The sequence below is a fragment of the Deltaproteobacteria bacterium genome (assembly GCA_017302835.1).
Taxonomy (GTDB): domain Bacteria; phylum Bdellovibrionota; class Bdellovibrionia; order Bdellovibrionales; family Bdellovibrionaceae; genus UBA2316.
The window spans coordinates 1-43,892 of sequence record JAFLCC010000022.1; the positions used below are offsets into that span (position 1 = coordinate 1).

Annotated in this window: 44 protein-coding genes, 1 tRNA gene and 1 other RNA gene; 21 read left to right on the plus strand and 25 right to left on the minus strand. The window is 37.7% G+C overall.

Features of this window, described 5'->3' with window-relative positions; translation table 11 throughout:
- On the minus strand, positions 1–208 hold a 208-nt coding region (locus tag J0M15_15525), incomplete at its 3' end, for a hypothetical protein (GenBank protein MBN8538462.1).
- Positions 209–447: 239 nt separating this feature from the next.
- Here J0M15_15525 and J0M15_15530 point away from each other — a divergent pair.
- The 4 genes from J0M15_15530 to J0M15_15545 all read left to right on the plus strand — a co-directional run bounded on the left by J0M15_15530 (position 448) and on the right by J0M15_15545 (position 4,178).
- Positions 448–1,491 (plus strand): hypothetical protein, encoded by a 1,044-nt coding sequence (locus J0M15_15530; protein ID MBN8538463.1) that lies wholly within the window; start codon positions 448–450, stop codon positions 1,489–1,491.
- Positions 1,492–1,494: 3 nt separating this feature from the next.
- The gene (locus J0M15_15535; protein MBN8538464.1) at positions 1,495–2,280 is read left to right on the plus strand and encodes a hypothetical protein; all 786 of its coding nucleotides are present in this window, start codon (positions 1,495–1,497) and stop codon (positions 2,278–2,280) included.
- Between the two features lie 10 nt (positions 2,281–2,290).
- A complete protein-coding gene (locus J0M15_15540; protein ID MBN8538465.1) occupies positions 2,291–3,499 on the plus strand; it encodes an MFS transporter in 1,209 nt (402 codons plus the stop codon).
- 304 nt (positions 3,500–3,803) lie between these two features.
- The gene (locus J0M15_15545; protein MBN8538466.1) at positions 3,804–4,178 is read left to right on the plus strand and encodes a hypothetical protein; all 375 of its coding nucleotides are present in this window, start codon (positions 3,804–3,806) and stop codon (positions 4,176–4,178) included.
- 41 nt (positions 4,179–4,219) lie between these two features.
- Here the strand turns inward: J0M15_15545 and J0M15_15550 are convergent, their stop codons facing one another.
- The 3 genes from J0M15_15550 to J0M15_15560 are packed head-to-tail and all read right to left on the minus strand — an operon-like array spanning position 4,220 to position 6,554.
- On the minus strand, positions 4,220–5,014 hold the full coding sequence (locus tag J0M15_15550; GenBank protein ID MBN8538467.1) for a trypsin-like peptidase domain-containing protein: 795 nt from the start codon (positions 5,012–5,014) through the stop codon (positions 4,220–4,222).
- Positions 5,011–5,646 (minus strand): hypothetical protein, encoded by a 636-nt coding sequence (locus tag J0M15_15555; GenBank protein ID MBN8538468.1) that lies wholly within the window; start codon positions 5,644–5,646, stop codon positions 5,011–5,013. Before J0M15_15555 ends, J0M15_15550 begins: the two co-directional genes overlap by 4 nt.
- Complete coding sequence (locus J0M15_15560; GenBank protein MBN8538469.1) at positions 5,643–6,554, minus strand: DNA-protecting protein DprA; 912 nt, start codon at positions 6,552–6,554, stop codon at positions 5,643–5,645. The genes J0M15_15555 and J0M15_15560 overlap by 4 nt, the downstream gene beginning before the upstream one ends.
- A 583-nt stretch (positions 6,555–7,137) precedes the next feature.
- On the opposite strand from J0M15_15560, the gene J0M15_15565 reads away from it, so the two are divergent.
- Positions 7,138–7,683, plus strand: coding sequence for an antirestriction protein ArdA (locus J0M15_15565; GenBank protein ID MBN8538470.1), 546 nt, complete (start codon positions 7,138–7,140; stop codon positions 7,681–7,683).
- A gap of 72 nt (positions 7,684–7,755) precedes the next feature.
- On the opposite strand, the gene J0M15_15570 is transcribed toward J0M15_15565, so the two are convergent.
- From J0M15_15570 to J0M15_15595, 6 genes are all read right to left on the minus strand, one after another.
- Positions 7,756–8,115 carry a hypothetical protein gene (locus tag J0M15_15570; protein ID MBN8538471.1) on the minus strand — a complete coding sequence of 120 codons (360 nt, stop codon included), beginning with the start codon at positions 8,113–8,115 and terminating at the stop codon, positions 7,756–7,758.
- Between the two features lie 29 nt (positions 8,116–8,144).
- Positions 8,145–8,540, minus strand: coding sequence for a helix-turn-helix domain-containing protein (locus tag J0M15_15575; GenBank protein ID MBN8538472.1), 396 nt, complete (start codon positions 8,538–8,540; stop codon positions 8,145–8,147).
- Between the two features lie 327 nt (positions 8,541–8,867).
- Positions 8,868–8,957, minus strand: a tRNA-Ser gene (locus tag J0M15_15580).
- 64 nt (positions 8,958–9,021) lie between these two features.
- The gene (gene serS / locus J0M15_15585) at positions 9,022–10,323 is read right to left on the minus strand and encodes a serine--tRNA ligase (protein ID MBN8538473.1); all 1,302 of its coding nucleotides are present in this window, start codon (positions 10,321–10,323) and stop codon (positions 9,022–9,024) included.
- A 69-nt stretch (positions 10,324–10,392) separates the two neighbouring features.
- Positions 10,393–10,701: a hypothetical protein gene (locus J0M15_15590; protein MBN8538474.1), complete on the minus strand. Its 309-nt coding sequence runs from the start codon at positions 10,699–10,701 to the stop codon at positions 10,393–10,395.
- Positions 10,691–13,612: a tetratricopeptide repeat protein gene (locus tag J0M15_15595; protein MBN8538475.1), complete on the minus strand. Its 2,922-nt coding sequence runs from the start codon at positions 13,610–13,612 to the stop codon at positions 10,691–10,693. Before J0M15_15595 ends, J0M15_15590 begins: the two co-directional genes overlap by 11 nt.
- A 419-nt stretch (positions 13,613–14,031) precedes the next feature.
- On the opposite strand from J0M15_15595, the gene J0M15_15600 reads away from it, so the two are divergent.
- The 4 genes from J0M15_15600 (at position 14,032) to J0M15_15615 (ending at position 18,044) form a co-directional block, all read left to right on the plus strand.
- On the plus strand, positions 14,032–15,429 hold the full coding sequence (locus J0M15_15600; protein MBN8538476.1) for a sigma-54-dependent Fis family transcriptional regulator: 1,398 nt from the start codon (positions 14,032–14,034) through the stop codon (positions 15,427–15,429).
- Between the two features lie 105 nt (positions 15,430–15,534).
- Entirely contained in the window at positions 15,535–15,933 is a 399-nt protein-coding gene (locus tag J0M15_15605; protein MBN8538477.1) for a hypothetical protein, read from the plus strand.
- 158 nt (positions 15,934–16,091) lie between these two features.
- On the plus strand, positions 16,092–17,465 hold the full coding sequence (locus J0M15_15610) for a hypothetical protein (GenBank protein ID MBN8538478.1): 1,374 nt from the start codon (positions 16,092–16,094) through the stop codon (positions 17,463–17,465).
- A 60-nt stretch (positions 17,466–17,525) separates the two neighbouring features.
- A complete protein-coding gene (locus tag J0M15_15615) occupies positions 17,526–18,044 on the plus strand; it encodes a hypothetical protein (protein MBN8538479.1) in 519 nt (172 codons plus the stop codon).
- Here J0M15_15615 and murA read toward each other — a convergent pair.
- From murA to rnpB, 5 genes are all read right to left on the minus strand, one after another.
- Complete coding sequence (gene murA, locus J0M15_15620) at positions 18,041–19,291, minus strand: UDP-N-acetylglucosamine 1-carboxyvinyltransferase (protein ID MBN8538480.1); 1,251 nt, start codon at positions 19,289–19,291, stop codon at positions 18,041–18,043. The genes J0M15_15615 and murA overlap by 4 nt on opposite strands.
- A complete protein-coding gene (gene prmC / locus J0M15_15625) occupies positions 19,284–20,216 on the minus strand; it encodes a peptide chain release factor N(5)-glutamine methyltransferase (protein MBN8538481.1) in 933 nt (310 codons plus the stop codon). The genes murA and prmC overlap by 8 nt, the downstream gene beginning before the upstream one ends.
- Positions 20,213–21,289 carry a peptide chain release factor 1 gene (gene prfA / locus J0M15_15630; protein MBN8538482.1) on the minus strand — a complete coding sequence of 359 codons (1,077 nt, stop codon included), beginning with the start codon at positions 21,287–21,289 and terminating at the stop codon, positions 20,213–20,215. The genes prmC and prfA overlap by 4 nt, the downstream gene beginning before the upstream one ends.
- Before the next feature lie 99 nt (positions 21,290–21,388).
- The gene (locus J0M15_15635) at positions 21,389–21,649 is read right to left on the minus strand and encodes a type B 50S ribosomal protein L31 (GenBank protein ID MBN8538483.1); all 261 of its coding nucleotides are present in this window, start codon (positions 21,647–21,649) and stop codon (positions 21,389–21,391) included.
- Positions 21,650–21,750: 101 nt separating this feature from the next.
- Positions 21,751–22,156, minus strand: an RNA gene (rnpB, locus tag J0M15_15640) — RNase P RNA component class A.
- A gap of 119 nt (positions 22,157–22,275) precedes the next feature.
- Between rnpB and J0M15_15645 the strand changes: the two genes are divergently transcribed.
- From J0M15_15645 to J0M15_15665, 5 genes are all read left to right on the plus strand, one after another.
- Positions 22,276–22,746, plus strand: a complete 471-nt coding sequence (locus tag J0M15_15645) for a fibronectin type III domain-containing protein (GenBank protein MBN8538484.1) — start codon at positions 22,276–22,278, stop codon at positions 22,744–22,746.
- A gap of 29 nt (positions 22,747–22,775) precedes the next feature.
- Positions 22,776–23,417 (plus strand): NAD(P)H-dependent oxidoreductase, encoded by a 642-nt coding sequence (locus tag J0M15_15650; protein ID MBN8538485.1) that lies wholly within the window; start codon positions 22,776–22,778, stop codon positions 23,415–23,417.
- A gap of 384 nt (positions 23,418–23,801) precedes the next feature.
- On the plus strand, positions 23,802–24,575 hold the full coding sequence (locus tag J0M15_15655) for a hypothetical protein (protein MBN8538486.1): 774 nt from the start codon (positions 23,802–23,804) through the stop codon (positions 24,573–24,575).
- A gap of 105 nt (positions 24,576–24,680) precedes the next feature.
- The gene (gene speE / locus J0M15_15660; protein MBN8538487.1) at positions 24,681–25,967 is read left to right on the plus strand and encodes a polyamine aminopropyltransferase; all 1,287 of its coding nucleotides are present in this window, start codon (positions 24,681–24,683) and stop codon (positions 25,965–25,967) included.
- Positions 25,968–27,572 carry a DUF4080 domain-containing protein gene (locus J0M15_15665; GenBank protein ID MBN8538488.1) on the plus strand — a complete coding sequence of 535 codons (1,605 nt, stop codon included), beginning with the start codon at positions 25,968–25,970 and terminating at the stop codon, positions 27,570–27,572. It begins immediately after the preceding gene.
- Positions 27,573–27,582: 10 nt separating this feature from the next.
- Here J0M15_15665 and J0M15_15670 read toward each other — a convergent pair whose 3' ends face one another.
- Positions 27,583–27,987, minus strand: a complete 405-nt coding sequence (locus J0M15_15670) for a hypothetical protein (GenBank protein MBN8538489.1) — start codon at positions 27,985–27,987, stop codon at positions 27,583–27,585.
- A gap of 118 nt (positions 27,988–28,105) precedes the next feature.
- Between J0M15_15670 and J0M15_15675 the strand changes: the two genes are divergently transcribed.
- Positions 28,106–30,769: a hypothetical protein gene (locus J0M15_15675; GenBank protein MBN8538490.1), complete on the plus strand. Its 2,664-nt coding sequence runs from the start codon at positions 28,106–28,108 to the stop codon at positions 30,767–30,769.
- Positions 30,770–30,807: 38 nt separating this feature from the next.
- Here J0M15_15675 and J0M15_15680 read toward each other — a convergent pair whose 3' ends face one another.
- The gene (locus J0M15_15680; GenBank protein ID MBN8538491.1) at positions 30,808–31,287 is read right to left on the minus strand and encodes a DUF3015 family protein; all 480 of its coding nucleotides are present in this window, start codon (positions 31,285–31,287) and stop codon (positions 30,808–30,810) included.
- Positions 31,288–31,416: 129 nt separating this feature from the next.
- On the opposite strand from J0M15_15680, the gene J0M15_15685 reads away from it, so the two are divergent.
- Complete coding sequence (locus J0M15_15685) at positions 31,417–32,016, plus strand: YceI family protein (protein ID MBN8538492.1); 600 nt, start codon at positions 31,417–31,419, stop codon at positions 32,014–32,016.
- A 13-nt stretch (positions 32,017–32,029) separates the two neighbouring features.
- Here J0M15_15685 and J0M15_15690 read toward each other — a convergent pair whose 3' ends face one another.
- From J0M15_15690 to J0M15_15700, 3 genes are all read right to left on the minus strand, one after another.
- On the minus strand, positions 32,030–32,809 hold the full coding sequence (locus tag J0M15_15690) for a DNA alkylation repair protein (protein MBN8538493.1): 780 nt from the start codon (positions 32,807–32,809) through the stop codon (positions 32,030–32,032).
- A gap of 20 nt (positions 32,810–32,829) precedes the next feature.
- Entirely contained in the window at positions 32,830–34,653 is a 1,824-nt protein-coding gene (locus tag J0M15_15695) for a phosphoenolpyruvate carboxykinase (GTP) (GenBank protein ID MBN8538494.1), read from the minus strand.
- 114 nt (positions 34,654–34,767) lie between these two features.
- Entirely contained in the window at positions 34,768–35,229 is a 462-nt protein-coding gene (locus J0M15_15700) for a hypothetical protein (protein MBN8538495.1), read from the minus strand.
- A 590-nt stretch (positions 35,230–35,819) separates the two neighbouring features.
- Between J0M15_15700 and J0M15_15705 the strand changes: the two genes are divergently transcribed.
- Both J0M15_15705 and J0M15_15710 read left to right on the plus strand, forming a co-directional pair.
- A complete protein-coding gene (locus tag J0M15_15705) occupies positions 35,820–36,155 on the plus strand; it encodes an RNA-binding protein (GenBank protein MBN8538496.1) in 336 nt (111 codons plus the stop codon).
- A 233-nt stretch (positions 36,156–36,388) separates the two neighbouring features.
- A complete protein-coding gene (locus tag J0M15_15710; GenBank protein ID MBN8538497.1) occupies positions 36,389–36,865 on the plus strand; it encodes a DNA starvation/stationary phase protection protein in 477 nt (158 codons plus the stop codon).
- A 64-nt stretch (positions 36,866–36,929) separates the two neighbouring features.
- Here J0M15_15710 and J0M15_15715 read toward each other — a convergent pair whose 3' ends face one another.
- Positions 36,930–37,412, minus strand: a complete 483-nt coding sequence (locus J0M15_15715) for a methylated-DNA--[protein]-cysteine S-methyltransferase (GenBank protein ID MBN8538498.1) — start codon at positions 37,410–37,412, stop codon at positions 36,930–36,932.
- A 230-nt stretch (positions 37,413–37,642) separates the two neighbouring features.
- Here J0M15_15715 and J0M15_15720 point away from each other — a divergent pair, with 230 nt between their 5' ends.
- Positions 37,643–38,266, plus strand: coding sequence for a hypothetical protein (locus J0M15_15720; protein ID MBN8538499.1), 624 nt, complete (start codon positions 37,643–37,645; stop codon positions 38,264–38,266).
- A gap of 308 nt (positions 38,267–38,574) precedes the next feature.
- Here J0M15_15720 and J0M15_15725 read toward each other — a convergent pair whose 3' ends face one another.
- From J0M15_15725 to J0M15_15735, 3 genes are read right to left on the minus strand one after another with little or no spacing between them, the layout of a single operon-like run.
- Positions 38,575–39,090 carry a CBS domain-containing protein gene (locus tag J0M15_15725; protein MBN8538500.1) on the minus strand — a complete coding sequence of 172 codons (516 nt, stop codon included), beginning with the start codon at positions 39,088–39,090 and terminating at the stop codon, positions 38,575–38,577.
- On the minus strand, positions 39,071–39,463 hold the full coding sequence (locus J0M15_15730) for a hypothetical protein (GenBank protein ID MBN8538501.1): 393 nt from the start codon (positions 39,461–39,463) through the stop codon (positions 39,071–39,073). The genes J0M15_15725 and J0M15_15730 overlap by 20 nt, the downstream gene beginning before the upstream one ends.
- Complete coding sequence (locus tag J0M15_15735) at positions 39,460–40,608, minus strand: hypothetical protein (GenBank protein ID MBN8538502.1); 1,149 nt, start codon at positions 40,606–40,608, stop codon at positions 39,460–39,462. Before J0M15_15735 ends, J0M15_15730 begins: the two co-directional genes overlap by 4 nt.
- 288 nt (positions 40,609–40,896) lie before the next feature.
- Between J0M15_15735 and J0M15_15740 the strand changes: the two genes are divergently transcribed.
- Both J0M15_15740 and htpX read left to right on the plus strand, forming a co-directional pair.
- Positions 40,897–41,955, plus strand: coding sequence for a TerC family protein (locus J0M15_15740; protein MBN8538503.1), 1,059 nt, complete (start codon positions 40,897–40,899; stop codon positions 41,953–41,955).
- Positions 41,952–42,881 carry a protease HtpX gene (gene htpX / locus J0M15_15745; protein ID MBN8538504.1) on the plus strand — a complete coding sequence of 310 codons (930 nt, stop codon included), beginning with the start codon at positions 41,952–41,954 and terminating at the stop codon, positions 42,879–42,881. The genes J0M15_15740 and htpX overlap by 4 nt, the downstream gene beginning before the upstream one ends.
- 279 nt (positions 42,882–43,160) lie before the next feature.
- Here htpX and J0M15_15750 read toward each other — a convergent pair whose 3' ends face one another.
- Entirely contained in the window at positions 43,161–43,622 is a 462-nt protein-coding gene (locus J0M15_15750; GenBank protein MBN8538505.1) for an alpha/beta hydrolase, read from the minus strand.
- Positions 43,623–43,892 lie beyond the last annotated feature (270 nt).

A 43,892-nucleotide genomic window follows, 5' to 3' on the forward strand; every position in this document is an offset into this window, starting at 1 on the left:
GGCTATAGCTCGGGACATCCGAGGGCGGAAGCGCAGTGTCGGATTTATGTGTAGCGATATGGCCGTAAAGGCTTGGAATTACTTTTACCAAGAGCACAGTCCACATAATCCAGCGCTTCCCATAACAGATGTTATGTCGAGCACCACATACCATCTGAAGTTTCAGATTCATTTCTAGAGTGATGTAGTTGTTTTGATTTTGTTCCATAAGCGATCTCCTTTTACCCACGCCGACAGGCAGGAGAAGGAGTCGATTAGGGAATCAAACGACGCTTGGCTTGAATCAAAATGAGTCATTTGAAGGACCGGACTTGGCTTTTCATAGGCGAAACCTCGCAGAGATCATCTATTTATATGTAATTTCAATTACTTATAAATTTACAACCCATTTTCATAAATTTAAGAATATACTTTGAAAAAACGTAAGATGCTGATAATATTACTGTAATGGAACAGATTGATATTGAGAGAAACCTTAGAGCCCTTCAAGCCCTCTACCCCGGTCTAACTGAGGATAAGCCCCAGCATTTGCCGATGGAGCAAATCAAGGGGCTCCCCGTATGGATGCGAGAAAACATTCGAGTCCTAAAGTTGCCAATGAAAGAGGCGGCACCATTTTATCTCGTTATTCCAAAACCGCGACTCGCATTTGAACATCTCATGCGGATCTACCAATTACTTCACGAAAAACTTGGCCCGCTTGTTTTGGTCATTGCTGACCGAATGCCGCCCAAACACCGACCACTGCTCGTCAAGTTTCGTATTCCATTCATTTACAAAAATGAGTCTGTGTTTGTGCCCGATCTTGGATTGAAAATTGGACGACTTAAAAAATTTGAGGATAATCACAAACTTGAACTAGCTGATAAAAAAGAGGGACTCACTCCTTTTGCTTTTAAGATCGTGGCGGGTCTTTTAACGAATCAGATTCCGGAAGAATTCACGCAGAAACTTCTTCTTGAAAAACTGCAATATCGGACCAAGATCTCCGCTTCAAAGCTAAGTCCTGCTTTAACCGAGCTGACCGAACACGATCTTCTCTTTTCACATGGAGCGGGACCAACCAAGTCCTACACTCAAGAGAATCATCAAAAAACTTGGGAGAAGGTTCTTCTTCAAACTTTCGCTCCGTTTTTCAAAGAGGTGGAAACTAATTATCTCCCAAAGCCTTTTGAAGGTTATATAGTCGCTGGTGAATCGGCCTTAGCTAGATACTCGAATCTCGCTCATCCAAATCAGAACGTCATCGCGGTGACAACCAGTGAGTTTCGTCAAAATTTTAAAACACTAGACAAAATGGCACTCGCTCAAGAGCGTAGCGAAACAACGCTTATTCAGGTTTGGAAAGAAGATCCCGCCCTCTTTGCAATCAAAGGGGCTCAAAATCCGATTGAGGTCTTTTTCTCACTTCAGCGCAACACGGATGAACGTGTTCAATTGTCTCTTGATGAAATGCTGAAAGCCTATGGCCTTCATCGAGAAAAGGAGTAATTCGTGGCAAGACCTCATGGGTTTGATCATTTTTGTACTTATCTAATTGGATTGGAAAAGCACTACGTCATCATTGGTGGTGGCGCCGCCGCTATTCTCATGGAAGATGAAGGACTTGAATTCCGAGCCACTAAAGATGTTGATCTGGTCGTCCTTGGACGCTCAGAAGATCTCAACACTCGGATTCTTTCGTATGTCGAAGAAGGCGAGTACAAAACCAAGGAAGCAACCGAAGGCACACCTCGATATTATCGCTTCAGAGAGCCAGATAAAAAAGAATGTCCGGCACTCATCGAGATTTTTGCTCGAAATGAATTAAAGCTTGAGTTGGCAGAGGGGCAATACATTATTCCTATAAAGGACGACTCGGCAGAAAAGCTATCAGCTATTCTTCTTGATGATGAGTATTTTGAAATAATCCAAAAAAATCTCGTCACTTCTTCCTCTGGAATTCCACTTATTAATGCGCTTGCAAACATCTGCCTCAAAGCAAGAGCGCACCGAGAATTGTTTGATAGAAAAAATTCTGGCGACGATACTGTTGACGAAAAATCTGTTCAAAAGCATCTCAAAGATATTTGGCGACTAGCCGCTGTTCTGACTGGAGATGAAGAAATCTCTTTGACGGGGCAACCTCAAAAAGATGTGACTTCGGCCATTGCAAAACTCGGTCAACTTCCGTCGTCTCAGTTCAAACAAGTTATGGAAAAAACTCCTGGGATAACAATGGTGCCCATCATGGCTGCATTAAAAAAAGTATTTCTAAAAAATTCGGAATCTGTGAAGTAGGCGATCTCTATTGGAAAAAATCACCGCAACAAAAAATAAAGTCCTGAACCCTACAGTTCTAAAGCTTGGTGCTGTGTCGTTTTTCGCCGATGTCGCAAGTGAAATGCTCTATCCAGTCACACCCATTTTTTTGACAACTGTTCTGGGTGCATCGATGGCGTCACTTGGACTTATCGAAGGGATTGCAGAAGCCATCGCAAGTCTTCTGAAAACCTACTCCGGAAGTTGGTCAGATTCTTTAGCTAAACGAAAGCCATTTATTTTGGTGGGCTATCTGCTCGGCGCAATCTCCAAACCTTTCATCGGTCTCTCGCAAAATTGGACTCATGTACTTGGAGCCCGCGCACTTGATCGAACCGGGAAAGGAATTAGGTCGGCTCCCCGAGACGCTCTCATTGCAGACTCGGTTGAACCCGCGAAAAGAGGTGCGGCTTTTGGATGGCACAGAGGAATGGATACAATGGGGGCTGCTATTGGCCCCTTGCTGACCGTAGTTTTACTCTCAGTTAATTCTGAAAACTTAAGATCACTTTACTTTTGGGCGCTAATCCCTGGCCTTATCTCGGTACTGGTGATTTTTTCGATTCGAGAACCCAAACACGAGGTCAAGAAGCGGCCCTGGGAGAATCCGTTTAAAAGTTGGAAACGATTTGATTTGACATTCAAAAAATATATTTTTGCTTGGGCTCTTTTTTCTTTAACAAATTCAAGCGATGTTTTTCTCTTGATGAAAGCCAAAGCTTCCGGCCTTTCAACCCAAACAGTGATTCTTTTGTTTTTCGCTTATAATCTCACCTACTCGATCTCTAGCCCCTATCTTGGTCATCTATCAGACCGGATTGATCGGAAGAAGATTATGGTTGGCGGACTTATGACGTTTTTCATCGTGTATCTGGGATTCGGATTCGCCTCAGCGGCTTGGCAATTCTGGGCGCTGTTTTTCGTTTATGGACTCTATATGGGCGCCACTGAGGGAGTAGGAAAAGCACTGGCTGTTGATTTGTCTCCCCCTCAGTTCAGGGCCACGGGCATCGGCATTCTGGGAACCGTGACAGGAATTTGTACGATATTCGCAAGTGTATCTGCTGGGATAATTTGGGATCAGTTTGGATCGTCTTTCACTTTCATATTTGGAGCTGCGGGAGCCTTAGCCTCTTCGTTCCTGATTTTCACGAGTTTCAAATTAACTAGGAATAAGCTTCCAAAAGTTGAAATCTGAAGAATGAGCTAGATTGTTTGAATCTGTTTTTAGGAAATCTCCTTTGATAAGTTCTTTTGTAAGATCGTTCGCTACTTGCGTCTGCCTGATCCTCCCTTTGCATCGGTCTGCGCCAGGGCCTAGCGGCTTTTTCCTGTCACGCCCTCTGCCTCTACCGCACCTCTCGGGTGCTCTCGTGTGTCGGTCGGGGCAAACGCCTTCGCTCACTTGAAACTTCTCTCTTCGGGGCCTTGCCCTTTGTGAAAGGCCCACTCGATAGAGAGTGAAGCCAAAAAACAAAATAACTTTCACTAAGGAGAAAGTCATGGAAACCACAGTTCAAAATAAACCCGCTCAAAGTACACGGATCATTCAAGGATTTAGCGCAAATCCTCAAGTTTATCTCAACTCTGATCGCGGCAGCATCACGCATCGCTTAGGAGCCGATCTGAAAATCGAAATGCCCATCAATCTCTACAAAAAGATTCTTGGACTTCCTTTCGAAAAGAAAGAATCAGCTCCATCATCAGAAACGACTCGTCGAAACACCTACGGTTTAGTAGCTCGACCCGTAATCTTTCTGAGCCAAGACGGCAATTATCTTGTTCACAGTGTTCTTGGAATTCGCATTTCAAAGCATGTGAACTACTACAAACAAATCCTTGGAGTAAAGTACACTTCCAAAGCTCAAACCGCATAGACGAAGCGGTTTAATAAGTCTGGAGGTTTCCGTCTCCAGACTTATAGTTCGTCAAGAATGTTCTCGTTCCCCTTAATTTTGATTCCGTGATCTTGGAGCATTAATAGAAGTGGCTCTACCGTAATTGCTGCCATGAACCCTGTTTCGTAGGGCTTTCCGTGGTGATAAAAGCAATCTGTAACCACACCGAGCAGAAATCCCCCTTCGGAAATTACAGGGCCACCACTATAACCGCCTCGCGCAGTTGTATTAAGAATAAAGTAGGGATGCGGAGACGAATATTCGTCCATCACCGCGCCGACTTGAGCGTAGGCAGCAATAGGAACCTGAAATTTAGATCGGGGAATTTGTGGGTATCCAACGATTAACGCTGACGACAAAATAAATTCGTCACCGATCCAATCATCTAAATGCCCACCAAGTTGGATACGATCAATTTTTTTCTGTCGTTCCCGGCCTCTTACTTTTGTTTTTTCCATCCAATGATTCAAATTAAAATTAGATCTGATAACGGCCAGATCAACTTTGACATCCTTGTGGTAAAGAATGTCTCCGACTTGAATCTCTTTCTTTTCAATTTCAACTTTTTTCATTCCCTCTACGACATGTCGAGCTGTCACGATATAACCATCACCGATGTGAAAACCTGTCCCGCAATCAAGGTCGCCGTTAGGCTTTTCGACATTTATTGGGACTATCGTTTTCTTGTACTGTCCAAAAAGATCGGGAAGCGTAGCATGTCCGTCCAGTTTTTTATTTGGAAAAATATTTCCACAGCAATATTTGAAAGTAGAAAGTTTTGATTTCAAGGCATTTAGGACTAACTTCTTGGTCATTCGTCCTCTACGGCAGAAAAAACCACTTGGGCCGTCGGGAAAACGGATCTAGCCCAAAATATACCCACGATATTGCCAGTGTATCCATTGCTTCTGATGAAGTCAGACATCGCTCTAAAGTGAGAGCCTGTTGTAACCACATCGTCGAAAAGAACAAGCGTTTGTGGAACTCCGTTTTGAAATCCTCTCCAGCGGTAATGTTGCTGAATCTGCTGAGGGTTTCTGCTTCCAGCTTGATGAGAAGCTTGTACCGTTTGAATGAGTTCAACCGGCCACTCCTCAATCAAATTTGGCCTAAGAGTTAATAAATGTGTGAGCATATCTTCGAAGCGATTTGTATAATCAGGATCATTCTTGGCTTTCGAACTAGGAATAGCTGTAATTGCCACAGTCGAATTTGCTCCAAAATTTAAAGCGGCCTCTTCGGCAAATTTTCTTACATCTCTATCTCGATACCGCCATCTATTCGTCCCTTTAAATGTCACAAACATTTTAAAATTAAGTATGAGCTGATTGGTTTCACCCGCAGCATACCCTTGGCCCGCCTTATACTCTCGTGCGTAAATACAGACATCATTGGTCATGATGTGCGGAAGGTTGTGCGAGCTATCAATTCGTTTCCAAACACTCATTTCAAAGCACCAAGAATATCGGAAAGCTCCTTAACTCTTATTGCGCCTTGTTTTTCATAATGTGCGGGCCAACTGATATTGGTGTTCTGAAAACATGAATCAAGAATGAATAGTTTTTTGTGCTGGCTTACGCAGGCCCTTGCCTGAGTAAGAGAGCCACTCGTATCCGATGCCTCGACAATGACCGTAGCCTCACTTATGGAAGCCATTGTGACATTTCGTCTGGGGAAATGATGTCGATGAAGTTGAAATGTTTCTTTTTTGTAACGGTAAAAAGGGACCTGACTAATCAATAGAAAATCCTTCGCAATTTTATCCTGAAGATCTTTATTTTCTTTAGGATAATACTGATCTATCGGTGTTCCGATAACGCCAATAACTTTACCTCCGCTTTCGATGGCTGCATGAAGAGCCGCCGTGTCTATTCCAGCAGCCAAACCTGAAACAACTGAATACCCATTTTCCACCAGCCCCTTCGATAGCCTCTCCGCTCTCTTGAGACCAGCACTTGAGGCTTTTCTCGCGCCTACAATGGAAATACTTTTTGTCCCCAATAGATCAAGATTGCCACGATAATAGAACAGCTCAATTGGATGCTTTGCATGCCTGAGTTCCAACGGATACTGAAAATCCCGATTAACAACTATCGAAAATCTTCCCAGCTTAGTTTTCAAAAAGTCACTAACATCATTTTTAAGATTATTAATTGGATCTTGATCTCCAAAAAGTGAATGTTGATGCTCACTTTGATATTTATGCAGAACTTTTGTGGGAAGATCGTTCGACTTACGAAATAGCTCACTTAATTTCGCTTCAGTCATTCCATCTACAGCCCAAAGAGTCTCATAGGCGACCATTTCATCGTAAGGTGATATGACATTTTCTTTTATAAGATCAGTTGCTCTCATGTTCACCTACTTATTCCGTCTCAAAGATTCGGCATGCTGCTCGACAAGTACCGAAATATACTTGGAAACAGTTAAATTCTTTACTTCACGATCATTACGCTTAATTTCCAGAAGTTCCCTTTTTAGGGCCGTGAGACACTCCGGTGACAGCCTAATCGAGATTGTCTCCTTCGAAGAGTTTTTAAGCGTGCGGATGATTTCTTCTCTTGCTTGTCTCGGATTCATTGTTTCCATAAATTCAACATAACTCATTATTCTAAAATTATTAAGAATTTATTGCGGCTGCGCTGCGCCTCAATTCATCGTCCTAAAGAAAAAGAATCTGTAGATAAACTTGGAATTCTCCAAGTTCGTCGTTTTCTTAGGTCGTACTTTTCACATCTTGCAAATTCGATTTCTCTTTTCACTGAGTCCCGCCAGCCCCTTCAGGTCTGTCATGCCTCATGATCGACCCTGAAGGGCCTAAGCGAGAAATCGAGCAATCCGCGCCAACCACTCATAATTTTACCCCCGCCAAGCAAGCTTGGGGCGTACCTGGCGGGCGAAAAATGTTTTTTATAAACCATTAGAAGGAGAAGAATTCATGAAAAACCAAGAGCAACAAACCAGTCCTAGAATTTACGTCGCATGTCTAGCAGCCTACAACACAGGACAACTGCATGGCGAATGGATCAATGCTGACCAAGAAGCACACGAAATTCAGGACGACATCAAATCCATGTTGGAAAGATCGCCAGAACCCAGCGCCGAAGAGTGGGCAGTCCACGATTACGAAGGCTTCAACTCCATTTCTCTAAGTGAGTGGCCCGATATTGAACGAGTCTCAACTCTTGCAAAACTGATTGTCGCACATGGTGAACCATTTTCGATCTGGTATCAAAACCAAGACGGAAGCAACTTTGATGTTTCCGAGCTTGAAGAAATGTTTTTAGAACAGTGGCAGGGGTCTTTTGAGTCTGAGACTGACTTCGCATATAAACTGCTCGAAGACTCAGGGCAACTGAGCGAACTTCCAACATGGGCACAGAATTACTTTGATTATGAAAGCTATGCTAGAGACCTACATTTAGGCGGCGATTTTTCTTTCACACGACATAATTGTCAGACCTACGTTTATCGCAATTGTTAGAGCGAAACTCTACTTTTCCTTCGGCAGAAGGATTCAAGGCGGACCGCATTTTCGTGCATTCCGCCTTTTCTTTTATGCAGCATTCGCAGTTTGCGACTGCTCTACTAGAAATCCCGAAAACTCTTTTGTAAGCATAAAGCCAATGAATTCATCGCGAGTAATAGGTCCACGCATTTCGATATACCGTTGTCGCAGTTGCTCTTTGCGGTCTTCATTCGATAAGGACTGATCTTGCAGCCTTTTGATGTGTTCGTCTGACACAAGATCAAGTGCAAGATTGAGTAGCTGATCAACCTTAATCTTGCGACCGGCTTTCTTCTTATTTGCGGAAAGCAAAAGTTTTTCTGCTTTCTTTTGGACTTCAGAAGTGATGCGAATTGATTTCGGTTTTTGATTCGATTTTAAATTTGTTTTTGTGCTTTTAGATTCCATTGTTTGCTCCGTTTAATTTTGATATTTTGTTAGTTCGTTTGATTTTCTTGCGACGTATCGCCCTTGATATCGATAACGCCTTGGCCTTTTGGTCGCCTCAACATCTGAGACATAACTGCACGAATGGCTGCGAGCTGTTCGTCATCCATGAAACCAATCATTGATACACAGTCGTCTTTGAAACTGAGGACAGTCTTGTTGCCTGAGATCTTGTTGAACTGCTCCATCGTGTAGCCATAGGCCCTCACCATCTGCTCCACCCGAAAGCCTTCAACGGCGCGTTTGCCGTTTTCAAAGTGGCCAATCGTTGTATGGGTTACGCCCACAATGGATGCCGCCTGACGTGTTGTCAGACGTGCGTTTTCGCGCAAACGCTTTAGAACATTTGCGACACTTTCATTTTTGTTTTTGGTTACTGGCTGCATGTTTCTTGTCTCCTTTGGTTGATGCTTTCCAGACATCGAACTTGGAAACTACGAAACGCTGTTGTTTTGAGAAGTTAGCTGGAGGTTTCCAGCTTTCCAACTTCCTGAATTTTTCTATTTTTCCGTAGCACAAAAGTAGCACTGAAATAGCATAACTCAGGAATTTTGGCGTATTCTCGCGTGACGATGGACGAAATCGAACCGGATCACTCGTTGAACTTTATCTCTTTGCAATTGCTGTTTTCTTTTTACTTTTCGCGGAGTTAGGAGATTGAAACTTGAGTCATCTGCGAGCGGTCCGAAATTTCATTTTACTTAGGTGTAAAATGGCGGAGCGAGTGAGATTCGAACTCACGAGCCCCGCGAAGGGCTGCCAGTTTTCAAGACTGGTGTATTCAACCGCTCTACCATCGCTCCGGGGTCAGTTGTATTGGAAATGACCCCGTGAGGCAAATGGAATTTCATTTTATTAATCAATGCGTTACTGGAAACGAATCTCGCTCAGACCATTCATATATTTTTGAAGGACCAAAGGGACTTGGATAGTTCCTGATTCTGTTTGATAATTTTCCAATATTGCAATCAATGTTCTCCCTACAGCTAAACCGGATCCATTCAGTGTATGAACAAATTGCGGTTTATTTGATTGAGATTTAAACCGGATGTTAGCTCTTCGTGATTGAAAATCTTCGTAATTAGAGCAAGAGCTAATCTCGCGGTACTCATTTTGGCCTGGGAGCCATACTTCTAAATCATAGGTTTTTGCTGAACCAAATCCCATATCTCCGGTACATAGTAACATTCGTCGAAAGGGCAATTCTAAGCGGAGTAAAACCTCTTCCGCATGGCTTGTCAGAAGATCGTGCATTTCATAGGAATGATGGGGATGAGAAAAAATCATCAATTCGACTTTGTTAAATTGATGTTGTCGAATCAAACCCTTGGTATCTCGTCCATGACTTCCAGCTTCGGATCGAAAGCAAGGAGAATAGGCGCAAAACTTTTTTGGCAAATCCGATTCGTTTAAAGTTTCGCCGCTATAGTAATTTGTTACAGGGACCTCGGCCGTGGGGATAAGAAAATAATCAAATCCTTCTAAATGAAAAAGATCTTCCTTAAATTTAGGTAGCTGAGTCGTCCCAATTAAGCTTTGGCTATTAACAATAAACGGAGGGATCATCTCGGTATACCCATGATGTTCGCTATGCAAATCCATCATAAATTGAATCAGCGCCCTTTCAAGTCTAGATCCTGCGCCTTTTAAAAAAGCAAAGCGACTACCGGTGACTTTACCAGCTCTTTCAAAATCGATGATATTTAATTTTTCTCCAAGCTCCCAATGTTCTTTTGACTTGAATGAATGTCGAGTCGGCGTTCCAACAACTTTTTCAATTTTATTATCTTCAGCGCCTTTGCCAACAGGTACCATTTCATGGGGCTTATTGGGAACCGTCAGCAATAGTTGATAGACCTGTTGATCAACCTCACTGGCTTTTGTTTCCATTTCTTTTACACTTGCTGAAATTTTTCCAAGCTCGGCAATCAGGTTTGCAGGATCTTTCCCTTGTTTTTTTAATTGAACAATTTCTTGACTGGCTTTATTTTGACTCGCTTTTGCTGTTTCAGCTTGAGTCATTAGTTCTTTTCTGTTTTTATTTAAAGCCATAATTTGATCAATCAATGAAGTATCTCCGCCTCGATTTAGGAGACCTTTTTTATATAAATCTAAATAAGATGTCTGGCCATCCTCAGATTTTTTTTCTAATAGTTTAATGTCTAACATCGCCCACCTACAGATAATTTTTTAAATACGTTTTAAATTGAATTTTGAATTCATTTTATCTCCTTGGGATTAAGGAGCAATCAAGATATACATTTTGAATAATTGAATGACAAGGATACAAATTAAGTCAAAGACTAAAATTTTTGTAAATAGCCAGCCCGTAGAAATTCTTAAAAAAATTCCCATTACTACAATGGTTAAAAAAACCAATGAAAAAGATCCAAATTGAACCAGTTCCTGACCGATGAGGGCGATGGTTAAGCCCAAGAAAAATCCACTGATTCCACGCAAGGAAATCAGTAATAAATCAATAAAAGTCGTTTTAATTTTTTCTTCAGTTCTACTTCCCATAGTAACAATTTGTTGTCTAATCCCCACAACTTCCCCCTAAATTCTGAATTTGAGATAAAAACTCTTGCTTGTCTTTAGAGTTTGGCGACAAATCTAAATACTTGCAATAAGATCTGACCGCGGCTAGACGGTCTCCCCTGGCTTCAAATAAGGCACCCTGTTCTTTGTAAATATCTTCAAACCCGCTTTCTCTTTCAGCTGCAATATCTAGAAAACCTTGGGCCATGTCAATCTGGCCCGCAAGACGATAGCAACGTGCCGCCCTTACATACACGTAGACGGGCTGTGTTCCCGTGTTAGTTGCTTTGGTGTATTCAGCAGCGCATTCAGAATAGTTTTTACTGGCAAACTTGATTTCACCTACTAAAATATACGAATCAATCAAACCTGGATAAAGCTTTTTTTCGAGCTCGGCATTTTTTTCAGCTTCTAAAAAGTTACCATCAAGCAAATAGGTTTTTCCTAAAAACAAATGAGCTCTTGGAAATTTTTGATTCAATCTGATAACTCTTTCAAATTGATTTTTGGCCTCGGAAATTTTGGAAGCCTCTAAATATATTTTAGCCACTTCAAAAATCGGCTCGGCGTCGGATGGATCCAGGTAACTGGCTTTTAAATACTCTCCAATAGATTTTTCGATTTGCCCCAATTGGTTATAACATTTACCTAGTAAAGAATGAGCCGCTTTATTTGATTCATTTAGGGCGATTACTTTTTCAAGAGCTTCAGAGGCTTGTTTAAACCGGTCTTCTTCAATATAAATTTCAGCAAGGGCAATGCGGTATTCATAAATAGATGGGTATTTTTTTATAATCTCGATAAGATAATCACCACCATCATCAACGCCCTGGCGAGTGGCAAGGACTTTGGCATAATTTATTTGAGCTTCAACATTTGTTGAATCTAGCTCGATGGCTTTCAAAGCAAAGCTGTAAGCATCTTTAGAAATCTTTTCTCTGGATTCTTGTTCTTTTTGATTTGTGACTTTTGTTAAATTTGTAAGTTCTCTGGCTGCAGCGGAATAAAGAATGACGCTTTCGATATCAGCGTCGAAAATTTTAAGAGCTTTTTCTGCTAATTTCAAAGTTCCCTGGTAGTCTTTTTTTTTGAAGGCTAAATGAGCGAACCCTCGCTGAATTTCATAATTTCCCTTACTTAAATAATCGGCCTGGATCAAAGTTTTCTCTGCTTCAGAGAAATCATAAGCATGTGATAAAAATTCTGCTTTTTTAAGATAAGATTTCACATTTGCTGAATCAGCTTTGATAGACTTATTAACCCAATCAACGGCCTCAAGGCCTTGCCCCAAACTCCAAAGGGCTTCGCTTGCCTTAAGCGCTGCTGTTGAATTTTTCGGGTTCAATTCAAAAGCGGCTTTACATTCCGCCTGGGCACGTACATATTCTTTTTGCCTTAAGTAGAGTTGACAATTAAATAAGAGTTCTTCGTCTGGGCGTTCTGAATATTTCAAAGATTTATCACAACCGCCTAAACGAGTACATAGTTCCATGGCTAACTTACGTGAGGGATTTTTCTTTAAGTTGAGATTGGCAATTTCAAGAGCTTTTCTTTTATTTCCACGAATCAAGTGAACCTCAGAAAGGGCCTCGAAACCCTGAGCCTCTAATCCTTTATCCATGAGAGTATCTATTTCCATTCCTGAGTTTAAATAATTTGAGGCTTTATCATATTGGTTTCTAGAAAATTCAAGTAGCCCGAGTCCAAAATAAGAGGCTTTATGTTTTTTATTTTCTTTGATTGCTTGCAAGAAGAGGTTGTTCGCTTTACTTAAATCTTTAAGTTTAAAATTGGCCTTCGCTTGGAAGAAAACAGGTTTAACCCATTGGCCCGAAAGTTCTCTTGCTTTCTGAAAAAAAGATTCAGCAATCAGTGTTTCATTTTCCATTTCCAAAAGCTCGCCCTTCATTTGATAAAGCAAAAAGTTAGAAAAATCTTTTTCTAAGATGGTATCTAAAGTATTAAGTGATTCTTTAAACCTTCCCTCCGAATAGAGTTTTACGGCTTCACAAAAAAAACCACTTGTATCAATTTTATTTAGAGACTTGGTTGTTTTCGCTAAGGTGGACACGGTTTTTTGATCTTGATAATCTTGGAAACTAAAATACCAGAGCTCTTTATAGACTTCACAAAGGAGCATCCTTGCCATTAAGTTATTTAATGAATTTTCAATTACATTGACGAGAATATTTTGAGCTTCAATATATCCTTCGACGCTATCAGGAGCGATGAATTTAAGAGCATGATTTGTTTTTTGATTTACTTGGGCATCGCTTAGAGTAATTTGACTTTTCTTAGGGGCTAAAAGCCGAATTCGTTCATTAGAATGAGAACCTGAATCGTCAAAAAAACCAAAATAGAGACTGAACGCTGCAATAAGGATCAAGGAAATAAATAAAGGCCATCTAAGAATATCTTTAAGTAGGTCTTTTTTTTCTTCTACGAGGTTTTTAAGCTCGATGACATTACCATTTGGATCTGAATTATTTGGATCTGAAGATAGTTGTTTTATTTCCTCTGAGGTGAGTTTTTTTCTCGCATCACTATTGTGAGTTTTGGTGTTTGGCTTTGGGACCGATGGGGGATCTATTTTTGTTAGGAGCGGTTTCTTAACATAGGGAATAATGACGGTCTCATCCAAAGGGGGTGTGTCTTCAGACTTTTTATGAGGGGGGTTTGGTTTTTTGGGGGCAGAATTCTTACCAGGGTTCATTTCATTCGCAAGAATTTCAAGGATTTTTTCATAGAAAAGAGGCTCTTTTGCGATGAAATCCCATTTTCCGCCTGGATAAATAGCTATTTTCTCTTCTCCAGTGATAAACCCCTCATTGATGTGATCCAAGATTTCGGCAGCGGTGTAAGGACCACCGATTTGACCCGAATTGAGTTGAACAATCCATGTTGTTGATATTTTTGCCATATTTAATCATAAAGATAGAGCCACAGCTAATAAACAAAAAATTGGGTCTGCCTGGCAAAGCCTAACTTAGGACCTGTACCTTACTAAAAGCCTAGCTGAAGGAGTCTAGAGTGAGCAAAAGCTCTAAAGTCAACATTTAACATAGTTTTAAAAAAAAATCTTGCAAATTAAAAAAAATCTTATATCTTGCAAAGATATATCTTATAAATGCAACTCCTTGGACCCCTCCAGGATTGTTTTTTCAAAGCCTCTTGGACCCCTCCACTGAGGCTTTTTTTTTCTGAAAAACCTATTTTTCGACGCCACTCAATATAACTTTGTCTTAATTATAATTTTACTGATCTCTAACAACTTTAAGCGGTAGGATTTTTCAAACAGAGTCTAAGGAGGGGCAGGGGTTACGCCTGAAGGAGGGGGAGTTGGTTTTAAAAGCAAGACATATTGTTATTGTTGAAGAAGATAAATTTCTTGTTGAAAAAATTAAAAATTATTTTCTTCCGAAAGGTTACATTTGCCATCATTACGAATCCATTGCTAAGGCATCACAAGAGTTAAAAAAAACTTTAATCCCCGGTGGTTTTGAAATTGCTCTTTTTATTTGTGAAATTAATCAGAATGATGATTCCACTCTGGCCGAGCTAATGGAAACTCAGGCCCTACTTGAAAACACCTCCATCATTGTTTTGACAAATGTTTTATTCAAGCAAAAAGCATTGCAAGCTATTTCCCAAGGTGTTCTTCATTATTTAACTAAACCTTTTGATTTTTCAGAAGTGGTTCACTTGTTTGAACATGCCATTAAATATCAAATTATTAATAAGGAGAACTCATTATTAAAAAAAGAAATGATTGCCAAAAGCAGCTTTCAAGGAATTATTGGCCGAAGTGAAAGTATGCGAAAATTATTTTGTTTGATATCTCAGATTGCGAACTCAACAGCAAATATTTTAATACAAGGGGCCACAGGTACGGGGAAAGAGGTGATTGCTAAATCTATCCATAATTTAAGTTCTAGAAAAAACAATCCCTTTGTTGCGATAAATTGTTCTGCAATTCCTGAAGCCTTACTTGAATCTGAACTCTTTGGACATGCAAAAGGTAGTTTTACAGGAGCCATCTGCAATAAAAAAGGACTGTTTGAAGAGGCAAATGGGGGAACTTTATTTTTAGATGAAATTGGCGATCTCCCTCAAAGTCTGCAGGCAAAATTATTGCGGGTAATTCAAGAAAGAACGGTTCGTCCCGTCGGCGAAAACACAACAAAGCCGATTGATATAAGAATCATAAGTGCTACTCACCGAGATCTTAAGGAAATGATAAATTCCCAAATTTTTAGAGATGATTTATATTACCGCCTTGCCGTTATACCTTTGGTCGTTCCTCCGTTAAATCAACGAAAGGATGATATCCCACTGCTGGCAAATCATTTTCTGAATAAATTTGCCGTTTTAAACAATAAAGAATTTATAGGTTTTTCTGGTGATACTTTAAATTTTTTAATGAATCACGCTTGGCCTGGAAATGTCAGAGAACTAGAAAATACGATTGAGCGAGCCGTCGTTTTATCTAAAACAGATAAAATTGAATTAGAAGATTTAGGGCTAGACTTTTCCTCTGAAAATAATTTGTTTCTTTCCAGACTAAAGTCTGAATTACCTACACTCGCAGATTTAGAAAAAAAATACATTGAATTTGTATTAGAGAAAACAAATCAGCAAAAAGAACGAGCTTCTGAAATTTTAGGATTAAATCGGAAAACACTTTATCGGAAAGAAAAAGAATTTGGTTGGGACAAATTGCCCCATTCCACTCAATGAAACAAAATTAAATTCACTTCTGCTTGGTAAAGTTCTTGCTTTATAACAAGGTGTCAGCGTAGAAATTAATCACAACCACTTCAAACCATTATCAAGGAGAGATTTATGAAAGCTTTAAGTTTTATTTCGATAGCCATGTTTTTAATTATCTGGGCGCCTTCAATGTCTAGTGCCGCAGCGGCTCAGGATAGGGAAGTTATCGTAGGGATTAACGAGGCTTTTATCCCCGGAGGTTTTGATATCTATTCAGAGACTTATGTTGTCGCAAGTGGGATTTTTCCAAATGGATGTTACAAGTGGAGTCGTGTTGATGTGAAGCATGTTGATAAATTCAACCATGAGATAAGGTCCGTGGCCAATGTCAGACAAGGTATGTGTATCATGGTTTTAATTCCTTTTAATAAAGAAGTTAAACTTGGCAAGTTCGATGCCGGTCAACATACATTGAGGTTTGTCAATGGTGATGGAACTTACCTTGAGAAAACAATGGTGGTGGAAGAGTAGCTGATTGACTTTGCGATAGTGAGGTCAAGGACCTATGGTCCTGAGTATTTCTAGCCCGGTTATGCCGGGCTTTTTTTTTAATGATCTCTTTTTTTTATGATCTATTGCTCAATATAAAAAAACCGATTAGCATTTATACAATGTTCTATGGAGGGATTATGGGGTTATTAAAAAAAAGGTTAGTGTTTTGCCTTTTTGTCGTTTCCACTCTGGTTTCTTGTGGTCGAAAGGAATCCTTTAAAGAAATAAATTGGGTCAAAGGTTTAAATAGTGAGCCTGTGGATTATAAAATCGATGCTTCTTTGACTTTAGATCATAAATCAAGTGTTGATGACAAAAGAATTAATATTTATAAACAATTAATAAATAACAAAGAAGTCGATGGGTCCTATTTTAAGAAAATAGACAGCGAGCAAGGTGATACAATTGGTTTAGTTGGTCAGACGACTGACTTAAAGGTCGATAAATCCAAAGTGGAAATTTTTGAAAAAAGAAATTTAGCTTTGGTTAAAGAAGAGTTTTTAAATAAGTATCCAGAATTCAGAAAAAATGACATTCAAGATTTTAATTGGATTTATGTTCCTAGTAAAAACTTTTTAATCCCAATGTATAAATTATCCTTCACGAATAGAAAAACTGAAATTTACGAAGTCCAATTTGATTCAGCTTTAAATATTTATTCAAACAAAAAAATGGGTTCTCAATTTTCTGATGTGGAAGCTATGGTTTTCCCAAAAGGTCCAAAAATGAGCCAATTGGAAGCTGTGATACTTAAAAGTGTAGAAGTGGAAAATGGCATCAGGGGGCTGAATTTTAAAGTATCCTCTCTTTTAAACTCTAAGTTTGAAAGCCCTCGAGAAATTGTTAAAATCCCAATCAGTGACGACCGCTTCGATCAAGTACAAGTATCTTTTTTTATCCAAAAATCCTATGAGTGGTTCGCTAAAACATTTAATTCTAAAATTCCATTTATGATAGACATCCAAGTTAATGTGGGAGCTCCTGAGAAATCTAATACAGCCTTTTATTATGCAAATAAAATTAGATTTGGCTCGGGAGATGACATTGTTTACTCAAAAATCCCAAGGGATCCAACGATCATTATCCATGAAAGTAACCATGCCATTATTGATTATCTGGCTCATTTGCCCTTTGACAGAGAAGGGGGTTCCTTGAATGAGGGTTTTGCCGATTTCCTGACGACTCTGCAACTCAATAACCCCAATTTAGGCGAGGTTTCATTTCTTAAGGGCTCTTTCAGAAGGACGGTAAAAAATGAGTTAAAATTCACCGATAGAAAAGGTAGTTTATACGGAGACAGTGCTGTCGCTTCAGGATTATTGTGGAATTTAAAGGAAACATTTGGGGATGAAATCGCTGGCAGAATAGCCGTGAACACCTTAATGTTATTGGGACCAAGAAGCGACTTTATTGATTTTAGAAATAAGATTTATTTCAGCATCAAATCGGAGTTAAAAGAGAAAAATCTTGAAACAGCAGAGAAAATCCTAAAAGATAGAAACTGGTTATAACTCAAATTCGAGGGAGAACTCGAGGTTATAGATCCTAAATTTTTTTAGAGAGTGGTGTCTGTGTTTTTATCCGTGGTTTTGATAACAGTGTTGTCCTTTTTTTCCAATTTCACATTGGCTACTGAAAATGCTATTGAAAAAGCTGCTGAAAGAGTTACAGATAAACCGGGTAAAAAAATAAGCATTTCGTTTATTGGTAAATGGCAGTTTTTTCAATACCAGTATCAAGGACAAAAATTTCCAGCACCTAATCCTGATCTTTATGAAGAGTTTACGATAACTCAAGATGAGACAATCCTATATTACGAAAGAAAAGATGAGGGCTTTTTTTGTGAAAGAAAAGCCACTTACATTTACAATCCACAAAATGCAGAATTAGTGCAGACAATTTACTGGACTCATCCACAAAATGGCCACAAATGTTTAATGGATTCAGATATGCAAATAGGAGCACATCTAACGAATAAAATGTACTTAGAAGAAAATGAATTATACCTGCATACTCCCTTTGGAGAAGAGGAAATTATTTTAATTTGGAAAAAAGCCGATCCCTTTAAGATCCCCTTGCTTGCGCCTTAAACTCTTTTGATATTGGCACCTAAACTTGAGAGTTTGGCTTCCATTTTTTCATAACCTCGATCTAAATGATAGATTCTGTTTATGGTGGTATCACCCTTGGCGACGAGTCCTGCTAGGACTAAGCAAGCACTGGCCCTTAAATCAGTGGCCATAACGGGAGCTCCGGTTAATCCCTCGGCTTTTCCACGAACCACGGCCACCCTTGTTTTTTGCGTGATATCAGCACCTAATCGCATCAGTTCTTGAACATGCATAAATCTATTTTCAAAAACAGTTTCCGTAATCACGCTGGTGCCGCTGGCAATGCTCATTAAGGACATAAACTGCGCTTGAAGATCTGTCGGGAATTGGGGGTAAGGAGCCGTAGAAATATCAACGGCTTTGAAATCTTTAAGCGGATGGATAGTCACGGTATCGTCGGTAGTTATTAATTTAAAACCCGCATCTTTTAACTTAAAAATTAAGGCTTCAAAATGATGGGGAACGCAAGATCTAACGGTGACTTCTCCGGCAGTTATCGCTCCAGCTAAGAGCAAAGTGCCTGCTTCGATTCTATCAGGCATGATTCTATGTTCAGCAGCAGAAAGTTTTTCAACTCCTTCAATTTTAATAATAGAAGTTCCATGTCCAGAAATTCTGGCACCCATTTTATTTAAATATTCTGCGAGATCTACAATTTCAGGTTCTTTGGCTGCATTTTCTAAAAGGGTAGTTCCTTCGGCTAAGGTGGCCGCCATCATCACATTTTCAGTGCCCCCAACAGTCATATTTTCAAACAAGAAGGTCGTACCCTTAAGCTTTTTGGCTTTGGCATGAACATAACCCTCTCTTAATTCAATTTCAGCGCCCAGGGCTTTCATTCCTTCAATATGTAAATCTATAGGCCGCGAACCAATGGCACAACCTCCAGGCAATGAGACTACGGCCTCACCATATCTTGTTAACATGGGCCCCAAGCATAAAATACTGGCTCGCATCTTGCGGACTAAATCATAACTCGCTTCTAAGTTTTTTAGATGTTGGGAATAAACCAAAAAATCTTTCCCTTTTCTTTCGGAATGAATTCCTAAGCTCGCAAGCAACTGGCTTGTAGATTCAATATCTTTTAAATCAGGCAGATTTTCAAAACGATGAGTGCCATCTGCTAATATTGTAGAAAACAAAAGTTTAAGCGCGGAGTTTTTTGCTCCACTTGCATGAACTTCGCCATTTAAGACTTTTCCGCCACTAACAATCATTTTATCCATTTTTATTCCACTTCTTTTTTAAAAATAAAATTCTCTCTTTACCACTGAGATCCTTAAGCGTGTCAACCTCTGAGAATAAATTCAATCCCAACATTTTGTTTTTCAATTCGGATCCTTGAGTGTGACCAATTTCAAATAAAAAATAGCCATTGGGTTTCAGGTAAGGACTATATTTTGCTATCCAAGATTCAATAAAATACAAGCCCTTCTGATCTGCAAAAAGCGCCAATTCGGGTTCATATTTTTTTACATTCACATCAATATTTTCATCTTCTTTATCTATATAGGGAGGATTTGAAAGGACAAGATCAAACTGTTCTTTTGTTTCTTTACAGGCAGCAACTACTTCTTTTTCGTTTTCAGCATCTTGATGAATAATCTTTAAATTTTCGCAAGGGTTATTTTTTAAATTTTCTTCTAATACAGCAAAAGCACCATCTGATTTTTCAACTGCGAAAAAACAAACAGATTCAAATTCTTTAGCCAGTGAAATAGAAATACATCCTGAACCCGCACCTAATTCTAATACGCTCAGTGCACTTTCTTTTTCAAGAGTTTGTTTAGTTAGCTCAAGATCCTCAAGATCTTTACAAGCTTTAGCTAAAAGCTTAGCGGCCGTTTCCACCAAAGTTTCTGTTTCTGGTCTAGGAATGAGAACATGGGAATTTACGAGAAAGGTGGATTTATAAAAATCTTTTTTTCCTAATATGTAGGCTATGGGCTCGCCCTGGGACCTTCTTACAACAAGCTCTCTCAATTTAGTTATTTCATGTTCTTTGAGGGGAAGATCATATTTGAGATAAAGTTGAATTCTTTCAAGCCCCAAACCATAAGCCATTAATAGCTCGGCATCTAATCTCGGTGTTTCAAATTTTCTTTGCTTGAAGAAGGTGATGGATTTATCCAAAACTTCTTTTAAAATCATGACCCGCTCGTTTGTTTCTTTAGTGCTTCCGCTTGGTAGTGTGCGCTGAGAGCATCTATCAATATTTCCATAGACCCGTTCATGATTTCAGTAAGTTGATGGGTGGTCAAACCAATTCGATGATCCGTGACTCTTGTTTGAGGAAAATTGTAGGTCCGAATTCTTTCGGATCTGTCCCCAGTACCAATTTGGTCAAGACGCGCATCACTGGCTTCTTTTCTGACCTTATCTTCCTCTAGTTGCTGAAGTTTCGCATAAAGAATTTGAAAGGCTCTTTCCTTATTTGACGTTTGTGATTTTCCCTCTTGGCAATGGACCATGATTCCTGAGGGAATATGCACCACTCTGACTGCGGATTCTGTTCTGTTGACTGACTGTCCACCAGCTCCGCTGGACCTCATCACGTCGATACGAATATCATTCATGTTTATTTTGACTTCGTTTTCCTCTGCTTCAGGAATGATAGCTACAGTGACGGTTGAGGTATGAACACGTCCTGCTCCTTCTGTTTTGGGAACTCTCTGTACTCGATGAACTCCACTTTCAAATTTTAATTTACTGTAAACATTTTCTCCAGAAATGGTGGCGATGACTTCTTTGGCGCCTCCAGCATTGCCATCAGAATAAGAAACCAATTCCACCTTCCAACCCAAACCAGAAGCATAGTGACCGTAAGCTCTAAACAATTCATCTGCGAAAAGGGAGGCTTCGTCCCCTCCTGCTCCAGCGCGGATCTCAAGAATAATATTCTTATCATCATTAGGGTCTTTGGGAATGAGAAGAATTTTTAAACTTTCCTCAAGCTGAGGAATATCAGTTTCAAGCTCTTTCACTTCTTCACGAATGAGTTCTTTCATCTCTTGATCTTGCTCTGCCGTGAGTAATTCCTTACTGGCTTTGAGAGAGGAAACTTTTTTCTTATACTCACGGTATACAGATACGATTTTTTCTAAATCAGCGAGTTCTTTCATCAAAGAACGATATTGTTTTTGGTCAGAAGCAATATCGGGTCGTTGTAATGAAAGATTTACTTGTTCATACCGAGAATCGACTTCGTCTAATTTAGAAAACATATTTAATCCTAAATATTTAGCTTTAAGTGAAGAATGGTAAAATAAAAAATGCGGTTAGCAATAAACTAACCGCATTAAAAATATATAAAATCAAAATCTCTATTTAGGTTGTGCTGTTTGTGCTGCGTATTTTTTCTTAAATTTATCAACACGACCTTCTGTATCTAGAAGTCTTTGCTTCCCAGTGTAAAAAGGATGAGATGCAGAAGAGATCTCTACCTTGATCAAAGGGTATTCTTTTCCATCTTCCCATTTAATAGTTTCTTTGGATGATAACGTAGTCGTTCCAAGGAAAGAAAAATCACAAGAAATATCTTTAAAAACAACCGTATTAATTTTTGGATGAAGATCTTTTTTCATTATTACCTCTTAAATAATATAAATAAAATATGAGCTTATGTCCTCTACCATAGGGATGCCATACTGTCGAGAAAATATTCACCCATGCTTTAAAAGAAATGGGAACTGGTTTTGCTATAAGCCGGATTCTGTCTAAATGATAAAGTCCCAAAAGTTTTCTCTATCATTTTCGATGATTATTTATCTGGGAGTTTTGTCTCCAAAACCCTCGAGCGATCCTACCCGAAAGCTTCACCCGAGCCGAGCTACTAATGCTTCCCTATTTGATCTTGCTTCATGCAGAGTTTGGCTGTTTTCACTCCAGCAGCTCCCTTGAAAACTCCCGTTCCCGTTCTCAAGATTATAGCCCTGGATATTCTTTCTGTTCCACTGTTCCTCGCCTTACAACGGAGGGGCGTTACCCCTTGCACTGCTCTTTGAAGTCCGGACTTTCCTCCCTTGCTGACTTACCAAATTGATAAATCAAAACGAAATTTCGTAAGCAAGAGCAATCACCCGCAAAACCTGAGCCTTTATAACACAGCATGTCCGGAAATAGCAATGAAAAGAATAAAATCGTGAGAATTTATCTATTTAATTGTAAAACACACTTATAAAACACCTGTAAGTGTAGTTTTGGAGACAGTATGCGGAAAGGGAATATGAAGAAAGTTTTATTTATCTTAATTTCAGTTTTATTTGTTACTTTTAGTTTGAGTCAGGCAGAGCCTAAGCATTTGGGGCAAGCGGGCGCCAAAGCGAAACATGATCCTGGATCCCTTTTTCCTCAACCTAAGCCAAATAAATCAAAAACGAATCAGCCTCCAGCGACAGAGCTTATGGAGCCTGCTTTTATGGCTAAGATAAACGGAACCACCGTAAAGCTTAAGTGGAGTTCTGTGGCCGGTGCAGAAAACTATCATCTTCAGATAGCCACAGATCCAAATTTTAAGTGGCTCACTTTAGATAATCATTATCAGAAAACGATCTCCTATGACGTCACCGATTTGTCACCAGGTAAAACCTATTACTGGCGAGTTGCTGCTGTTCGAAACTCTAATGATGCGACCTACATTAAAGGTGATTTTGTAAAATCAATGTTTGAAGTGATAAAATAGAAGGGTGCTAAAATAGCAGGGAGCTTTCAGTGGAAAAAAATACACTCATCGAAAAATTAAATTGGCGGTATGCTGTAAAAAAATTTGATTCTTCAAAAACAATTTCTTCTTCAGATTGGGAAATTTTGGAAGAATCCTTACGGCTGGCACCTTCTTCTTATGGGCTTCAACCTTGGAAATTTTTAATTATTCAATCTCATGAGGTTCGAAAAAAACTAACTCCTCTTTCTTGGAATCAAACTCAAATCGAAGATTGTTCTCATCTTGTCGTTTTAACGTTTAAAAAGAAAATGGATGAGGCTCATATTCAAAAACATATTACCAGAATGGCCGAAGTCAGAAAAATGGATGTAAGCCAACTCGAAGGCTTTAAAAAAGCAATGATAGGTGATTTAGTTCAAGGCCCAAGAAGCGAAGTCATCAATTTTTGGGCCCAGAGGCAAGCTTATATTGCAATGGGTTTCTTGATGGAAACAGCAGCGCTTATGAAAATAGATACTTGTCCACTAGAGGGTATCGATTCCAAAAGCTATGATAAGGTTTTGAACCTTGAGGGAACTGGTTATGAAACAGTGGCTGCTGTTGCCGTTGGATACCGTCATCCAGAAGATGCTTATCAAAAAGCTGTTAAAGTCAGATTTGAGAAAAAAGATATCTTCACTTATTTGTAAAACTTATCTGTTTATAAAATTTATTTCTTGACGGGACCTTGCAAATTTCAAAAGAAAAAAGAACATTCAAAGTGGTAAACAAATTATCAGTTGAGTGGTTTTTATTCAAAAAAAACCATAATTTGAAATTAAATAGTTTTTAAATTCAATAAGTTAATAGCTAAGCACAAAATCTTTAAGAAATTTGTCTAATTATATGTGACTGCCGTTGGTGATTACAATTTAGTAATCTTCCCTGAATGAGATTCTCTTCTAATAATAAGAAGTTAGAATTAGCGCTGTTATAAATTGATACTGTCATCTTTTTTGCTCCTGTTCCCTATTAGACATTATGGAAAATACTTCCCTTTCCGTTTTTCATGATGACAAACAAAAGGAGAATTTATGAAATTTATTTATTTATTTAAGGGGCTCATTTTAATAGGACTTACGGCTTTCCTTTCTGCCTGTGGGAATAGCTCGCTCGTAGAGAAAATTTCAGTTCAGACAAGTCAAGATTTCAATCAAGACACATGGGTCACTCTCAATACCCAACTAAATATGGGAGCCCTTAGCTTTCCAGGATTGTTGATTCCCGTTCCTAATCCAAAATTTCCTTCAGAGATGATGGGCAGAGTTCAATTACAAAGGTCACTTGATGGAAAAAACATTTTAACTGTTTCCGCGAATATTTCTGAAATAGAAAAGACTCACTTAGCGCAGGATAATTTTCTTCCTAATGGTTCCGTTATTCCTGTTGTTGGTTTAACAAGTGTCGTATCTGCTAAGTTTAATTCAAATTCAAAAATTTATTTTGGAGGAAGTGAACAGTCGCTAATGTTTGGGATTTCCCTAGCTATCCCTCTTTTCGATAATATTGGAAAGTATCTGCCAGGAGTAAATTTGTTTTTACCGCTCCCCGCAGAGTCAAAGATCGAAGGCCTGGGTGGAGTTTTTACTGGAGGACTAGGGCAAAATGGACTTGGACTGTTTGTTAAAGTGCCCAATGGTTTTAATACTATGGCAGAAACAGTGATGGCTAAAAGTACTCACTTAGATCCATCGGTCACCGATGGACTTAAATTTCAGACTTCGAATGAATCAAATAAGAAATCTATTTCTCTTAAAAAGTACCTATTTAATTTAAGTCTTCAGCCACAACTCTTAAAAATCAAATAGTTGTTTCTTGAAGAGATTACTAAAAAGAGGTTCCTACTGAACCTCTTTTTGAAATAAAGAAAAAATATTATTTACTTCAATAGCAAAAGGCCTTAAATAGTCGTGATGAGCGCATTAGGAAGACATATTTTAGTTGAATTTACTGGCTGCAATGCTGACATTTTAAATGATGTGGCTGTTATCGAAAAAACAATGATTGAGGCCGCACAAAAAGCGGGTGCTACAGTTATTAATACAAATTTCCATCATTTTTCCCCTTGGGGAGTTTCAGGAGTGGTGGTTATTCAAGAAAGTCATTTAGCCATTCACACCTGGCCAGAATATCGTTATGCTGCAGTCGATTTATTTACTTGCGGTGAAACTGTAGATCCTTGGGTCTCCTTTGATTGGCTAAAGACCATACTAGAAGCTAGCTATTCAGCCTTGGAAATGAAACGAGGCTCATTGAATTTGATTAAAAAATCAAATTACAAACCAAATCAGGGGCGAGCTGAATCAGAATCCACGATAGAGGATGGTAAGTTTAAAATTGAAAGAAATGTTTGGTTTACTGATAAAGATGACCAACAGGCTTTGTCATTGCGATATGCTGGAGATATTTTGTTTAATGAACAAACCCCATTTCAGCAGGTCAGGGTTTTCAACACTCTGGCTTATGGTAAAATGCTCGCTATTAATAATATGGTGATGTGCACAGAAAGGGATGAATTTCACTATCATGAAATGATTGTGCATCCAGTATGTCAGTTGGCAAAAAAACTGAATAAAGTTTTAATTATTGGCGGCGGTGATGGTGGAACTGTCAGAGAGTTATTAAAGTATAAAGAGCTTGAAAAAGTTGTTATGGTTGAGATTGATGAAGCGGTTGTTCGGGCTTCGAAGCTTCATTTACCAACTTTGAGTTCTGAGTTTAATAACTCTAAGCTCGAGCTCATCATCGGTGATGGTATCGAATATGTTAAAAATTGTGGAGAGAACCAGTTTGATTTGATAGTCGTTGATGGTTCCGATCCCGTGGGGCCAGCAAAAGGATTATTCACATCCGACTTTTATCGAAATTGTCAGAAGGCTTTGACAGCCCAAGGGCAGCTGGTGACTCAAGGTGAATCTCCTATGTTTCATCGGAATACATTTATTGAACTTAATAAGTGCCTCAAAGGAATTTTTGGAAAAACACAAGTTCATACTATGCTTTTCCATGCAACGACCTACCCCTCTGGCATGTGGTCATTAATGATTGGCTGTAAAGTGCCCACCGATCCAAAAAATGATTTTAATAAAACTCTTTGCAAGGAGTTCTGCGATTTAAATAAACTGAAGTATTATAATGAAGATATTCATTCTGCAGCTTTCAGTTTGCCTACTTTTGTAAAAGAATTAATTAGGGATTAAATGGCGAATGATTTGATCTTACTGTGTGCAATTAACTCAACTTACCAGCACACCGCTTTTGGTCTTCGCTACTTAAAAGCCAATTTAAATGAATTAAGTTCCCTTTGCGAAATAAAAGAATTCACTATTTCTCAAGATCCGAAAGATATTGCAGAAAAAATCTTGTTACAAAAACCAAAAATTTTGGGCTTCGGCGTTTATATTTGGAACACTCTTGAGATTTTGGAAACTATAAAAATTATTAAAAAAATGACCCCAGATATAGTCATCATTTTAGGGGGCCCCGAAATAAGCTATGAAACAGAAAACCAGGAACACTATAATTATTGTGACTATGTTATTCAAGGGGAAGGGGATCTTGCATTTTATTCCTTATGCAAAAATATTTTTGATTTTCAGAAACCACCTAGCAAAGTTATCCCAAGTTCCGTTCCTGAAATAAGTCAGATTCAATTGCCCTACGAGCTCTATTTAGAAGAAGATATTAAAAACCGTGTTATCTATGTTGAAGCCTCACGAGGTTGTCCTTATAAATGCGAGTATTGTTTATCCTCTCTAGATAAATCTGTTAGAAACTTTAACCTGGAAAATTTCTTAGATGCTATGGGCAAGTTAATGGAAAAAGGAGTTCGTGAGTACAAGTTCGTCGACAGGACCTTTAATTTAAGTCCTAAGATATCTCAAAGTATTTTATCCTTTTTTTTGCAGCATATTGAAAAGAACTTATTTTTACATTTTGAAATGGTTCCTGATCGGCTTCCTGACGAGCTCAAGGAATTAATTAAAAAATTTCCACCAGGAAGTCTTCAATTTGAAATCGGTATTCAAACATTAAATGAAGAAGTTGCAAAAAATGTAAGTCGAAAACAAAATAAAGAAAAAATAATTGATAATTTTAAATTCTTAAAAGAAGAAACCCATGTTCATACCCATGCTGATTTAATTGTGGGACTACCTGGAGAGTCCTTAGAAAGTTTCAAAATAGGTTTTGATCAATTAGTTGGGTTTTCTCCGGATGAAATTCAAGTGGGCATTTTGAAAAGGCTTAGAGGCGCGCCCCTTATCAGACATGATAAAGCCTTTCAAATGATTTATTCTGATAAAGCTCCCTATCAAATTTTACAAAATAATAAAATGAGTTATTTTGAAATTCAAAACATGACCAGGTTTTCAAAGCATTGGGATAGCGTCGCCAACTCAGGAAATTGGAAGGTTTTTCTCAATCAATTGATACATTATAGTGAAGTGCAGCAAGAAAGTATTTTTGATATTTTTTTTCTGTTTTCAAAATTTTTATCAAGGCGACATCAGAATCCTTTTGGGATTTCCCTTATTCATTTTGGTGAATCAATTCTTCTATATATGCTGAACGAATTAAATTGGTCCCAAGAGAAAAGTATTGAAATTATAGTGATGGATTACTGCTTTAATAAAAAAAGAGACCTTCCTCCATTTTTAAAATCAAAAGATGAGTGGAGACTTATGAGTTTTAAAATAATAGAAAGAAATAAACCGAGTGTCACATCAGAGCCAAAATCACAAATAGAAATTGAATTAAGTGACAAAATAAAATCTTTGAAAAAAAGGCAGATTCAACATTTGTAGTGATCTATAGTTAATTACAATCTAAATAAAAATTAATTTGATCGTAATCTGCGTGAACAAATGCATTTGTAGCTAATATATCTACACCAAGTATTGAAATAATTCCTCCATCAATGAGCAGACCTAAGAAAGTGACTGGATCAATGGTTCTTTGAACTGAATGATATTCCGATTTGCAGTTTTCAGCATGAACTTCAACAACGACTTTTCCTTTTTTAGGAATTTCAGCCATCAATGGGATTTTAGAATCAGAAGCTCCAAGGGGAACTTCGTTAATAAAAACTTTAGCTCCAGGCCGATCCACAGCAATTTTAATTTGATCAGTAGTTCCATTGATAATGGTCGCACAAGAGGAAAGCAGAACACTTGTTAAAATAATTATAAAGCGCCAATGTAAGAAATTACTTTTTATCATTTAGGCATCATACATAAATTGACTTATAGGTAAACTCTTTTTTATCCTACAAAGAATGAAAAAACAAAACCATCTAAGGAACCATCTAAAAATAAGTTCCCTTTTTATAAATATTTTTATGCCATTGTTTTTTTATGTTTTGCCTACATTGGCGTATCTAGTACCAAACGATACTGATTATAAAATCTTAAAAGAAGACAAATATCAGTATATTCTGCCTTCTGAACAACTCAGCAACTTCATTCAGATTAAAAGTTATAGTGATTTTATTACCCCTTTGTATGAACGGGAATTTGGTTGGATCATTGACGAAAAAACTTCTGTTGTTCTTGCCTCCAAATGGAATCAGATTCCCAATGCCTTTGCCATGTCCACGCCGAACAGTCTTACGGTATATTATTCTGGCGGAGTTGAATTTCTAGAAGGTAGCGCTTCTTCTTCATGGCTCTTTTTGCTCTCTACTCATGAAAGGGCTCATATCTACCAATTGAATGTGAAGCAAAGTCCAGCTAAACAAATGAAATACATTTTTGGAAATGATCCATTGGTATTTATCCCTTTCTTCCCCTGGCCGATTTTTATGACTCCAAACCAATTTTTGCCTACCTTTCTGGTGGAAGGAAATGCTGTTTTAAATGAATCGCGATTTCAAAATGGAGGACGTCTCTATAGCGGTGAAGCTCGAGCGACAGTTCTCAATCTTGTTTTAAATGACAAGGCGGATTTAAAATTCATCATGAATGACAATTTAAATTTCCCTTTCGGTTCTGAAAAATACTTAATTGGTGGGTATTTCCAAAATTTCTTATCAGGGAAATTTGGCATTCAAAAAGTGAATTCCTTTTTTAGTCAAAATGCCAATAGGTATTTAAATCCATTCTTATTAAAAACTAGTTTTGCTGAAACATTTTATCAATCCTATGAAAAGCTATATAATGAGTTCTTATTGGATATGAAAAGCTCCTATTCTTCTTTTAAGATAGCCAAAGGAAACAAAGTTGCCAGTTCGATCAAAGAAATTATTTTTAATAGATCAAAAGATGGTAAGAAGATTATTTTTACGACTCAAAAAGATGGAAAAAATAGAAATATCTTAAATATTATAGATGGCCAGGGATCTCCGTTGATCGAAAGATCTACCTTGCTTAAAAGTGGAAAAGTATTTGAAATTGCTGACAATGAATATCAGTCTGTAGGTAGTGACTATATTGATCGTACAAAATATTTATTTTCTCTTTTTGATGAACAACAAAAGTCAAATTCTCTATATGAAGGTAAATATGTTCATGACATGAAACAAGGACATGTCAGCTATTTTTTAATGGCTGACTCGATAGACACGGGGGAATTATATTTAGATAGTGAGTTTATTGCCAAGACAGAGTCTAAGTCTTTAATAGACCATGAAAATAACATTTACTATTTCAAACAGAATCAAAATAAAAGAGAGTTGTTTATAAATAAAACAAAACTTACGGAATTTGAGGGTTATTTTTCAATTTTACAAGATGTAGTAGATAAAAATGAAATTTATTTTACAGCCAATACCTCTAATGGTTCAGGACTGTATTGCTTTTGTCAGGGAAATATAAAAAAACTTCTTGATAGTGATAATATTTCCAGAGCCATCAAGCTAGATAAGGGCTTCCTTGTTAGCGCCATCGAACCTGACGGATACTCTGCGATTATCGTTGATAAGGGAATTGAAACTATTGAAAATCCCTATGTATACAAATATCTAACTTTAGTTGGAGCGCCAGGGACGGCTCTTTTGCCAAACTTAAATAGTTTAACAAATTCAGAAAGTGATTTTAAGAATTATTTCAGTCTTAGGGAACTCAGATTCCATCGTTTTGCCCCTTCACTATATTTCAATCAGGAAGAGTTTTTGTGGCTTAATAACTTTGGTTTTACAGATCCTTTGTTTTGGTCTTCGTTAGATTTTGGATTTTCTTTTTCTAACAATCAAAGCTTCAATTATATTAATTTTAATTATTCGCCTTACCTCGTTGAGTTTTTTACAAGCGCAACAAATGAAACTTGGAATTTTAACACCACTAAACTTGCTAAAGAATACCGAACTGATTCAAATTTTGATGTAGGAATTAATTATCCCATTTTTAAAAACAGTTTTCATGAGCTTTCCTCAGGACTTATTTTGCAGAATAGGAATCTAGGATTAGATTCTTACTTTAATCAGAAAGTTTTTTTAAACTATTCCTATCAAGAAAATTATTTGCTAAATTTTGGTCCATATCAGTATTTTAACTTCAGGCCCTCCATCTATAAAAAAAATGACTCTTTAATTCTTAATGTTTTAACAGAGTTTAGTTATTATCTTGGAAAAGATTTTTATCTTTCAGGAGGTCTTTCTTATTTAGAGGAAAAAGCGAGCACTCTCAAAAATAATTTAAATCAACTCTCAACGCCTAGGTTTAAAGATAGATTGAGTCTATTAAGTTTTTCTCCCTCATTGTTGATTGAAAAACTAGAACAACAGCAACTGATACTTAAAAAAGAAATCCCTTATTCTATTTATTATTATCGATTTCCGTTATCAGTCCGACGTGTGGCCCCGTACGTTGGGTTCCAAGATAACAAGTTTTATGATTTAGATGCTGCTTTTTTAAAAGAACGATTGACCTTTGCCAACATTGGAATAGAGGCAGAGTTGCTCCTATTCCACCGAATTCCAATCAGGATTAATATTCTAAATTCAGAAATCTATTCAAAAAATCAGAAGGAAAATTTTACCCAGCTTCAACTTGAAAAAGTATTTTAGATCAGTAGCCCTATCAAGAGCTAAATAAAAACTTCTTTTTAAATCTGAGTGCAATTTTCAATTTTATTTTTATTTGAAATGATGACCTTATTGAGATTTTTAATCCAAGCTTCATTATTTTCGTCTTTTGAATTTATTAAATTAAATTCATTTTTTGTAAGCAGTTTAAATTCGCTAACGGCTTGATTGTTGGAACAACCATAGAGAACCGCTAAAGTCTCTAATTTTTCCCCTGAACCCATCGCCATGTCATTTAAGATTTCTTGACGGTTTACTTCAACATAGTTTTCAATCATTTTGTCATTTGAAACAATTCCACTCGATGAACAGTTAGAGGTTCCTGATGTGATCCCGAGGGGTTGTGAAAAAAAAGAGGAGTTTGTCGTCATCGCAATTAATTGTAATCCTTTAGAGTTTTTACTAATGATGACACTTCCAAGTCCACAACCAGCATCACCACTTGCAAGAGCTATTGTTGAAAATCCCGACAAAAGTACAGTTAATATGAAGTTTCTCATGATATATTATCCTCCTTGATAATTATTAAAATTAATCTAACATCTTACTTGCAACTTTTAATCTTAATTTTAAATAACTGAACCAAAGGAGTGTTTGTGTTTAAGAAGTTTTTTTTCTCACTGAGTGTAATCTGTTTTTCGTTTTGTTACTCAAATGCCAAATCTGATCCCAAGAAAGATTCTTCAGAATCTTTTAAAGTGGATGTTTCATCGAGTACTGCCACATGGGTTGGGTTTAAAAAAATTGGAGATAAACACACAGGAAAAGTCTCGTTAAAAAATGGAACTGCCGACTTTAAAGATGGAAAACTCGTCAGTGGCGAGTTCGTATTTGATATGAGTTCTATAATGAATGAGGACTTGAAAGATAAGCCAGACTATCAAACTAAGCTTACAAAACATTTAAAAAGTGATGATTTTTTTAATATTGAAAAATTTCCAGAGTCAAAGTTTTTAATCACATCAGTAAAAGAAAAAGATGGTCAGCCTTGGGTTATTGGAAAATTGACCATGATTGGCAAAACTGAAACCTTAGAGTTCCCTGCAAAAATAGTGATCAAGGACGGTGTCGCCACTGGAACTGGAACGATGAAGGTCGACAGAACAAAGTGGGGTTTAACTTATGGATCTGGAAACTTTTTTAAAGAACTTGTCGCAGATAAAGTTATTGAGGATAAATTTGAAATATCTGTTAATTTGGTAGCTAAAAAGGCCACTTCTCCCAAGTGAACTTAATTTTTTCTTAATTTTTTCGATATCTGAGCAAAGTGGCTTTGTCTCCTTTGCTCAGTTTTTCTGTAGAAGCTGTCCAAGCTGCTGGATGAATTTTTTTTGCCTTTCGAATTAAATAGGGGAACACTTTTTCAGGATAAAGGTTGTAGGATTCCCTAAGACACCAACCGACTCCTTTTTGAACATAATAATCTTCATCAGCAAGCAAATTTTCAATCATGGGAGTGATAGCACTCCAAGAAAGTGGTTTTTTCCTGGATCGCGAGTAATATAAGATACCAACAATAGATTGCCTGCGTTCCCAAGGATTCGAAGAACTATTCCATTTTTTATAGAAACGAATTAAGGATTTATCCTCATCAAGCATCTGGGCAAATTGATTGCTTAACTCATCAGAATGGGCCCAATTATCAATTTTATTTAACCAAGAAAACAACAGTTTTTTATTTTTGACTTTTTCTTTCGCAGTTAATGTGGCGGCGAAATATAACGAGAGAAGCATCACTTCAAAATATCTGCTATTTTTCCAAATATAATCAAAAATTTTTAAGACTTGAGAGTGAGTAAAAACCTCACTCCGTTGGGTCTTCTTTTCAATTTTTCTAGTATTTGGATGATAAAAAGAAAAGCCCTGATTAAAAGCTTTTCTTACCTCTGGTATTTTAATATCCAAAAATTCTAATCGAGATTTTCCTCCGCCAACATAATTTTTTGCTTTCCACTTCTCTGGCTTATCAACAGAAGAGATACTTCTTATAACCCTTTCCGCTTCAAGCAAATATTTTTCCATCTAATTTGTTTCCAGACAAATTAGTGTAGTTGTTTTTTAAATTTCATTAAAAAATTTTCTTGAAGATTTAAAAACTCAACCGGAAAATTTTCGAGTTTAGTAAAGAACTCTTTGTGAGATTCTAATTCTTTTTCCCATTTTGTGGGATCTAACTTTAATAATTTTTCAAACTTTTCTTTTTCAAAAGTGGATCCTGTCCAGTCAATTTCCTCATAGGTTGGTCGAGTTCCTAATTCAGTTTTAATCCCAGGAACCTCTTGATTTACTCGTTGAAACATCCATTTTAAAATTCGCATGTTTTCACCAAACCCAGGCCACATGAACTTTCCGTTTTCATCCTTATTAAACCAATTAACAATAAAAATTGGTGGGACCTTGGCGGCTCTTTGTTCCATTTTCAACCAATGCTTGAAGTACTCACCAACATGGTATCCACAAAAAGGCAACATCGCCATGGGGTCACGTCGAACGACACCTACTTGGCCTGTAGCTGCAGCCGTGGTTTCTGAACCAATAGTGGCACCGAAATAAACTCCATCCACCCAGTTATTTGCTTGCATAACCAAGGGAATCGTATCGGCTCTTCTTCCACCGAAAATAATTCCACTGATTGGAACACCTGCTGGGTTTTCCCAATTAACATCAGCAGAAGGACATTGCGAGGCGGGCACAGTGAACCTAGAGTTTGGATGAGAGGAAAGTCTTCCGCAATCTGGGGTCCATTCTTTTCCTTGCCAGTCAGTCAATTTAGCAGGAGGAGTATCTGTCAAACCTTCCCACCAAACATCTCCATCTTCAGTTAAAGCCACATTCGTGAAGATCGTATTTTTAGCAATAGTGTAAATGGCGTTGGGGTTCGTTTTCAAGCTTGTCCCTGGCGCGACTCCAAAGAAACCTGCTTCTGGATTAATGGCTCTGAAGGAGCCATCTTTATCCACTTTAATCCAAGCTATATCATCGCCTACGGTAGTGATTTTCCAGTTTTCAAATCCTTTTGGTGGAATAAGCATTGCAAAATTAGTTTTTCCACATGCGCTTGGGAAGGCTCCGGCAAAATATTTCTTTTCACGTTGTGGAGACTCCAATCCAAGAATCAGCATGTGTTCCGCTAACCAGCCTTCTTGTTTTCCTTTGTAGGAAGCAATTCTTAAAGCAAAACATTTTTTTCCAAGTAAGGCGTTACCACCATATCCGCTTCCAAAAGACCAAATTTGTGAGTCTTGAGGAAAATGCACAATATATTTATTTTCATTATTGCAAGGCCATTTGGAATCTTGCTGGCCTTTTTCTAAAGGGACTCCAACGCTATGAACACTTTTTACATAATCAGAACTATTTCCAAGAGCAGCTAGTGCCTTAGCTCCCATACGAGTCATGATTTTCATATTGATAACAACATAGGGAGAATCTGTAATCTCAATTCCAAATTTTGAATAAGAAGAGCCCAAAGGTCCCATGCAAAAAGGAATCACGTACATCGTTCTTCCCTTCATGCAACCGGTAAACAATGATTTTAATTTTGGCTTCATTTCTTTTGGGTCAACCCAGTTATTTGTAGGACCTGCTTCTTCTTTTTTTTCTAAACAGGTTAAGGTGCGATCTTCAACTCGGGCAACATCTGAGGGGTCAGACCATGCTAAATAACTATTTGGTCTTTTTTCTGGATTTAATTTTATCAAGGTTTTTGCTTCAACTAAAAGGTTAATTAAACTTTGGTTTTCTTCTTCTGATCCGGTACACCAATGTACTTTATCAGGTTGGCATAAACTAGAGACTTCAGAGACCCATTGGATCAGCTCTTGATTTTCTGTCATATTTTGTTCTTGTGAATTTTGACTAGCCATTTGTTCTCCCTTTTTATATATAGTATGCGTTTCTTATGTCCTATTTCACATTAAAACTCAAAATAATAATGAACTCTAATTTTTAAAATTCTTCAGATACTTTTTGTAAAATAATTACTCTGTTTTGCAAAAAATATTGAAATAAGCTCCAGATTGATTCGATACTCCCAATTCAAATGGTTTATTATCTTTTGAATTGTATGTTTGAGAATTATTGTATGGATCTGGATTTGTTTGATCTTTTACTGCAAATCGAGTTGTAACTCCATTTGCAGTTTTTTCAAAAACCACTTTGAATTTTAAATTAAATGTAGCTCCTATTTTCAAAGCGTCCTTGATCGCATCCAAGCCAAAAATATGTTCAATTTTGCTAAGTCCTGGCTCTTTATTCATGCTAATAATTAAACTGTTTCCCGCTGAGTTCGCTTGAATGCCCGAATCTGAGTGATGGCCCATAATGGGGCTAAAATACGAACCATTAGAAGATTTTATTTGGGCCGAACAATTTAACACCTTTCCTGCCTGGGAAAAACTGGATGCAAGTAACATGATTAAAACTAACGTACTTTTTTTCATTTGAGCCTCATTATATTAGTTAAGGTTTAGTTAAACGCTAAGGCAAAGGGCCTTAGGTTGAAACAATTGTAGATTCCTATTACCCATGCAAAAAAATAATTCTGCGAAAATGATACCTTGATTACCTTGGATCTATTGCTGTTTCAGGATAAATTACGTATGAACTGTTTACATTAAGCCCTTTTTTGTGGTCAGCAATACTTAAGAGCCCGCCGTCATCTTTTTTTGAGGCTTTTTAAGTGAACCAGTTGCAAATTTAATGGTTCTTGACCGAATATCGATTAAATTTTCTTAATAAAATTGATATGCGTCTTATTCTAAGATGCTGTTATTTTTGCTTTAATTAAGTAATATCAAATAGTTATTAGAAAGTGCCCTCAATTTTTTTTGTTAGTTTTCAATCTAGAAAAACGGTTTCAAATGTAAATTTTTCCCCTGTTCATATTGAATTTCCTTGTTTATTGATAATTTTAAGGTATAAATTATTGCAAGTTTTGAAGTCTTATTCTTGAGCCTTAACATTTCCGTGTTGCCTCTTTAATAGGCCGCAGAAATTAAAACAATTAAAAGAACCAATAAGGAGGCTCTTTATGAACAATAAACTATACGTAGGACAACTATCTTTCTCAGTTGATTCGAATACTCTTGGAGACTTTTTTTCTTCAGTAGGACAAGTAACATCTGCAAAGGTGATTACTGACCGTGATACTGGAAGATCTAAAGGTTTCGGTTTTGTAGAAATGTCTACAGAAGCAGAAGCACAAAAAGCTATCAGCGAATTAAATGGACAAGAAATTAGCGGAAGAGCAATCAATGTTTCTATTGCTAAACCACAAGAAGATAGAAAATCTGGTGGCGGCGGTAGAGGTGGATTTGGCGGCGGCGGCAGAAGTGGCGGCGGCGGCGGATCTCGAAGAAGCTACTAGTACGTTGTTACTATTTAAGTAAAAATTTAAATAATTTTATTCTTAAATTATTGTAAATAAATGTTTTGGAACCCAAGGTGTAAATCTTGGGTTTTTTGTTTTTTATCTTAGCTTGTCAATTCATTCATGTTTCACATCAAAAGCCTGGACAGACTCTTTCCTGAAGAGCAGCATAATGTTTGGCTACAAATTCCTGGTTAAGTTCAACTAAATTTTTTACCAAGGAGGTTATTATGAAAAATGTTATTTCAATTGGGATCAAGGAAGAAGACCGGCTTAAATTATCTGAAGGTCTTTCAAAACTGCTTGCTGATTCGTACACTCTTTATTTGAAAACTCATAATTTTCATTGGAATGTTAAGGGGCCAATGTTTCAAACTCTTCACTTAATGTTTGAAGCACAATATACTGAATTAGCAACAGCAGTGGATTTGATTGCAGAAAGAATTCGAGCTCTTGGGTATCCAGCTCCGGGAAGCTATCTCCAGTTTTCAAAACTCACTTCCATAAAGGAAAGCGACACCGTCCCTGCTGCCAGAGAAATGATTCAGCAACTTGTTGAAGGGCAAGAATCTGTAGCAAGGACAGCGCGCTCTATGTTACCGCTAGTGGAGGCTTGTCATGACGAAGTCACTTCTGGCTTACTTGCTGATCGGATGGAAATTCATGAAAAGACAGCCTGGATGTTAAGAACTCTTTTAGAAGAATAGAAACATTAAATGTCCTCTTTGTATATAGCTGCGAAGGGGACTTAGGAAGCGTTTAAAAAGTTTCTTACTTGTAAAGTGATTCTAATTGGAGCAGTTTTTTCTTGATGTGTATTCCACCAGTGTAGCCACCTATTGAACCATCAGCGGCAATAACTCGATGACAGGGAATAATGATACATATTGGATTTTTTCCATTAGCTGTTCCAACCGCGCGGTAGGCATTTTTATGATTTATTTTTTCAGCAATATCTTTGTAGGAGCGAGTTGATCCGTAAGGAATTTTTTTTAATTCCATCCAGACTTTTTTTGAGAATTCTGCACTTTCAATGTCCATTGGAAGAGTGAATTTTTGTCTTTTTCCAGAAAAGTATTCTTTGAGTTGTAGAACGGTGGTTCTTAAAATAAGGCTGGCCTTTTCCCTTCCTTGAAGGGACTTAGCGAAAGGAACATCCTGTTCATTAAAATAGATACCCGTGATTCCTTTTGGAGATGCAACAATAAAAAGTTTGCCAATAACCGTATTTAATTTCCATTGTTTTTTCATTATTGCAATCCTTTTTGATAATTTAAATTAGCAGAACTGACTTTACCATGAACGTCTTTTTCAATAAGAAGATCACCCAGGTTTGAAAAAATAACTAATTTAAAAAAAACCGATGAACTTGATTTCATATTGTTGAGAATAGTTATTATTTTTCTTGATTAGTCCATACAATTAATAAAAAATGAAGTCGAATCAATTCGTCTTCTAGTTTATTTCAATAAGGGATATCTTCAATGAAAAATGTCATAATCAATCTGAAAATTTTAATTTTTAGCGCCTGTTCCATTATGTTCAGCTCTATTGTCTTTTCTCAGCAAGAACCTTCAAGTTTTTCAGAAAAAGATCCGGCTATTTCTAAGCCAGCTCCAACGAAAAAACGTGTAGGGCAGATTAATCCGGATGAAAAAGATAAATTTAGAACTCGATTTGAAGCTAAGGACTCACGATATTTTTCTTTCGGCCCTGGCTTTGGGACCAATCTAAATAATTCCCAAATACTTTATTCACTTACAGGAGGCTATGAATGGGAAGTTGGATCTCAGGGCGCTCTCATTACAGAACTTTTTGCAACGTTTGGAGAAGGAACACTGTTGGGGGATGCCTCTCTTGGTGGAAAGTTTTTCTTTTCTGATGAAGACATTTCTCCCTTTGTTAAAGGAACCTTTGGTGCGGGGGTTGCGACAGTAAAAGACGTAGAAACTATTTCTGGATTTTCAGGAAAGGTCAGTATTGGCATGACTTTCTTTAGAACATCAACAAAGCATATGGAAATTGCGGCCAATTATGCTAGTATTTTTAAGTCTTCAAAAGAAGGAACTCCCGGAGTTTTTAGTTTATCCTTAGGCCTTTTATATTGAAGAAACTTGATCTCTTTAATTATATTATTTTAATTTTTTGACCTCTTAAGGAAGTTTTTTCGCTAAATGAAAACGTATAAAAATCAAAATTTCATTTTCATTAAAATCATATTCTACTTAGTGATTTTGATTTTTACTATCTACGCAATGCAATGCTCAAAAAGTTCAAATTTTTCTGATAAAATTAACATTTTTTTCAACTCCGACCGTCATTCATCGAAATAAAAGAATTGAATTTTCGATTAGATGATTTGACTGGCCAGATTTAAAACTTAATCCAACCAGTCCCTCAAAAAAATTAAATCCAATCAAGAGAATCTATTTTCTAAATTTCGATTTTGTTGTTTTATTAGCCCACTACGAGGTCGATTTTCCTCCACTGTGTTTGCGCCTGTCACATATGTCACTAACTGGTTAACCATGAATTGATTTTCTTCAACCAAAGCCTCCATTATATGTCTCATACTTAAAAACGCAATCGGAGCGTCTCCTTGAAGCACAGGCAAGTGACGAATTTTCATTTTAACCATGACCGCCATACATTCTTCCAATAGATAGTCAGTAGTTACAAAAACAACCTTATGGCTCATGAAATCCTTCAATTTTGCATTCGGTTCTACAATCGCTCGGTTTAAAGTGTATGCCCGCGCGAAGTCTCTTTCTGAAAAAACTCCAACGACTGCAGCCTTATCCATGACCAGCGAAGCCCCGATATCAGATTTTTCTAAAAGTGCCAGCGCCTCATCGACTGATGCGTTCACGTCAATCAAAGGTGGATGGCCGAAGTCTCTTTGTTTCATTAAATCAGATACTGTTCTCTTCATAAAAGTCCTCCTTCTGTTTCGATTTTCTTGTTTGTAGAAGTTTTCGTTCTAAATTTCTATTTTTTATCCTTCTCTTATCACCGAAGCGGTTAAGCCGCTCTAGAGCGTGAACAGAGACATCCCCCAACGCTTTGTATAGACTCGTTGCCGACTTTTCCAAAACAACTCCACCATATTTTTTTCCAGTAATTATCAGCTTCACCTTAAACAAATCCGGACCTGGCTTGAATTGCGAGTTATCCATGCGCAAGGTGAAAATGAGTTTGTGCTCCTCAAGATCTGGAAATCTATCCTTTATTGCTTGGATACGATCATGAACCGCTTCTTTCGCAAGTTCAGATTCATCAAGGTCTTTAAAAATAATTCGGATCATATAGCACTCCTTTCAATTTTCTGATTGTGATTTAAATCAACGGTATATAATTTTGACAGCTCAGAATCAGGACGTTCTAGAATTGCCAAAATTGGTCTGCCTTTTGGAATCTCTTCGCGTGATGCAACCACCACCTCTCCACCTTGAATCAAAACCTCCTGAGCCAGATCATCAAGTATATCATCATCCTCATGATTAAGATGGGCTGGATGAATAAAAAGCTCGCCAGATTTTTTATCGATTTTTCCAAAGATTTTGATTCCGTCAGCAATTATTAGTTTTCTTACTTTTCCTTTTATTGCGGCTTTCGCGATTTGAAATATATTCTTATTTGCCAAGTTCAAATCTTCAGCTTGATAAAATTCCATAAGACCCTGCTCAAGATCTTTTTTTGCATCCTTCATTAAGGAAGATCTAATTTCAGAGCAAATTTCTGATGCTCTTTCCTGGTTAAAATAAGGCCAAATCGGTTGATTTCTTGTATTTTGGTAACAGCAGCTCTTAAGGAAAACACTGGTCAATTTCTTTTGGCCAGCCACAAAAAGAGGCGGCTTTAAATCCTTTGTTAAACTGAATAGCCATTCGTTCAGCCATTCTATGGTCTGGCTATACTTCAGACCATTCAATCGGCGTTTCTTTAGGTCATCGTATGTATCTGGGTCAGTGGAATTCTGAAGTATCGTAGGAAAAATGATTGTGTCTAGCAAATTGAAGCTGTTTTGGTTACCGTAATATAGGCTTGCCGAACCCTCGGAAATTCCCAAAAATAAAAATTCTCGGTCAACCTGTATCCATCTCAGGAGGGGCTTTACATGAAAGCTTGTTGCGATCACGCAAGTTTTTTCGACAGGAACAGGAAGACCGAGAATTCGAAATGAATTTTCATTCCTAAAAAGGCCGACATTGCCTTTTAAGGTTTTAAGCAATTTGGTATCCTCGATAGCATTATGAATTGGCTCAACAAAACTCACCATAGCATCCTGATTCATTACAGGTGCCAAATACTCATAGGCAGCTTCTAAAGTTTCGCGAAGCTGCCGTCTTAAATGAAAAATATTTTGGTCGTTGGTAAGATAGGCCGTTAAGTGTTGTTCGTCTTTTGATTCAATCAGGGGTTTAAGTATACTCATTTTTGAAGCAAGCATATGTCCTCCTTAATTACTGAGTTGAGAGGAATTCCCAACTCATATGACTCTACGGAATTTTTATGAATTGTTAAAATAGATAAATAATATGTGTACTATTGTTTAATACTATATATTAAATATGATCATAATTTTAGCTGACATTGGATTGCCCAATAAGGACTCGTTGGTATCTCTCGTCTTGAATTGAATCGTTTAAATGTATACATAGCAATATATTTATCGATTTGAACGATGTTATAAAATGATAGATAGTCATATAAAAATATATAAAGGAGAATTTGAATCATGATACTTTTCCCGTTTGCTGACTATTGGTGGTTTTATGCAGGATTCACCCTGTTTGTTTTGTTATTGCTTGCTCTGGACCTTGGGGTGTTTCATAAAAAAGCACATGAAGTCTCTCTCAAAGAATCTTCTATTTGGACGACCATTTGGATTAGCCTTGCCCTGTTTTTTAACTACCTGTTCTATTTGTATGCGCAATGGCGATTTTCAACAGATGAGAAATACCTTTCTATTGCAGGTTTTAACCCTGAAGCACAGGCGAAGTCGACAGCTCTTGAATTTCTAACCGGCTTTGTGATCGAAAAATCCCTTGCTGTTGATAACATCTTTATTTTTGCAGTTGTTTTTGGTTATTTTGCAATTCCCAAGATGTATCAACACCGAGTTTTATTTTGGGGAGTTCTCGGCGCACTCATATTTAGGGCAATTTTTATTGGTATGGGGTCCCTTTTGATGCAATACGAATGGGTTGTCATTTTCTTTGGTGTATTGCTTATCGCAACTGGCATTAAAATGTACTTCGCCGGTACGGAACAAAAAAATCTTGATGAAAGTATTATCGTTCGTGGCCTCAAAAAAATCTTTCGTATTCATCCAAAAATTGAAGGCCAAAAGTTTTTCCATAGAATAAATGGACTAATCTATGTAACGCCGTTGTTCTTGGCTTTGGTATTTTTAGAGCTGACAGACATAATCTTTGCGGTGGACTCTGTGCCGGCAATTTATGCGATAACTAAAGAACCCTTGATTGTTTTCACATCAAATATATTTGCGATACTCGGTCTACGATCCATGTACTTTATGTTAGCCGGAGTTATGGATAAATTTATTTATATCAAATATGGTTTGGCCTCAGTTTTAGTATTTGTAGGAAGCAAAATGGTTTATTTAAATAAAGCTTTTGGTGGGAAATTTCCGATCAGTTGGTCGCTTGGAATCATTGCCACTTTGATTGGAACTTCGATTGTCATTTCAATTTTGGTGGATATGAAGAGAAAGAAGTTTAGCATTAAAAATAGTTTAATACTTTCAAAACAAAATGAAGGGAGCCTTTTATGAAAATCGCGAAAAGAGTATTTCTTTTTTTAGCTGTTAACATTTTGATTATTGCAACAATGTCGGTAATCTTTTCAATCCTCGGCATCCAGCCTTACCTAGATGCTAAAGGTATAAACTACCAATACTTGATGATCTTCTGCGTGTTTTGGGGGTTTGGCGGAGCATTTATCTCACTCTCCTTGTCGCGCATAATGGCTAAATGGATGATGGGGGTAAAAATAATTGATCCTCAAAATGCTTCTTCTGAAATGCTAAGCCTTATCAATCGTGTTCATGGATTTGCTCGCAAGGCCGGTCTCGAAAAAATGCCTGAGGTTGGATATTATGAGTCAGATGATTTGAACGCATTTGCAACTGGGCCCTCAAAAAGAAGATCCCTAGTAGCCGTCTCGACTGGGCTTTTGCGTAAGATGAGTCAAGACGAGGTTGACGGAGTCTTGGCACATGAAGTGGCCCATATAGCAAACGGTGATATGGTCACAATGACGCTTATTCAAGGTGTTGTGAATGCCTTCGTGATGTTCTTGGCAAGAGTAGCTGGTTTCTTTGCAAGTCAGTTTGTTGATGAAGAAAAGCGCCCTATGGTTCAGTTTGGAATCGTCATTGCGTTTGAATTATTATTTGGAATGCTAGGATTGATTGTTGTTTCTTCATTTTCAAGACGTCGCGAGTATCGTGCTGATGCTGGGGGCGCAATGCTTTCAACCAAAAGCAATATGATCGCTGCACTTGAGCACCTGAAAGCGAACACCCAAATATCCCAGGATGAGAACCAGGCAGCCATTGCGAGTCTGAAAATTTCTGGTAAATCCGGTGGTATTCTAAAATTGTTTTCAACCCATCCAGATTTAGATGATCGTATTGCACGGCTAAGGACTCAGTCCACTTTGGAAAGATTCAAACGCGGAGGTATACAATATGGTTAAAAAGATACCTTTATGAACCAGGATTGGCGCCAAAGCGGCTTTTACAAACTGCGCCCGCACATTTGAAGAATCGGTTTGCAAACTTAAATCTGCAACATCAGAAGCATAAGCAAAACCCCTGCGCGCTGAGTAGCAGTTCTGCAGCTTTTGCAAGTTTTTCTGATTTTTGCTCCTTTGTAACTCGATCTAAAACTTAGCTTTGCTGTTTGATCAGGACAAGAAAATTAATGGATCGATTAGCCGAACCGAAGAAGTTATCAAGTATTTTTTGCCGATAAACTATCGAGTCTTTATCCGTGATTTCAATTTGCATGAGGATAGCGAGACAGAAAGATCGCCTTCATTGCGAAGGATTTGGTTCCAGATTTTCGCGGAGCAATCGCTTAGGCCTGCTAGAAGGGGATTGTGCCCGGCTTCCAAAACTTCAACAAGAAGTTGTTGGGAATTATTTTGACGATTGAAATGTCGATGGGCCATCCAAACAGGGGTTGCGGGATCGTTTTCGCCGACGAAGTAATAGATCGGAACATTCATTTGCCATTTACTCGATTGATAAGGTGTTTTGGGAACCCCTGCGCATTTATCAACTTCATCTAGGTGCCACACAAGCTCTCCACTATCCAAACGAAGAGTGGAACTGTATGGGTAAATTTCAGCACAAGCTACTGTATTGAAGACATTTTGAAAGTCTTCGGGAGAGGGAGCGGAAGCAGCCTGGACGGTCTCTTTCAAGATATTCATCGTGGCGGGATTGTCCAAAAATGATAAGAGTAAAGGAATTGGATTATCCTGGTGTGCACTCCGTCCAAAATACAAAAATTGGACTATCCATGCGCTCCACTCTTCGGAAGTCAATCCCAACGGCAACGGAGACTGGCTTAATTTTGATGGCGTCCCGTTTCTGGTAGAAACTTTTTAGAAATACTCCAGAATGATTTTTTATTTTTATTTTCTAAGCTGCATACAAGTCAAGTTCTAGTTGTTGAATCATGTCTACTTTTTCAAGTTTAA

Coding starts and splice junctions, on each gene's coding strand:
- J0M15_15530 (MBN8538463.1), top strand. CDS start 448: ATGGAACAGATTGATATTGAGAGAAACCTTAGAGCCCTTCAAGCCCTC.
- J0M15_15545 (MBN8538466.1), top strand. CDS start 3,804: ATGGAAACCACAGTTCAAAATAAACCCGCTCAAAGTACACGGATCATT.
- J0M15_15550 (MBN8538467.1), bottom strand. CDS start 5,014: ATGACCAAGAAGTTAGTCCTAAATGCCTTGAAATCAAAACTTTCTACT.
- J0M15_15555 (MBN8538468.1), bottom strand. CDS start 5,646: ATGAGTGTTTGGAAACGAATTGATAGCTCGCACAACCTTCCGCACATC.
- J0M15_15560 (MBN8538469.1), bottom strand. CDS start 6,554: ATGAGAGCAACTGATCTTATAAAAGAAAATGTCATATCACCTTACGAT.
- J0M15_15565 (MBN8538470.1), top strand. CDS start 7,138: ATGAAAAACCAAGAGCAACAAACCAGTCCTAGAATTTACGTCGCATGT.
- J0M15_15570 (MBN8538471.1), bottom strand. CDS start 8,115: ATGGAATCTAAAAGCACAAAAACAAATTTAAAATCGAATCAAAAACCG.
- J0M15_15575 (MBN8538472.1), bottom strand. CDS start 8,540: ATGCAGCCAGTAACCAAAAACAAAAATGAAAGTGTCGCAAATGTTCTA.
- serS (MBN8538473.1), bottom strand. CDS start 10,323: ATGTTAGACATTAAACTATTAGAAAAAAAATCTGAGGATGGCCAGACA.
- J0M15_15595 (MBN8538475.1), bottom strand. CDS start 13,612: ATGGCAAAAATATCAACAACATGGATTGTTCAACTCAATTCGGGTCAA.
- J0M15_15605 (MBN8538477.1), top strand. CDS start 15,535: ATGAAAGCTTTAAGTTTTATTTCGATAGCCATGTTTTTAATTATCTGG.
- J0M15_15610 (MBN8538478.1), top strand. CDS start 16,092: ATGGGGTTATTAAAAAAAAGGTTAGTGTTTTGCCTTTTTGTCGTTTCC.
- murA (MBN8538480.1), bottom strand. CDS start 19,291: ATGGATAAAATGATTGTTAGTGGCGGAAAAGTCTTAAATGGCGAAGTT.
- prmC (MBN8538481.1), bottom strand. CDS start 20,216: ATGATTTTAAAAGAAGTTTTGGATAAATCCATCACCTTCTTCAAGCAA.
- prfA (MBN8538482.1), bottom strand. CDS start 21,289: ATGTTTTCTAAATTAGACGAAGTCGATTCTCGGTATGAACAAGTAAAT.
- J0M15_15635 (MBN8538483.1), bottom strand. CDS start 21,649: ATGAAAAAAGATCTTCATCCAAAAATTAATACGGTTGTTTTTAAAGAT.
- J0M15_15645 (MBN8538484.1), top strand. CDS start 22,276: ATGCGGAAAGGGAATATGAAGAAAGTTTTATTTATCTTAATTTCAGTT.
- J0M15_15655 (MBN8538486.1), top strand. CDS start 23,802: ATGAAATTTATTTATTTATTTAAGGGGCTCATTTTAATAGGACTTACG.
- speE (MBN8538487.1), top strand. CDS start 24,681: ATGAGCGCATTAGGAAGACATATTTTAGTTGAATTTACTGGCTGCAAT.
- J0M15_15665 (MBN8538488.1), top strand. CDS start 25,968: ATGGCGAATGATTTGATCTTACTGTGTGCAATTAACTCAACTTACCAG.
- J0M15_15670 (MBN8538489.1), bottom strand. CDS start 27,987: ATGATAAAAAGTAATTTCTTACATTGGCGCTTTATAATTATTTTAACA.
- J0M15_15675 (MBN8538490.1), top strand. CDS start 28,106: ATGCCATTGTTTTTTTATGTTTTGCCTACATTGGCGTATCTAGTACCA.
- J0M15_15680 (MBN8538491.1), bottom strand. CDS start 31,287: ATGAGAAACTTCATATTAACTGTACTTTTGTCGGGATTTTCAACAATA.
- J0M15_15690 (MBN8538493.1), bottom strand. CDS start 32,809: ATGGAAAAATATTTGCTTGAAGCGGAAAGGGTTATAAGAAGTATCTCT.
- J0M15_15695 (MBN8538494.1), bottom strand. CDS start 34,653: ATGGCTAGTCAAAATTCACAAGAACAAAATATGACAGAAAATCAAGAG.
- J0M15_15700 (MBN8538495.1), bottom strand. CDS start 35,229: ATGAAAAAAAGTACGTTAGTTTTAATCATGTTACTTGCATCCAGTTTT.
- J0M15_15705 (MBN8538496.1), top strand. CDS start 35,820: ATGAACAATAAACTATACGTAGGACAACTATCTTTCTCAGTTGATTCG.
- J0M15_15710 (MBN8538497.1), top strand. CDS start 36,389: ATGAAAAATGTTATTTCAATTGGGATCAAGGAAGAAGACCGGCTTAAA.
- J0M15_15720 (MBN8538499.1), top strand. CDS start 37,643: ATGAAAAATGTCATAATCAATCTGAAAATTTTAATTTTTAGCGCCTGT.
- J0M15_15725 (MBN8538500.1), bottom strand. CDS start 39,090: ATGAAGAGAACAGTATCTGATTTAATGAAACAAAGAGACTTCGGCCAT.
- J0M15_15730 (MBN8538501.1), bottom strand. CDS start 39,463: ATGATCCGAATTATTTTTAAAGACCTTGATGAATCTGAACTTGCGAAA.
- J0M15_15735 (MBN8538502.1), bottom strand. CDS start 40,608: ATGCTTGCTTCAAAAATGAGTATACTTAAACCCCTGATTGAATCAAAA.
- J0M15_15740 (MBN8538503.1), top strand. CDS start 40,897: ATGATACTTTTCCCGTTTGCTGACTATTGGTGGTTTTATGCAGGATTC.
- htpX (MBN8538504.1), top strand. CDS start 41,952: ATGAAAATCGCGAAAAGAGTATTTCTTTTTTTAGCTGTTAACATTTTG.
- J0M15_15750 (MBN8538505.1), bottom strand. CDS start 43,622: ATGAATATCTTGAAAGAGACCGTCCAGGCTGCTTCCGCTCCCTCTCCC.